Origin of the sequence: Agrobacterium tumefaciens, assembly GCA_025560025.1 — a bacterium.
Lineage (GTDB): Bacteria > Pseudomonadota > Alphaproteobacteria > Rhizobiales > Rhizobiaceae > Agrobacterium.
Window position 1 is genome coordinate 173,015 of the sequence record CP048488.1, and the last position, 57,671, is coordinate 230,685.

Sequence of the window (57,671 nt, forward strand, 5' to 3'; positions counted from 1 at the left end):
GGGCGAACCGCCTTTCGACTTGGCGAACGATGGCGCGGCAGGGCAAGCTTGTTCTACCTGCACCCGATGACCCAGTGGAGTTCGCAGCGGTAGTCATCGATCCACCCGTTGCGGAGCCGCTGATCAATAAAACTAGCCGCCCTGAGATCATCGTCGGCGCTGTCACCATCCGCCTGGAAGAAGGTGCGTCTGCCGCCCGCATTGCCGCTATTGCGCGTGCCTGCGCGGTTCCGGCATGATCTTTCCGTCGAACCGCGTACGGATCATGGTCGCGAGCAAGCCGGTCGACTTCCGTAAAGGTCATGATGGATTGGCGGCATTGGTCAAGAATGAGCTGCGCAAAGATGCCGTAATCGGCCGCATGCGCATAGAAGGCGCGCTCTTCCTTCGACAGCCCCGGCCGTTCCTGCTCCCCGACCATGCGAAGACATGCTTCCTGGATCTTGCGCGTTTGACGACCGGATCGAGGGCGTCGAATTTCTTGTCGAAATAGGTTGATTGCCACTCGCGGTGATAGTTGGTCACCGCGATGATATGCTTGTGCTGGATGTGAAGGTAGGCAAAACCGGTGAAGCCGAAATGCTCGGCGAAGTCCGCGAGCCCGGTCTTCAGGATGCATTCATCGCCCTCGATTGCGGCAAGATCGGTCAACTTGTCCAGCCAGTGCTGCATTCCATACCCCCATCTGTGATTACAACTATCCTTGTCGTCGCGGTCCGCCTCGACAGTCGGCGACCGGGAGCCCCAAGGACCGGGGCCATGGCGCGCAACTGATCGCGGAAATCGAGGCCGCGATAGTTGGATTCCAGGTAGGCGTGGCTGAAGTCGATCAGGGCTACGACATCCGGATGATTGACGGCTTTCACCGTTGCGGCAACTTCGGCCGGAGTCTGACGATACTGGCCCGGCTCCGTTGTGAAAATATTCTCAAAGGCGATGCGAATACCGTACGCTTTGGCATGCTCGCCCGATTCGAGCAGCGCTTCGCATTGACGCTCGTCAGCGCCGGCGCGTTGAGCGATCTGATCGGCGCGCAGAAAGCCCGCGTGCTGGACGAGAACGCGGGCGTCGATGCTGTCGCAAATCTCGACCCGTGCCTTGGCAGCATCGACCTGGTGCCGGCGCGTTGCCGGGTCCATGAAGTTCGAGGACACGAGGCCGTGCACGGTATAGCGGAAGGAAAACGTCTCAAGAAGGGTTCTGAGCCGATCGGCACGCTCTTTGACGATGCGGCCACCTGCGATCAGATCGAGGCTGGAAAGGGCGAGTTCGACCGTGTCGACGCCGATTGCCTCAAGGCGGCGCAGCTCTCTCTCGAGGCTGTCAAGCTCGCCGTCCGTCGATGCCGTATTGAAGCCCGTTGCGATAATATTGTTCATAATGATTTCCAGTTCTGAGGCGCTTAATCCGCTTTGGAGGCGACGGCGGCGGCCCGTTGGATTTCTCGTTCTTCGAGCCTCGCAAAGAGGCCGCGTAGCTCCGGCTCGCCGACCGCCGATGCCGCCAGACGGGGACTGAACCATTGAAGCTCGCGTTGATGGCGTTCCGGAAAGTCGTCTTCCATCCGCTGGACATCGAGAAGATGGACCTGGACCATTGCCGGAATGAACTCGCCGTCACCAAGCCTCTTCACGTAGGTGTAATGACCCCAAGCCTTTTTTCGGACGCGTCCCCGGACACCAGCCTCCTCCCAGGCTTCCTGGCTTGCGACCTCATGCGGCTTCTTTTTCGCCATTGGCCAACCTTTGGGTATACCCAGCGCCCGGTACCCCGGCTGGTAATAAGGAGAACCTCGATTGGGCCTGAACTGTCATCGGTTCGCCGATAGCAAATAGCGGCGTACTGGGTCCTGATTTCGCCGGTCCAGAGCTTGTCAGCTACCATTGCCAGTCGTGCTAAAGCTGTTTGTCCTGCAGGTTCACCGGGCATGGCGTGATCCACCCTCGAATTGAGAAAGCGTAGCGGTCATCCCTGGCGCGGGTGCCGACGCGTTCAACGAACTGAATATTCCTTTCCGATGCAGGATTCCTTCGAAACAAGAACCGCATCCGGCTTTTGAGCGGCGCCGCGGCCTGTAAAGGCGCTGCGCCACGATTGCGAAGAAGTGTTCAATCAAAGCGCCGGGGCTTCGACTACGCGGCCGCTGAGACCTTTTCGATCAGTGGGCGCACCTTGCTGAGGAATTCCTCGCTTCCGCACGCAAAACGGAGCTTCGACGAGAGATCGATCCTGTCCCAGTCGATCGTATTGGAGATGCCGAGATGGCCGAGTATCGGCAGTGCCGCCATCACATCCCAGGTCAAATCCCCGAGCGACACGTAGCCGTCGGTCTCGCCCATCGCCACTTCGATCATCGACAAGGTCGCGGCGCCGCAGAACCGGAAGCTGATCTTCAGATCATCCGAAATAAAGCGGCTGAAACCGGTCGAGGCACGCGACATATCAAGCGCTGGCAGCGGCTTGATCGGTTGACCGTTCAACCGTGTTGGAACGGTCTTGCCGCCGACCAGAATCAGATCTCGAACAGGTGCATAAATCACGCCGAATGACGGACGACGGTTCTCGTACAGACCAATCGAGATCGCCCAATTCTGGCCGCCGCGGACGAAGTTGAATGTTCCGTCGATCGGATCGATGACCCACACGCGCCCGGAGGCGCCAGGAATCTCGCCACTTTCTTCACCCATGATGCCATCATCGGGGAACGCCTCCCGCAAGCTGCCAATCAGGAATGCCTCAACGTCCTTGTCGGCCTCGGTAACGAGGTCGAGGTGTCCCTTTGTCTCGACGGGAAGGCTCGACAGGGAACGAAAGTGATCGAGGGCACGCTCGCCGGCTTTGCGGGCGATCTTCTCGACAATGGCAGCGGTATCCTGCTCGGCAGACTTTGGCATATTCTGATCAGCCATTTGCTTCTTCTTTCAGCCTTGCAACCTGTGCGACATCATCTCCGAGAAACTGGTCGAGCTCCCCGTCGCGGGTTCCCTGGATAACCTGAGCTTCGACATTGATGCCGTACTGCATCAGCTTTTCATGATGTCCGGCTGGCAGGTAGCAGAATGCCGCGAAGCCCTTGTCTCGAAGCTGGCGCGCCTCGCCGCTGGCGAAGTGGTATATCTCGATGTTCATCGCATCGAGGTCGGCCTGGCGGGCAATAGCGGCAGGGTCGATCAGCCGGGAATGCATCAGGCCGACAGTCGGAACTTCGGGTCCCCGACCTGTACCATTCGGTGAGCAATGGATAGGGGAGTTGATATCGTCAACCGTTCACTTCTAAAGAAATAGCGCCACTCAGCTTCCTCAGCGGCTTTATCCAGCGATTTCCTATTATGTCGGCATAGTTCTCAAGATCGACAGCCTGTCACGGTTAAGCGAGAAATGAATAAGAAGGCTGATAATTCGGATCTCTGCGAGGGAGATGATATTTGATCACAGGCAGCAACGCTCTGTCATCGTTACAATCAACATGCTACCCTCCGCGAGATCATCCGTGTTTCAAACCCGGCAGCTTGGTTGCCGTTCTTCCGAATAGCATCGGTAACATGAGCAAAGTCTGCCGCCTTACAACGGCTCTCCCGCTGACGCCGTCCCGGACTGATGGGCTGCCTGTATCGAGTGGTGATTTTGTGCCGAGCTGCCGGTCGGGGAGCTGTTGGCTGGCTGGTGGCAGGATATATTGTGGTGTAAACAAATTGACGCTTAGACAACTTAATAACACATTGCGGACGTTTTTAATGTACTGAATTCACATCCGTTTGATACTTGTCTAAAATTGGCTGATTTCGAGTGCATCTATGCATAAAAACAATCTAATGACAATTATTACCAAGCATCAATGAGATGATGTGTGTGTCTATGTGTAAATATTGCGCGGAGTCATTACAGTTATAATTATTTTACGAGTTATTTAAAGTTATAAATACATTTATATACCAAGATATATAGACTATTATAAAATATGAAACTTATATAAGTAATTCAATATTACAGAGAATAGATAGATAACATAAATTGCTTCCTATGTCTGATATACAGGATTCTATAATAATATCACGGTACAGATTTTCCATCTTGCTCTATAACGTCGGCTCTGAACGATCATTGAGGAGTCTCGAGCCAACGTGCATGAATAGTCTCCCCCAAAGTTTGGGAAAAAGGCTCAGGAAAAAGATCAGTACGAAGGCTATCCAGAAATGAATGTTGGCGAACCCAGCAAGAAAAGTTTTTTTCGTCAGAAGCCAGTAACTCGAATTGCCCAGCACGAATAAAGTGCTTGGAAAACTTACGCCGGCGGTTGCGGTGAAAAGGCGCAACAGATCGTGCGAGCTTTGCGAATTATCCATAACGTCAACAGCGGCCCGCGCAGCTAACGGCACAAGATTGGCCGCCGCAATAAGGCCTGAATAGGCATCGGTTGGAAACGTAGAGAGGCATATCAGGCCAGCCATCGTCAGGATTGCTACTAGTATGCCTGCTTTGCCTCCCCGAGGATTGCGGTCTTTATCGTCGGCAATATGGCCGACCCACCGGAGAACCCTCAGGGCATCTTCATGGTCTTGTTTGTGGTAACCGATCTGAATACGGAGACGGTTACTCACCTCAAAGGTGTCGAGCCAGGAATAGATGATGGCGCTGGAATTCCTCAATCTTGTGTATTCAGAAGTGAAATCGGAACTCTGAGCTGTAGAAATCCTTTTCATCCGCAAGAAAGAGTATTTTAATAAATCCCGGATGTTCTTCCTGTTCTGCATCAGCATTTGCCACAGAATGCATAGTGACGCCTTCCATGCTACATCTTTGGCGGTGTGAAATGTGGTTCCCTCATGTTGGGGCATAGCAATGGCGAATAAGCCAAAAATTAAAACTGGCAATCCTCCGAGGAAGACTTCGCAAGCCAGGTGAGCGGCGAGCCTCGTGTCCGCCCAAGGATAATCAAAAATCGCAAGCACCATAAGCTGTGTTTGCAGAGTAATAGGCCCAGAGCGCAAGACGGCAACTTCCGCTCCAAGTGAGGCAGATACTATGTCGGGCAGGACAACCGCCAACTGCATTATGACCAACCAAAGCCAGAACAGACCCCTCTCCGAAAGGGGTAGGTGGCATTTTAGTTGCCACCTCATTTCTTGCGTTTGAATGGATTGCGCGCTTCGACGCAGGTACTTTTTAACTTCTTTGGGCAGGCTGGGGAGTTCAAGAATAACTCGAAAGGCGTCGTCTCTTTCCTTGCGCGCTTGAGTGGCCCAAGCGTTTCGCGTGGATAGGGGCATGCGCATGAGGATATCCGTCAAGCTGTTCTCCGAACTGGCGAATGGACGATAAGATTTGTCGGCAATATCTTCATCAGGAATGACGGCCGGTTCCGGTGCTGCTCTTAAAGCAAACGCATCTACATGGTCATGGGCCGCTGGCTGGTGCGTTGAACAAAAGATCTGCTGCATATGATGTGATACCATGCCTTCATCTTCTGGCAGTGGAGTGACGGAATGGCCTCGAATGCAGTCTGCTTCTTGGCCGACATCGGTTTCCTCAGTGATGTAAGAGTAAGGTCCTCCCAAGAAGGGTGAAGGGAGGATTTTTCTGACATGGAGGGAGTGAAGCCAGCTGCTTTTGAGCTTTCTTTCTATCGCCTCAACCGGAGTGTTCTGGTTCTCCATTGATAACTTGGCACAGCTTGAGGCATCCAGGGAATGCAAAAGCTCCTTTATTAATTGTGCTCGAATCCACCGAATAAAAATGCACCGCGTGGGTCTCGGTCCTGTTTTGGCCTATAAGTCAAAGCAGCGGCGTCGACTAGACGATAGTCAGTTGTTTTTTTAAAGGAAAACGAGTTTTCTATTCGGAAAGAAAATGTGCCGTTCGCCTAATAATGATGCCAATGACTTAATCTGTACGACGGATCGTGTAATATTATAGAGCCAAGTGCGATTCAATGAATTTCAATTGTTGGTATTTCAGCGAATTTGTATTTTTCCATTTGGAATGGTATAACAGCACGTTCATAACGTTAAAGGAAAGGGGAGGCATATACGCGGAATATTTAACTGTATCAATGAAATTGAAATATTCAATCTGGCACGCAGAACCCACATCAACAGTTTAACTCGACTCTCGGAAAGCCAGCTATCATTTGAAAATCTGTCGCTTCCTCTAGCGCCGCTGTGATTGTAGGGCGAAATGACAAACTGCGCGACGTTGCCTGAATGACTGGCTGTATGGCATGGGACGCGTTCTTGAAAGAGAGTCGCTAAGATAAACCTCTCCAACCCAACCGAAACATGGTTGCTTCCGTGTTTCGAACACAGCAGTTTCACCTCATTGCGAGACTTGTTGAGAGATTTTCAAATTTGTCGGCAGGTTCGATTGCTGACTATTGATTTACACGAAAGTGTGAAAAACAAGTCCTTATCGTGGCAGTTGGTATGATGTTCAGGAGCAACGCAATTCAAAAGTGGACCCAGGCTGTTTCACGGGTCCCATCGCGGTGCCCAAATATCTGAGTAGCATCAAAGCTCTGGTGACGGTCAAATGAATTCGTCGGTGTTCTGGGAACAAGCGTTTGAAAATGTTGATATGCTCACTTCCCACTTTGACAAGTGCGGCACGAGCGAAATAGTAACCTAAACTTTCTTTATTGCGATGTTTGACAATCACTGGGCAGGTGAGTGTTATAATAGAGGGCCACTAGCCTTCGGCCATGCACACCTCACTAATGTCTTACAATCAAAATATGATACCCTCAGGGGATGATCGCCCCGTCTTTCCGACAATTGATTTGTTCGCAAACACCTCCCTGGAAGAACTTCAGCAGAGCCTATGCGCGGCGGTCGCAAATTATAGGGATTTCCTCACTCGAAAGATTCTCCCCTTCCAGCAATCTTGGGTTGTCCGAGTCCTGTCCGAATCCGGCCTAGACGAAGAGACTCTGCGCGCAATCAAAAGCTGTGTCTTCACGCCGTGTTGCAGCATTCCTGGCGCCGTCCAGCCAGATAGAATTTGCCAACATGACTCACCAATCTACATCTACACCTCCCTGAATTTATTATCGCAATACGTCGAAGGAAAAACCCTATTGCGGTGCTATCGCAAATTTGTGCTGGCTTCATCACTCCCACCATACCGAACGGATATTCCAGCAGAGGAGCTCAAGAACGTACTCAACAGTATCTTGCCAGGCGCCTATAGCATGCCGCATGCCGTAAGCTGCTTCGTGGCCATTTTGCCCAGTAAGAAATTCACGATCAGCATGTCCAAAATCACCACCTGTGGTGGCGCGGAGGAGCATTTTGTCGTTTTCAGTAGAGAAGAGAACGACATAATCCCATACGACATCGTCGCAGTGGGGAAGACGCTGTTCTCCCAGTCGGACGAGGAATTTGGTTTGCCAAATCTCAGCTTCGATGAACTACAGAACCTTATCAGCACTTAATCTGTTTTCTATTCATGGATAGAAAACAACCCTAGTGTATGGGATCAATATAACCATGCTAGTGCCACTGTGTATCTCCCGATGAGACATGTAATGATATGGATGCATGTTTCATGCAAGGATAAGAATGTGATAAAAATAATTTAATAAAAATAAGTCCTTGATGCTTTTCTGAAACATCTTTGAGGAAGTATTATTTATTGAACAGATTTTACACAAATTGAAAATTCATCCTGGTGAAACAGCGTATTTTTTTGACAGAATCGTAATGATTCGTGAGACAATGTGGGCCATCGTTTTCGGGCATCGAAAGCTGGCTTCGTCACGAGCCAAGCGAAGGCACAAGCCTCAATTTTGCGATGAGCCAGGGAGGCACGCTACGTGTCTGTCAGCAATTATAGGACTATGGTGGATGCTTTTTGACAATGTGGCGATAAGGATCACCTCGATAAGCTCGAAACCTGCTTTATGTCATTCACATGTCAATTATCGAAAAAACGGCCCTACGCTCATCCAATAGTTAAGTAACGGGTCCTGTTTGTAGTTTAACAGACAGGAATGCTGTTTCCAGAAGGCATTTCAACAGTATAAAGCCGTAAAATTACCATGATCACGTTCCCTGCACATGCGTTTTTCAGCTATAAAGCAAGATTCAATCTCTGGGGCTCCAAAGAGCTCCGGATGCTACACCCCTCATAAAGCTTAATGATGGTATATCAGCGTCCTGTTTTCAGGGTGATTAGCCTGCTGCGGATCCGGAACCGCGAAGAGGCCAAGCTCGTGCTGATCGGAGCAGTCGTGGGTTATCGCAATTTTGTGGAACAAACCTTGGCTGATGCCCAAAAAAATTGGGTCAAGTCACTCGTACTCTACGACGATCCGGGTGATGCTGTGACCGGAATCCTGACATGGTTCAGCAGGTGTGCATGCTTGCACGGACCGAGGTTGGGGCCGTTGGACACAATCGCCGTGAATGATAATCCGCTCTACATTTACTGTCCTCGCAGGAAGCTTGAGGAATATGCAAAAGAACGTATTGTGTCTTTTCATTCAGAGATCGGCTCGGTCGTGTGCTCCATGTCACCCTTCGATGCAGGCGTGACGCGTGAGAAGGTCCGCTATGGGCATAACCTGATATCCCCAGGGTCTTGCCTCCTTCCGGATGCTTTGGAAGCCTATGTCGCCTTTCTCCCGAGCAAGTCGTTTCTGAAATTGCCATATAGCGTTTATGAGGTTCACAATGATCGTTATGTTCATAAGTTCTTTGCGCTGCTCCCAGGATCCCGCTTTCATTTTGAAGTCGTAGCGGTTGGTTTGGCCTATCCCGCTGCCAAAAAAAGGCCTTCTGGTCTTGGAATTCTGCGTTGTTGCTTCACCGGAAAGACAAACACCTGCCTGTAAGAAACTAAGCGTTGGAATGAAGCCAGAAGGTCCGCATCGCCGTTTACCGGTTTATTGTGAAATATCTTTTAAGTTATGATAATCTGCTGTTGCACGTCGGCAGCAGATCGTGGGCTATTGCCACTATGTACTACGTTCTGTTTTCAAGCACTGTAGCATCTTTCTAAGCGAAATAAATTATCTCGTTTGTTTGTGTTTTTGAAACAAATATTCATACAGAACAGTGCGATATGTCGTAAAATAGTAAACATGCTGTTCAAAGTTCTTATTCCCAGGCAATTACCTCGGATACCTATAGTTTTAAAAGAATACCATACATATAACGACATATACGTTTTGATGCCACACAAAGTCAATGAATAGCGGGAAATAGTCGTAAGCGAAAGTTATCTTGTGTGTGACGAACTGTGTAATTGGATTCAGGGTCTATTTAAAGCCTTTTGAGCGGATGAGGTGAAGACCATTTCTGCAAATAGATATGATGGTTCCACCACGTCCAGGCTTCGCTCCGCTTAGTCTTGAATTTATTAATGACAGAATGGAAATGCATCTATTTTTGACCAGTGCATGCATCCTATATCATATCTATATCCGCGATAATCTCCTGATTTATCAGGAGATTTGGACGAAATACTGGCGGGGACGATTGGCAGAGAGCGCGCTAAAAAACGAAATTTCCGCGTTATATCTTCGTCTCCCATTTCCTCGTCCGCCGACGCTTCAGTCCATCGCAGAGCAGGAGGTGATCTGTAAAGACGCGGCGCCAATCTATGTTTATTGTTCCCGGGAAGCTATGCTGAGTCATGTGCAGTCTAAGGATCTTTGCCAATTCGGAAGGGCGAACCTTCTCGCATGCACGTTAGCTCCTTACCGAACCGGAGTTACAATCGAAATGGTGCGATGTTTGTTCAAGCGTTTACGCGATGGAAATCGCGTCGAAGCTGGAACCGGCGAAGAAGACTTGAGTCATTTTGTGGCCTTCCTTCCCACCACGGCTTTCCGGCGAGGGCCGCGGTTTTACCTGGGTGGCGAAAATGTCCAATTCTTTCTACGAGAAGGAGGGTTGGAACTCCCTTGCCACATCATCGCGTTCGGTAGAGCGTTGTTCAGCGAAATACTAGCTGATGGCTCGTCCTGGGACTGGAAAAGCGTCGGGGAGAGTTCTCGTTTGAATCATGTTCGGGCCAGTGTCGAATTGTCACGCAACGTTCCAACGGCGGAGACAACTGATAATTGGGCCGAAGCGGCTTTAGGAGCCGACGCCGTGTACCCCGTGCGGCCTCCAAATCTGACCCCGACGCAAGATCATCCTTGCAAACCCTTGCTTTCGGGAAATCGAGTGCCGAATGAACGTCATAGACCTTGGAAGCGCTTCTTCAAGAAGCTCCGATCTGTTTCAAAGCATTTCTACTTTAATCGCTGAATCTGTATTAATTTGCTGTCTGGTTGTGCTTTCGCTTAAATAATTATCTATGTTCGAGTGCGGTCCTTGTGATGTTGTTGAAACAAATGTTTTATTGGCTGATATGGCCATCAATAAAAATTTTAAAATAGCGATCATGCTATATTGATAGAACATGGTTGTTTGCTACAGGTAATCAGATAGGTATTTAATAGGTATTATTTGTCGAACACAAACCCGATAATTTCGCAGTTCAATTATTGAATATCGAGAATCCGAGCGACTAAGTTTGAAGTGATTTCCCGAAATTATCGCATTTTTGAAAAAATCGTAAAGACAAATGGACGTGGCCAAGGGTCACCGAGTGCGGCGTGCCGCAAAAATAGAAACCTGGTCTCCAATTATGCCACTGCAATTTAGAATACGCGTGAACACATTGATATATCGAAATTAATAAACATATTGTTTCAATTACGAGACTTTTATTTTGACGTTTCTATATTAAGATCCAAGTGTGGACTTAGATGAGAAACTTCACGATCGATTCCTTGATTTCGCCATTCCCAGATAGCCATTTCATCTTCAGGTCGATCTGAGATTACCCAGTCCGCAATTGTTGCCGAATTTCCTGGTGTTCCTTTTCTCCAACGTATGTGTTTCCGCTCGTCTGTCTCATGACGTCGGGCCCTGCCTGTTTTAATGTCGATGGAGAATTCACCCCGCTCGCCGGAATCCAGGAGGGCTGCGAAGTCATAGCATCTAGTGACCGCAGCAAACTTCAGGTGAGGGCGTTTAGCTCTAATCATCGTATCCTCCTTGAGGGAATACGCGAGTCTCACTGCGGCTTGATCTGAATCGAAAGCCAACAAGACATCTTTATCGACAACTTGGCCCAGCAAATTTCTGGTCACCCCGGAGAAAACAACATGTGCCGCCACGATCCTCATGTCTTGCATTAGCATGGAATCAAACCAGGCTTTGCCTGCCAAATACAAATCATCGACTGTGGGTTCAGTAACTTGACGCAGACGGGCCAGTCGGCACAGTTCTTCAGGAAAAAGAGCGGGCATCAGGGCGATTGATTTCCTCCAAGCAGATGCGGGCTGGGCATTTAAAACTGCATCAACGAAGGCACCGCCGTGTGGGTATTCAAATGTATAGAAAAGTACAACAACTCTTTGATGGTATTCCGGCCGGTGGCTAAGCCAAGCCACAATCACGTGAGCCTCGTAGTTCCTACCGTCTAGGAAAATGGTGGCATCTGGATTAGCCAAAAATACCTTGCTGAATATTTCAGTTAACAAAGGAATATGATCAATGGTTTCAAGATACTTGTCTTGTATTATCCCATTTGATACCTCTCGAATAATAACAGGTACATCCTTGATTTTTGATGAGTGAATTTCATTGAAAAGCTTATCTCCCAACTTTTCAGACACTCGCCAAGTGTTAAGATCATGAGAAACGATAGCTACATTATCTGAAGTTAAACAGACGTCCAACTCGCTCAGATTGCGTCCTCCTTGCCCGAGCGCGGCCAACAATGAGCTCGCGGTGCATTCTTGAATTCGTTTCCCTAAATTGAACATTCCTCTGTGCTCAATGACCTGTAAGGGCAGGTCTTCCTCGAGCCGCTCTAGAAGCCTTGGGACAGAATGGCGTGCGAGAACCTCGGGGGGAGTAACGTTTTCTGGTAGATCCCAATGGAGTGTCCAAGCCGGCCAAACGGTTCCTTCCACCTTGAGTGGCTTACGTTGACAAAGGACCTGCGCAAAAAAACGGGAGGTTACGACACGACATGGTGAGTAAAATATAAAGTACTCTTACATTCACAGCCATTTGCGAGCTAAAGCGAATTGCCGGGTGCACGGCGGGAATTGCAGCGATTTCGATCTAAAAGTGACAAGCAAAATTTGTCGTGGAGTATATAGATATTGCCAAATGGAGTACTTAAATAATGCACAAATGCTGACAGTTTTAGCTAATATTTTATTGTGGGGCATAACTTAGCTGGAATCACTCCACGGATAATCAGTCATTGTTATTTTCGGCGTCAATTTGTCGGCCACTATCCGATTAGTTGCGCAAATCTTCAAATTTTCGACCTAACATCACACCTTTGTCGGTGTTTTCAGCGAAAGGCAGGCCCCATTTTTGAAAAATCCTCCATCAAGATAAATAGTTTAATAGGGTAAAAGGACGAAATACTTCGGTGTTGAGATTCGACTCAATTAATTTCAAACCAATCCCGTGATTGATGCTATAGAGTCGCCCAATATAAGGGGCACTGAAGCGCGTTTAATTATTGACTGTGACTGAAATTTACATTCAAAAATAAGTAACTAGTTCGATATGTATCACAGTCGACCGATATTCAACATTATCGACAGCTCGAATATACAAGATCGGCGTGAACTTAAACTCGTCCTACGTCACACAGAGATTGCTTATCGCAGCTTTGCACAAGAGGATCTCATACCTGCTCAACGTTCCTGGATGAATTCCATCATTAATACTGATGTTCCCATTGATCCAGCTATAGATGAAGTGGTCAAGCGCTTTTGCGAAGTTGCTTGCTTGCCAGGCCCAGCAGGTATACCCCTGTATATTATACTCAATGATTCACTAATGTACGTTTATTGTTCGTTTCAAGCAATGCGAAAGTACGCACACAAGCGATTTTATGACGGCGTTTCCGACGAAGGCGTAGTCATCTCCACCGTTCCACCCTATGCGGAAGGAATAACAAAAGAAACTATGAGGTCGTGGCACAACAACGTCTGTCAGAATACAAGCAATGAAACACATGATTTGGATGCTTATATTGCTTTCCTTCCTACTTCGCTTCAAAATCCAAGTTTCTCGCATATGAAGATCGGCTGCGATAGCTTCTTAGCGCCATCCCGGGTTGATCCTTTCTGTGTTGAAATAATCGCGGTCGGCAAAGCCCTCTTTCATGATAACGGGCTGAAAAAGAACCCAAGGTGTGGTGGTCAATGGCTCCCACCTTCTTGTTGAAGCGCTTGGTCTAATGCGCAGAGGTGTGTCAGCGGGGATGAAGCAACAGTGTCCGATTGTAACGAAATGTATCGATCCTATGTAATGATAATAAAATGCTGTAGCCAGCATTAAGATAATCAGCGTATTTCCCATATGTACTATGAATTCTATGTTGTATTGTTGCGTGCTTTATGAGTGATAAATTATTTGCTAAAGATATATATGGTTAATATTTTTGGCTTGGGGCCCCTGTCTAATCTTTGAGCCGTTCTGGCGCTCAAAACAAATTGTAGGTGCAGCCTACGAAATTCTCTACTTTAATTTTATTTGGGAATCTAATTCACTATTGAGTCAAAAGATAATGCGTATTCTGTTCCGTGGAGACGCAATAACTGTAGAATATATATATCAAGTAGCTGTTTTGATTTCGGGAACGACAAGCCTGTCTGAAGAAATTTCTATCACATTCAGATAATGCTAACTGAAGTGCAGATTTATTAGACAATAAGTGGCGTGGCATACAGCTAATTAAAAGCATCGGGAAAGGAAGGAAAATTTATGGCTTTTTCTAATGCTGCCCCGATTGCTAACAGACGGTGGTCTGACCCCGCTAATCCGTCAATTTCCATTCCAACAGGCAAGCGATCAGGTGTAAGGCAGGCAGGAAGGCTCAACCCAGGTAGGCCTGCGTTGCTGCTTGGGTCCACATTTCGCACGTAGATCTTGAAAGTGTTCATCATTGAGCCATTGTGGATGACTGACGACTCCTGACCTATGGCTTTGGCCGCTAAGGGTGCAGTTGGGAAAAGGATTGCATCTAACTGATAGAGTCTGAAGTAATTCCGATAAGTGGCCTGGAGCCTTGGCCTGAAGGATTGACGCGCCAGTTCATATTCATCGTTGGAAATTTGATGCCCATCAATTTGCGCACTGACAATGTTCGCTACATCGGGGCTACGAATTCCTTTGATAACGTCAGAAAAAGAAACTGTTCCCACAAAATCGTCGAGATACTTTTTTAGAGCGTGTGGAAATTCGTAAAGCGCAATTGGCAAACTTGCCCCACTATTCAGTTCCTCTAGGTGGGGGATGTCGGCTTCAACAAAGGTTACGCCTCTGTTGGCTAGCAAGCGAATCGTCGTTTCAGCTGCGAAGGCCACATCAGCATCAAGGTCATCGTAAAAGTAGGTAGTGGGGAGGCCGATCCGAAGCCCCTTCAGCGGCATGGGTGAAATTTTCGCCGACCGTCCGGAAATCACCTGATCGAGGATTATAACATCGGCTACGCACTGCGCTATGATTCCGGCGGTGTCCCGGGTGGGGCTGACCGGTATTATCCGATCTCTTGGATATCGAGCAAGCGTCGGTCGAAATCCTACTACGCCACACAGGGCTGCGGGTAGGCGAACAGATGCACCGGTATCGGTGCCTATGCCGCCTAACATCAATCGGCTTGCCACCGCAGCAGCCACACCACCGCTTGAGCCTCCTGGTATCAGACTTGGATTCCACGGGTTCCGCACCGCACCGGTGGCATAGTTGTTGCTCGTAATTCCAAACGATAACTCATGCATGTTTCCCGAGGCACCCGGCAGTGCTCCAGCTGAAAAAAGTCTTTCTGCGACGCGGGATGGTATCTTTGGCAAGTGGTTTATCAGCGCCGGAGTAGCAGCGCTTGTAGGAAATATGCCGGTCGCGATGTTCGCCTTAAAACAGAGTGGAATGCCGCAAAGACCTAATCCGGCGTTTCCATGACGATCAATTTTTTTGGCGCTTCGCCGCAAGCCATCCCAGTCTGTAGCCAGAAGGGCATTTAATGGTTTTGCAGCTTGGCAACGCGCTATCAGAGTTTCTACTAGTTCTAAGCAGGAGTAGTCTTTCCGTCTCAGGCGTTCTAGGGTTTGTGCTAACGAGGTAATGGGCACCATTTTTCTGGTTTGGGGATTTCAGGGCCATTTCAGATTAAATAAATATACCGCGCTTTGACCCAAATTGCGCGATTATTGGAGGGAATTCCGCAATCACGGCGTATGATACTAATCATTGGAGGCACTAAGGTCGCTTTTTCAAACGGAAACAGTATTGTATCAATCAATATTCAACTTGATTGAACGGCGAGGTGGACCTGCGTGAATATTGTATTAAAAAATGCCCAAATTGTCGCTTTCCATTGCGATGTCAATGAACAGTATGTTCCCCGATTTGCAACTTAAATAGAAACGGTTGATGTCGTTAGTTATCTACACAAAGACCAATCTTTTCTAGCAATGTCAGCTTCAGCTCTCCTTGATAACCAGTGCGATCATTTCTCTACCAAAATGGTGGATCTGATAATGGTCGATAAGGCTGATGAATTGGACCGCAGGGTTTCCGATGCCTTCTCAGAACGTGAAGCTTCTAGGGGAAGGAGGATTACTCAAATCTCCGGCGAGTGCAGCGCTGGGTTAGCTTGCAAAAGGCTGGCCGACGGTCGCTTTCCCGAGATCTCAGCTGGTGAGAAGGTAGCAGCCCTCTCCGCTTACATCTATGTTGGCAAGGAAATTCTGGGGCGGATACTTGAATCGGAACCTTGGGCGCGAGCAAGAGTGAGTGGTCTCGTTGCCATCGACCTTGCACCATTTTGTATGGATTTCTCCGAAGCACAACTTCTCCAAACCCTGTTTTTGCTGAGCGGTAAAAGATGTGCATCCAGCGATCTTAGTCATTTCGTGGCCATTTCAATCTCTAAGACTGCCCGCTCCCGAACCCTGCAAATGCCGCCGTACGAGAAAGGCACGACGAAACGCGTTACCGGGTTTACCCTGACCCTTGAAGAGGCCGTACCATTTGACATGGTAGCTTATGGTCGAAACCTGATGCTGAAGGCTTCGGCAGGTTCCTTTCCAACAATTGACTTGCTCTATGACTACAGATCGTTTTTTGACCAATGTTCCGATAGTGGACGGATCGGCTTCTTTCCGGAAGATGTTCTTAAGCCAAAAGTGGCGATCATTGGCGCTGGCATTTCCGGACTCGTGGTGGCAAGCGAACTGCTTCATGCTGCTGTAGACGATGTTACAATATATGAAGCAAGTGATCGGGTTGGAGGCAAGCTTTGGTCACATGCTTTCAAGGACGCTCCCAGCGTGGTGGCCGAAATGGGGGCGATGCGATTTCCTCCTGCTGCATCGTGCTTGTTTTTCTTCCTCGAGCGGTACGGCCTGTCTTCGATGAGGCCGTTCCCAAATCCCGGCACAGTCGACACTAACTTGGTCTACCAAGGCCTCCGATACATGTGGAAAGCCGGGCAGCAGCCACCGAAGCTGTTCCATCGCGTTTACAGCGGTTGGCGTGCGTTCTTGAAGGACGGTTTCCATGAGGGAGATATTGTGTTGGCTTCGCCTGTTGCTATTACTCAAGCCTTGAAATCAGGAGACATTAGGCGGGCTCATGACTCCTGGCAAACTTGGCTGAACCGTTTCGGGAGGGAGTCCTTCTCTTCAGCGATAGAGAGGATCTTTCTGGGCACGCATCCTCCTGGTGGTGAAACATGGAGTTTCCCTCATGATTGGGACCTATTCAAGCTAATGGGAATAGGATCTGGCGGGTTTGGTCCAGTTTTTGAAAGCGGGTTTATTGAGATCCTTCGCTTGGTCATAAACGGATATGAAGAAAATCAGCGGATGTGCTCTGAAGGAATCTCAGAACTTCCACGTCGAATAGCCACTCAAGTGGTTAACGGTGTGTCTGTAAGCCAGCGTATACGCCATGTTCAAGTCAGGGCGATTGAGAAGGAAAAGACAAAAATAAAGATAAGGCTTAAGAGCGGGATATCTGAACTTTATGATAAGGTGGTGGTTACATCTGGACTCGCAAATATCCAACTCAGGCATTGTCTGACATGCGATACCACCATTTTTCGTGCACCAGTGAACCAAGCGGTTGATAACAGCCATATGACAGGCTCGTCAAAACTCTTCCTGCTGACTGAACGAAAATTTTGGTTAGACCATATCCTCCCGTCCTGTGTCCTCATGGACGGGATCGCAAAAGCAGTGTACTGCCTGGACTATGAGCCGCAGGATCCGAATGGTAAAGGTCTGGTGCTCATCAGTTATACATGGGAGGACGACTCCCACAAGCTGTTGGCGGTTCCCGACAAAAAAGAGCGATTCTGTCTGCTGCGGGACGCAATTTCGAGATCTTTCCCGGAGTTTGCCCAGCATCTAGTTCCCGCCTGCGCTGATTACGACCAAAATGTTGTTCAACATGATTGGCTTACAGACGAGAATGCCGGGGGAGCTTTCAAACTCAACCGGCGTGGCGAGGATTTTTATTCTGAAGAACTTTTCTTTCAAGCGCTGGACATGACTAATGATACCGGAGTTTACTTGGCGGGTTGCAGTTGTTCCTTCACCGGTGGATGGGTGGAGGGCGCTATTCAGACCGCGTGTAACGCCGTCTGTGCAATTATCCACAATTGTGGAGGTATTTTGGCAAAGGACAATCCTCTCGAACACTCTTGGAAGAGATATAACTACCGCAATAGAAATTAATCTACGGATCCTGTTACAAGTATTGCACGTTTTATAAATTGCATATTAATGCAATCTTGATTTTCAACAACGAAGGTAATGGCGTAAAAGAAAAAATGTATGTTATTGTATTGATCTTTCATGATGTTGAAGCGTGCCATAATATGATGATGTATAATTAAAATATTAACTGTCGCATTTATTGAAATGGCACTGTTATTTCAACCATATCTTTGATTCTGTTACAATGACAACGACTGCAAGAAGTAAATAATAGACGCCGTTGTTAAAGAATTGCTATCATATGTGCCTAACTAGAGGGAAATTTACGTCAATTGTGAAATAGTCGCCCTTATTTTGACGTCTCACCTAATCAAATATTACAAAAGATCTCACTCTGTGGCCAGAAATGGTGTAATCAGCGCAGACAAATGGCAGTAAAGCGCGGAAAAACGTCCCCGAGTGGCATGAATAGCTGCCTCTGTATTGCTGATTTAGTCAGCCTTATTTGACTTAAGGGTGCCCTCGTTAGTGATAAATTGCTTTCAAGGAGACAGCCATGCCCCACACTTTGTTGAAAAACAAATTGCCCTTTGGGGAGACGGTAAAGCCAGTTGCTCTTCAATAAGGAATCTCGAGGAGGCAATATAACCGCCTCTGGTAGTACACTTCTCTAATCCAAAAATCAATTTGTATTCAAGATACCGCAAAAAACTTATGGATCTGCGTCTAATTTTCGGTCCAACTTGCACAGGAAAGACGTCGACCGCGGTAGCTCTTGCCCAGCAGACTGGGCTTCCAGTCCTTTCGCTCGATCGGGTCCAATGTTGTCCTCAGCTGTCAACCGGAAGCGGACGACCAACAGTGGAAGAACTGAAAGGAACGAGCCGTCTATACCTTGATGATCGGCCTCTGGTGAAGGGTATCATCGCAGCCAAGCAAGCTCATGAAAGGCTGATGGGGGAGGTGTATAATTATGAGGCCCACGGCGGGCTTATTCTTGAGGGAGGATCTATCTCGTTGCTCAAGTGCATGGCGCAAAGCAGTTATTGGAGTGCGGATTTTCGTTGGCATATTATTCGCCGCGAGTTAGCAGACGAGGAGACCTTCATGAACGTGGCCAAGGCCAGAGTTAAGCAGATGTTACGCCCCGCTGCAGGCCTTTCTATTATCCAAGAGTTGGTTGATCTTTGGAAAGAGCCTCGGCTGAGGCCCATACTGAAAGAGATCGATGGATATCGATATGCCATGTTGTTTGCTAGCCAGAACCAGATCACATCCGATATGCTATTGCAGCTTGACGCAGATATGGAGGATAAGTTGATTCATGGGATCGCTCAGGAGTATCTCATCCATGCACGCCGACAAGAACAGAAATTCCCTCGAGTTAACGCAGCCGCTTACGACGGATTCGAAGGTCATCCATTCGGAATGTATTAGTTTGCACCAGCTCCGCGTCACACCTGTCTTCATTTGAATAAGATGTTCGCAATTGTTTTTAGCTTTGTCTTGTTGTGGCAGGGCGGCAAGTGCTTCAGACATCATCCTGTTTTCAAAATTTATGCTGGCGAACAGCTTCTTAATTCCTTTGGAAATACTAGACTGCGTCTTAAAATTACGATGTCTGGATATAGATATGATTGTAAAATAACCTATTTAAGTGTTCATTTAGAACATAAGTTTTATGAATGTTCTTCCATTTTCGTCATCGAACGAATAAGAGTAAATACACCTTTTTTAACATTATAAATAAGTTCTTATACGTTGTTTATACACCGGGAATCATTTCCATTATTCGCGCAAAAAGTCACGGATATTCGTGAAAGCGACAAAAACTGCGAAATTTGCGGGGAGTGTCTTCAGTTTGCCTATTAATATTTAGTTTGACACTAATTGTTACCATTGCAGCCAAGCTCAGCTGTTTCTTTTCTTAAAAACGCAGGATCGAAAGAGCATGACTCGGCAAGGTTGGCTTGTACCATGCCTTTCTCATGGCAAAGATGATCAACTGCAGGATGAACTCTCGGAGCTTTCAAAAGCTTATCGAAAAAAGTTCCAAACCGATCTGCACACTAAGTCTGGCGACATCATCGATCCTAGCGGGGAATTTCTGTACGTCTATCTCGATGAAGAGAATTATCGGATATGCCGGCAAAGCATGGTTCTAGTTTCAAATGCTCCTGATGGATTGATTGCCACGACGTTGGAGCCCTATTCTGACAGTTATACATTCCGGCAGGTGAGGGAGCAACTGCAAGCCTTCAGCGGAGACGGTGGTCGGATCAACTACAGCAGAAATGAACACTCGTCCTCGTACTTTCTAACAATTCAGGCCAGCAACGAGTTCAAGCACGTAGGAGCCGTCCGGAACACTTTTGGTCAAAGCAAGGACATTTGGAAAAGGAGAATGCCAGACGCCAGCCAACCGTTGGATTATCACTTGATCGCTGTGGGCTGTTCAGCTTTCCTCCCTGAGGCTGCTCTTGATGACGTGGAGTCAGATGGTGCTGTCTAGTTTTAATGGCGCCGGGTTTCGAAGTCTATGTCATTCTAGTAGTTGCATCATAGAGGTGCTTATAAAATCTATTATTATGTCAAGGTGTGTCTGAGAACCTCGTTGTATTAAGTATTAAAGGAATAAGGCAATAGTATTGAACTTGTAGTTCTTGTCATATTCAATCGAACCCGGTAAAACTTAGAGATAATTATATTCTTATTTAAGAGTAATGATGTTAAGTTGTTCATTGAATTAATTTAAATCACAATCTCACGGTATGGTTAGAAATAGACGCCCGTTAGATTGTTACCAGGCTAGATTCGAAAACTGCAAGAAACACCCATGATGGGTGGTGATGTTTTCCGAAAAAATTCCCTGCTTTTAGACGAAGATAACGTATTTATTTCGTTACTAGATGACATTGGAAACATGAAGAATAACAAAGATCCAAAGCACACTCTCATAGATTAGCCGACTTTATTAGGAGTCGTCGACGGGAATTATGCCGAAAGATGGCATGACCCTAAAGCAATGATCGGATAATTGATAAGGTTTCCTGTCTGAGAATCTCTTGTTTCCGCTCCGCCAGTCTCGTCTTCATCGTCGTCATCTTCTCCTTCCTCAGTGTAATTTCCTCCCCGGGCATAAAAGCCGTAGTTTTCATTGTTGATTACTGGATATTATCCCAAAACATTTTGTTGAAAAATGTAATTCTGTTTAATATTATGGATATGGTTAAGCATAATTTTGATTTATGTACTAAATTACTGTGTTGTTAAATGAAATTTTGCTTTCTTGAGATTTTAATCTCCAAATCTATTTAGAAATACACAATATTTTGTTGCAGGCTTGCTGGAGAATCCATTTGCTATCATAAAAATTACAAAAAAATTTTATTTGTTTCAATTATTTTAGGATTGGTATTAAGGACGCTTAAATTATTTATCGGGTCACTACGCATCATTGTGATTGAGACGATCCACGATATGAAATATTCATAGTACTATCGATAATGTATTTGAAAATTCATAAGAAAAGGAAACGTTACATAAATTGCTGAAACAACACAAACACAGATAAAGCCACACACATTTAGGACATGGGTCGTGATTACTGAATATTGAGTAAGATCACGGAATTTCTGACAGGAGCATGTCTTCAACTCAGCCCAAATGGCAGTTGTAATACTTGAACCGCCCCATATGCAGGAGCGGATCATTCATTGTTTGTTTGGTTGCCTTTGCCAATATGGGAGTCCAAGGTTTCAGGTAAGCTTCGCAAATGAGGGCGCCAACGATTTTAAGGATTTCTGGGTCTATGCCCGAAGTGTCGAAATCCTTGGTATCAAGCACGTGAAAGCTTACCGGATAGTCTTTGGCGGCTTTTTCAAAAAAAGTCTTTATATCCAGCATGCTACCCTGGCTTCCATCTCCTGGGACGGTGAGAATAAAGCGCGCCTTCGTACCAGGACGCACTGTCTCCACGACACTATGGAAAAAGTCAGTGGCGTTAACAACATGCACGTCGAACCCGAACCTTTCCTGCAGAACGCAAAGCCCGTAAGCGTGCGGGACGAGTAGGCCAGATCCTGAGGCTATGAAATAAAGGGGGGTATCACTCTTGAAGTCTTCAGCAAATGCCTCTCCAGCCAACACAGACTTCCTTGCAGCATGGAATAATGCCACCGGTAGCGCTTTCAGGGATGAAGTTAGGGCTGGCATAAAGCTCCAACTTTCCTTGATTTCCAAAATACCGCCAGTAAATGACGCCATTAGCATGTAGGTAGCCTGGAAAGCCTGGGTTGTTTCCCCGGTGAAAAACGCACTGTGATCATATGAGGCGAGCGGAGTGTCTTGGGACTTTGTAAAGACGACTGTTTTACAAGGTTTGTTTTTCAGGCGCTTCGCTGCTTCTACAGTTTCTGGAGTTTTCCCAGACTTTGAAGACAGGACAATCAATGTGTCTGGAGCATCAGCGATTGATGGGTTGGCTTTCATTAGTTCCACGAATCTCGAAGCGGCGTAGCTAATGAAGCGGAGGTTTTGCGCAACCTCGTCAGTATACGCATTCAAGCTTTTTCCGATTGCCAACCCAGCACCAGCAGATACGAAGAACACCTGCCTCAGTCCAGTGGCGGCTACACGGCGCCCGGCGTCTGCGACATTTTCAAGCTGCCTGATTGTAGGGTCGAGTTGTTGAGCGATCTCGGCTGATCCGATTGAGAGGGGTGCATACAGCATGTCCATCGATTTGGTGTATCGAGATTGGTTATGAAATTCAGATGCTAGTGTAATGTATTGGTAATTAGGGAAGATATAATAGGAAGCAAGGCTATTTATCCTTTTCTGAAAGAGCAAAATGGCGTCACCGCGAGCGTCACGCGCATTCCGTTCTTGCTGTAAAGCGTTGTTTGGTACACTTTTGACTAGCGAGGCTTGGCGTGTCGGAGTATCTATTCAAAAGTCGTTAATGGCTGCGGATCAAGAAAAAGTTGGAATAGAAACAGAATACCGGCGAAATTCAGGCCCGGTTGCCATGTCCCACGCGCCGAAATAAGCCACCAAAATAGAAAATAAAAACTGACTCAGATACTTACGTCATGTCTTGCGCACTGATTTGAAAAATCTCAATATAAACAAAGACGGCCACAAGAAAAAACCAAAACACCGATATTCATTAATCTTATCTAGTTTCTCAAAAAAATTCATATCTTCCACACGTGAAAATGCCAATTTCTCAGACCTACCTCGGCTCTGCGAAGGCCCCCGCTGGTATCAAAAGTTTTTACTTCATCCGACATGGCGCGACCGACCTCAACGAGAAAGAAATTGTCGTGAACGGTGAGAAGCTCTGGGGCGTGCAGGGTTCCGGAACGAACATCGGTCTCAACGCGAAAGGGGAACGCCAGGCTCTGTTGGCCGGCAATGTTCTTCGGTCGCTTCCAATAAGCGGTGTTGTCTGTTCACCGCTTTTACGTGCACTTCAGACTGCCTACATCGCTAATCCGGGCTGCCCCAGCTTCCAGATTGCAAATGATCTTCAGGAGCGGGATTTTGGTAGACACGAAGGGGGCTTCGGCCCGCTTCAAATGTTTGAGGACGACTATCCCGATTGTGAATCTACTGAAATCTTCTCAATCCGTGTCGCCAAGGCTCTCAAGCACGGATGTAGAGAAAACGTGCTTCTCGTCGCCCATGGAGGTGTACTCAGGGTTGTTGCGGCACTACTAGGGGCTGCTATAACTGACGAGCATACCGCCAACGGGCGTGTTCTACATTTCAGTCTGGTTGCTGACAACTGGTCTGTGCGTGTAATCCAAAGTCCTGTGGTTATGGTCAGTGGCGTAACTCGGGGCATAGGCAAGGCCATCGCAGAAGACCTTATCAGGCACGGCTATCGAGTAAGTCTGGGTGCGCGTAACATACAAGACCTGGTAGCAGCTTTTGGCGACGAGAACGAAGCTCTTCACTACGCACGTTTTGATGCACTGGATCATAGCTCGATGAAAGATTGGGTGGGCACGACCATCGCAAAATTTAACAGGATCGATGGCTTAGTAAACAATGCTGGCTGTGGCGATCATGTTGACCTCGAGAAAGAGATCAATGTTGAGCTGCTTCAAAAGCAATGGGATATCAACTGCGTGGCCCCTCTGATCATGACAAAGCTATGCTTGCCATATCTGATTGAATCTGGTTCTGGCCGTATCGTTAATCTCAACTCAATGTCTGGCCAGCGTGTAGCGAATTCTTTGGTTGGCTACAATATGACCAAGCATGGGCTGGCAGGCCTCACGAAAACAACTCAACATGTGGGATGGGACCATGGCGTGCGGGCCGTTGACATATGCCCCGGTTTCGTTGCGACTGACATGAGTTCTTGGACAAATTTGATTGGACCTGATGAGATGATCCAACCCGAGGATATAGCAAAGCTCGTTCGCGCAGCAATTGAACGTCCAAACCGTGCTTTTGTCCCCAAGAATGAGGTGCTATGCATGAAGGAATCTACCCGTTGATGTCCAACAGTCTCAGGGTTAATGTCTGTGTATCTTAAATAATGTTGTCGATATCTTGTAATTTCAGATAGATTTGCAATGTGCGACGCAAAAATATTAAATAAATATTATTATTATCTATGTTTTAATCGAGATATTACAAGTATCATAATAAAACTATCCATTAAAAACGATTTAATACAAATAGCAGTCAATCATCGGATTTTAATATTTATTCATTGTAACGGATTACATAAAGAGCGAATAGAAAATACTGCACTAGATTAACGTATACTAATAAATGCGTCAAATATCTTTGCCAAGATCAAGCGGAGTGAGGGCCTCATATCCGGTCTCAGTTACTAGCACGGTATCCCCGAAGCGCGCTCCACCAATGCCATTGACATAGATGCCGGGCTCGACGCTGAGAACATTGCCTACCTTGAGCACGGTCTCAGCGCCGGCTTTAAGCTCAATCCCATCCCAATCTGAATATCCTATCCCGCGCCCAGTCCGGTGTAAGAACGGGTCTGTCCATCCACCTCTGTTCACTACAGCCACTGCAGCCGCATGGACCTCACCTGCCATCACTCCCGGACGTATCGCCGACAAAGCAGCCAACTGCGCGTCACGCGCTGTTTTTATAACCTTGCGAATATCACCCGACAAGGGTTTTGAACCAACAGGGAGAGGGCGGTCGAAACAGACTGCGTGCCCACGGAACAACTGACCGCATAAGCAAACTTGTGCATGTTCGCCGTCTTGCATTATCCGGCCGCCACCGGAAGTGTGGCATCTTGCTGTTCGATCGGCACCACTACCAACCATATTTAGTTGATGAGGCCAGAAACGTGGCAGCTCCTCATTTTCACCCAGCAATTGACCGTTTCTTTCAATGGCAGTCTGGACGCTAGCAAGGGTGACACGCCATTCACAAGTCCCGGGTGAAATAACTTGACGGCACTGCATGAATTGGTGACCTACAATGTCGCAGCTCTGCTTGATAGCTGCAATTCCTTCTGCATCCTTGCAGGCCCAGAGATCTTGCAAGAGCAATGTCACATCCCTGACCCGCTCCGCTCCAAACGTCCGCTTAATCAATTCGAGGTTTGAACCAGACGTATAGTTATAGTCCAAACCGATCGAGCCGGTGGTCAGGCTGATACACGCAGAGAGCGCATCCTGATGTGCCATAGGACCAGCTATTTTCCGTTCCCATTCAAACCACTCCGCGGCCACCTTGGTCTCGCATCGCGCCTTTATTTCTAACGCCTCACTACGGGGCGCGACAAAAATTGGTTTTCCAGATTGATGCATCACTAACCAGACTGTCCTGCCTACCGGCAGACCCCATAGCCCGGTAAAATAATTATGGAAGTCCGGACCAGACAAGACGATTACGTCGACCCCGGATTGCATCATCGCATTCTGCGCGCGTCGCACTCGATGGTGATATTGCTCTTGTGATGGCGAGTTTAGCTTGGACAGGTCCATTTTTGAATGCTGAAACTACTTCACAGGAAGCGTAGACTGTCTTTGCGTGGGCTGTTGGATGTAGGTTTGAGATAGGAGTTTGAGCTATTTATACCGTGTAGTAAGCGATACCAAATCATGTCCACGTCGAGCCCCTGATTTTAGTGCGGAATACGTTTCGTTGTCGGCCATTTCTGACTTAAATGACACTCGCGTCATTCGATGCGTCATGATTAATAAATTAGGAGAAAGCTGCATTATTGACCCAGTGCAATGTTTCGAGGAGCTGTAGTCCGCGATTTCTTTATCGCGTAGACAGTCAACCGACTTAAAATTATCGTCTGTTTCTGTACTTTATTAAAACTCATTAATTGTTGATTTTGTGATGACTGATGGCAGGATATATGCGGTTGTAATTCATTTTTATTGTCTAAATTTCTGTATTTGTTTGTTTGTTCGGTTGTAAATTTTTTTGGAAGCCCTAATCCAAGTGCATCATAGCCAGCTTGAAGGGAAGGGGGCAGCCTGCAAATTGACGGCGAATACTTCTGCTGGCGTAGGGTATCCGAGGCTCTTTTTGGGCTAGACATTGAGATCGCGTGTCAGGCGGTTGAGGGAAAGTTGCGATATGCCAACGAGGTCGGTGTCTCCAGGCATGAAACGGGGGTAATCCCCCCGCAAACTAACCGGGTTTAAAAGTAGAATTTTCTCACAATGATTTTGGAGAAGATTCGGATGAAGACATCACGATTTAGCGACGCGCAGGTTATGGCAATTCTGAAGCAGGCGGAGGACGGCATTCCGGTTGCGCAGCTTTGCCGGGAGCATGGCATGAGCGATGCCAGGTTTTACAAGTGGCGAGCAAAGTTCGGCGGCATGGACGCGTCCATGGTTTCGCAAATGAAGAGCATGGAGGACGAGAACCGTCGGCTGAAGAAGATGTATGCCGAGCTGAGCATGCAAAACGATCTCCTGAAGGAAGCTCTTGGAAAAAAGCGCTGAGGCCGTCTCAGCGTAAGGAGATGGCCATGCAAGCCGTTCAAGATCATAAGGTGAGCGTGGCGCTCGCGTGTCGGACGTTCGGGGTCAGCGAGACGTGCTACCGCTATGGACGCAAGCTCGACAGCGAGAACGAAGATATTGCCGACTGGCTGCTGCGTCTGACGACAGCCCGGAAGGCGTGGGGTTTCGGCCTGTGCTTCCTTTATCTGCGTAACATCAAAGGCTTCGGCTGGAACCACAAAAGGGTTTACCGTATCTTTCGTGATCTGGAATTGAATCTGAGGATCAAGCCCAGGAAGCGCCTGGTGCGGGAACGACCGGAGCCACTGGCAGTGCCGCAGCAGCCCAACCAGACCTGGTCGATGGACTTCATGGCCGATCAGCTTTCCGATGGTCGCTCGTTCCGGACTTTGAACGTCATTGACGACTTCAACCGGGAGGGGCTCGGGATCGAGGTGGACTTCTCGTTGCCAGCCGAGCGGGTTGTTCGATCTCTGAACCGGATCATCGAATGGCGCGGAAAACCGGGTATCATACGGGTGGACAACGGCCCAGAATACATCAGCGGCACGCTTTTGGCATGGGCCGAGAAACGAAACATCATCATCGCTCATATCCAGCCGGGCAAGCCGCAGCAAAACGCCTATGTCGAGCGGTACAACCGCACGGTCAGGCATGAATGGCTGGGATGCTTCATGTTTGATACTATCACGGAAGTGCAGGATCACGCCACACGATGGCTCTGGACATACAACAATGATCGACCCAATATGGCTATCGGCGGCATCACGCCGAGGCAAAAACTGAAAATGGCAGCATGAATTCTACTGCTGAGCCCCGTTAAAAACGGGGGGATTACCGTGGCTGGCGCGCGCGATCATTTCAACATGCTGGTTGATCGTGACGATCTGCGCGCTGATCTTTGCGAGAACCGTGCCCGTCTCCTGGACGAATTGGGAGCCGACATTTACCTCACTGGTCGACCTGTTGATGAGGCCTTTGATCTCCTGCGCCGCCTTGGCGGATCGTTGAGCAAGCTCCCGCACTTCCTGGGCGACAACTGCGAAACCCTTCCCGGCGTCGCCGGCTCGGGCGGCCTCAACGCCAGCGTTGAGCGCCAAGAGGTTCGTCTGAACGCAATCTCATCGATAACGCCCGATAATCTGTTCAATCTGCCGTGACACGGCTTCTATACGAGCCATAGCGTCGACTGCACTGCGAACCACCACGGCAGAGTCGTCGGCACTGCGTTTGGCCAAGCGAACGATCTGGTCGGCATCTTTCCCGCCGAACTCTCAGATGAGTTTCCGCCGGATGGCGAGCGCGGTAAGATGGGCCTTGCTGCGGACGTCGAAGCGCTTCATGGTCTCGCGTAGCTTGACGCGGACGCTGTTGTACTTGACCCCTTCGACGTCGGCGATCTCCTCCATCGTCTTGCCGACGGCAATCCATCTCAGATAGGTGGCCTCCTTCGGATCGAGCCATGCGGCATCTTCCGAGGTAGGGGTGGAGCGAAGGAATGAGATGCGGGCATGGATTTGCCCGATGGTTGCGGCGGCTGCGACCGCATCGATCTCCCGATCGAGATCTATCACCGGCTTGTCCGATGCCATCGTGAACATCGACATCGAGCCGTTGGCGGTCTTGATGGGTATGGTGATGCCGGAGCGGATGCCGAAATCGGCTGCGTGGTCATAGAAGGCACGCTCGTCCTTCGACAGCGTCGGCCGCTCGTGCTCGCCCGACCAGGTGAAGATGTGCTTCCGGGACCTCGCGCGTTTGACGACCGGATCGAGCGCTTCGAACTTCTTGTCGAAGTAGGTTGATTGCTATTGGCGATGATAGTTGGTCACGGCGGTGATGTGCCTGTGCTGGATATGAAGGTAGGCATAGCCGGTGAAGCCGAAATGGTCGGCGATGTCCGCCAGCCCGGTCTTCAGGATGCACTCATCGCCTTCGATCGCGGCAAGATCAGTCAGCTTGTCCAGCCAGTGCTGCATTCTTCATCTCCATGTGAGTGTTGTCGGCATCTTTGCGGTAAACTATCCGCGCCGACAGTCCGCAGCTCCCCAATGGCGTTTAAAAGGCATTATCCATTTACCCCTTTGTCTGTTTAGGTTGAAATTTCTGCGCCAGAAGCAGGAGGATGACGGACACGGCAACCATGCATGTCGAGATTGCCGCAATTGTTGGATCGACCTGGTCACGCAAAGCGTTGAACATCTTCCTGTTGAGTGTTCCGCCTGTGCCTGTCGAGATGAACATCGCTACGATCACCTCGTCGAGGGAAACATAGAACGCAAACAGGGCTGAGGTGATGACCGAGAATTTGATCTGAGGCAGCGTCACTGTGAAGAATGCCCGGACGCGAGATGCGCCAAGGCTTCTTGCGGCCATCTCCTGGTTCAAATCGTAGGACGTCAGGCCGGCCGTTACGACGATGAACACAAATGGTATCGCCAGCATGGTGTGAGCCAGAACCAGGCCGAACGTCGTGTTGACCAAACCCAGTCTGGAAAAAACGAAGAGTGACCCGATGGCCACCAAGATGCTCGGTACAGACAGTGGAAGTATGAAAAGTCCGGAAAGTGGCGTTCTGAATCTCGCAGTGCCGACCCAGGTCCCGTAAGCGGCTGCGGTACCGATTGTCGTTGCAAAGATTGAAGTTAGAAAAGCTGCCCGCAAGGACACGAGCGTTGCCCGCATCCATTCGGAGGATCCGAAATAGTTCTGGTACCATTTCAACGACAGGGCTTTCGGCGGAAACTCTAGATACTGCGAATCCGAGAAGGACATTGGAATGACGATCAGTGTCGGGACCAGTAGAAATATGAGGCCCAAGGCGCCGATCGCATACAGCCATAGGCGGTCAACGTTTCTGATCTGCGTAGGTGTAACCGTTCGTGTGAACCAATTCATTTCGATCCCCCAAACCGATTTCTGCTCCAGTAGGCCAAGCCAAGAAGCACGGCTGTAACCAGAATAAGAACTACGCCCAGAGCGCTCGCCGCGCCCCAGCTTGAGTAAATGCGAACGTTTGCGTCGATCCGCATTGCGACCATGATTACTTTTCCTCCGCCGAGAACCGCGGGAGTGACGTAAAAGCCAAGGCAAAGCACAAACACAATCAGCGCGCCTGACGAAAGGCCAGGCAAGGAGAGGGGGAAGAAAACGTCCCGGAATGCTCTGGACGGTTTGGCGCCGAGATTGGAGGCGGCGTACATGAGATTGGCATCCACCGCCTTCATGGATCCGTATAGAGGCAGAATAAGAAACGGCAGCATCACCTGGACCATGCCGATCAAAGTCCCCGTAAGGTTGTTCGCCAATGGAAGCGGATCGGTGACAACACCGAGGTGCACGAGTGTATTGTTAATAATCCCTTTGCTCTGGAGAAGGGCGAGCCAGGCATAGGTTCTCACCAGGACCGGCGTCCACAGGGGCATAAGGACGCCGAGCATAACGATGCCGGCCACACTTGCGGGCAGCTGAGACAGGAGATAGGCGTGGGGATAACCGATTATGACGACGATCGCCGTCGTCAGAAATGCGACGATGAATGTTGTGGCGAAAATCCTTCCATAAATGCCGCTCTCGAATAGCCTGGTGTAATTCTCAAAACTGAAACCTCCGTCTTCGCCAACGAAAGACAGGTACGTCATGACCCCGAGCGGGACCAGAAGTGCGACAAGTAGTACCAGCGTTGCGGGCAGGGTCAGGCCAACCAGCTTTCGCGCTTCCTTTCGCTGGTCGGTCCGCAAAGCCCTGCGATTGAGTTCGCTGCGATCAGGATATTCTGGAGTTACAAAAGAGGTTGTCATCGTCTCATTCTCCCGCCACGATCCGGGTTTCGCTAGGGTGAAGGCCGAGAATGATTTGATCATTGACGTGGGGAAGAATGGATCTATTGCTTTCCCGCAGGTTTCGACGGACCTGTATCAGATCGCCTGTCGTCAGTTTGACCTGTATCAGGCAGCTCTCTCCTTGGAACAAGATCTTCTCAACGGTCCCATCAAAGGAATTGTAGGAGGAACGATCTTCGTCACGAATGAAATCAAGCTTCTCTGGACGAAGCACGAGCAGATGGCGAGCGACACCTTCCTTGTTGGCCGTTGGCGCCACTATCTGCTTGCCGTGAAAGGAGAACGACGTTCCGTCGTGATCGAGCGCGAGGAAGGAGGATTCGCCCATAAACGATGCGACGAACTCGGAGTTTGGCTCGGAGTAGAGAGTCTCTGAGGTATCGACCTGGGCAATCTTGCCATTCCGCAGTACGGCAATGCGGTCTGACATCGTCAAAGCCTCCCGCTGATCATGCGTCACAAGAACCGTGGTCATGCCGAGTTGCTCATGCATGTTGCGCAACTCCAATTGCATGAGCTCCCGGAGGTTCTTGTCGAGCGCAGATAGCGGCTCGTCCATGAGGAGGATTTTCGGTTTGAAGACGATCGCCCGAGCGAGAGCAATCCGTTGCCGTTGGCCGCCCGAGAGTTCGGAAATCTTTCTGTGTCCGTAACCACCCAGCTGGACCGTTTCAAGTACGCCTTGAACTTTGGATTTTATCGTCGCTCGATCTTCACCTCGGATTTTCAAAGGATATCCGATGTTCGCTTCGACGCTCATGTGCGGGAAAAGCGCATAGTTTTGGAACATCATCCCCACCCGCCGAAGATGAGGTGCCTTTAAGACCACCTCCTCTTCCCCAAACTTCAAAGATCCGAGATCAGGGCGTATGAAGCCGGCGAGCGTCATAAGGAGCGTCGTCTTGCCAGATCCGGAAGGACCCAGCAATGTCAGGAATTCCCCACTTTTGATATGGAGATTGATGTCCGACAGAACTTGAAGAGCGCCGTAAGATTTTGTTACGCCCGCGACCGTAATCGGAAGCGAAGACGGTTGTAGTCTGTCGTTGGTAGATTCTGATTTTGTTTGCATGTTCGATCCTTCATCGGGACAACTGCGCATCTTCATTCGACTGGCTATTCGGCTGCCACAAAGTGCGGCGAATGAAGCTGGAGACCCAGCCCTTTGGAATAAAGGGCTGGACAGGGTCAGCAGTCAGCGTGAGCGGACGTTGTCGTAAGCTTCCGAGGCCCACTTTGCGTACTTCGCCCAGAAATTCGGATCGACTGAGTACTGGACAGCGACATTTTCCGGAGCGGACGCCATCGTCGCCATCTTTTCAGGCGTATACTTCGCCAGGTCATACGCCTTCATGTTTGCCGGAGCCGTTGCGAACGAGTTCGGAAGATCCTTCTGATACTCGGCTTTAGACATTTCCTTCAAAAAGCGCATGGCTGCATCGCGATGCGGAGCGCCTTTCACAACGGCATAACCGTCGGTACCGAGCTGCGCGTCGTTGAAGGTGTAGGCAAAGCTCGCACCATCGTTGATCGCACCCTGTACGCGACCGCCCCAGGTGATGATCATGTCCACTTCGCCGTCCTTGATCAGCTGCGCTGCTTGTGCACCGCTTTCCCACCACACGGACACACTTGGCGCGAGCTCTGTCAGCTTGGCGATAGATGCCTTGCGGCCTTCTTCGGTCGAGAGAAACTCGTAAACCTTGTCACGAGGGGTCCCCAATGCCAATGCTGCGGCTTCGATCATGCCCACCGGCTGGTTCCAGAGAGCCCGCTTGCCCGGGAATTTCTTGACGTCGAAGAAGTCAGCCATCGATTTCGGGCCGTTGTCGCCGTAAGTTTTCTTGTTCCAGGCGATGAGTGTCGAGTAATTGCTGTTGGCCACGAAGTTGTCTGTGACAGAGCCCGGGGGGAAGTCAGCTTTGTTGACGACGTCAGGATCCAGCTTCTCAAGGACACCAGCGGCCTTTGCCTGCGGTTCGTCAGCAATACCAATCTGGATTATATCCCAGGTCACGGAACCAGATTCGACCTGTGCGCGGGCCTCAGCCCAATTCTGAAAAGTGTCTTGGGTGTAAGTAATATTTAGAGCTTTGGCCGCAGGCGCCCAAAGCGCCTTGTCCTGCGCTTCCTGCCATCCGCCACCCGATGACGCAATCACAACGTCAGCTGCGAAAGCGGCTGAATACGTGCCGAGAGCCAGGATGGTCGACACGGCGGCTGCGACTTGGATCAATCTTGTCTTTCTCATTTTCATTCCCCTTTGTTCATAAAGGCGCCATTCGTTTTGAGTACACTGCACACCGGGCGTCGATCGGAGAACAGCCGTCTAGACCACCAGAGCAGACGTGCTTATGCAGCTCGGCCGACGGCAGTTTTCGATTTCGCTTCAAGCTGAAATTGCGTAATCAAAGTGGTAAGGGTGTCGGCCTCTGCAGCCAGCTCAAGGCTCGCAGCTGTCACTTCCTCCACCATCGCAGCGTTCTGCTGGGCAATGTGATCAATATGGTTGATCGTTGCATTGACTTCCTGCAGCGCACCAGACTGGTCGTGGCTTGCGCGTGCAATCATTTCGACATGCTGACTGATAATGGCGATCTGCGCGCTGATCTTCGCCAAAACCGTGCCGGTTTCCTGGACCGACTGCGAACCAGAGCCGACTTCACTCGTTGATCTGTTGATCAGATCCTTGATTTCTTGAGCAGCAGCAGCCGAGCGCTGCGCCAATTCACGGACTTCCATAGCGACGACCGCGAAGCCCTTGCCGGCTTCACCGGCACGGGCGGCTTCGATACCGGCGTTGAGCGCCAGCAAGTTGGTCTGGAAGGCGATCTCATCAATGACGCCGATAATCTGCTCGATGTGACGCGATGCGCTCTCGATGCGCTCCATTGCATCTATAGCGTTCCTGACAACGCCCGCCGAAAGGTCAGCGCTTTGCTTTGCCTCCTGAACGATCTGTTCAACATCCCTGACGCGTTCGGCTGAGGAACGGACGGTGGCTGTAATCTTGTCCACTGCCGCTGCAGTTTCTTCAAGCGAAGCTGCCTGCTGTTCAGTACGCTTGGCAAGATCTGCGGCCGATTGGGCGCCAACGGCAGAGATGCTGATAACAAAAGGGAATACGAAAAGAAGTACTTTTGCGCGGATGCTGTAACGTGACAACAATTTGTCCACTGCAGAGCAGGAAAGTGGTGCCCGTCTCGCTATAAACCCGGATATAGCGCCCGTAACCGATCTCAAACTTCTCATTCCCATCCCCTCCCTGAAAGCGAGCATCACGCTCCGCCCATATCCTGACCGAACTTTTCTCTTTGGCGGATAGCGGCCCCGGTACCCGTAGGGTCCGGGTTACCCTTCGCCGCTCAACTGAGTCTTCACTGGGTAGGCACCTGACTGATCCGGATCAGGCTTCGGTCCGCCGTAAGTGAGCGCGCATGCGCCACCTGCATCCACCCTTGCCGGACCAGCCAGGATTAGTCTGAAAAAGGCATCTCCGAAAACACCCATGGCAAGCTTCCTGTCTCGGCATTCTCACAGCCTGTCGGTTCTGGCGCGCTTGCCTTTACCGTCGTTGCAGCCACCACCGCCTTCAGACGAAGCGGTCGGTAATTGTCGATGAGATCGGGCATTTCCTTGCCCGCGTCTTTGCAAGCTTTTGTCACTCCATCTCCTGGCTGATTTCGTTGCTTCAGCTTCATCTGCTGCGGAATGTCCCGCTCAGTTTCTCTCCGGCTGCCGCCGGCGAATTCCGGCGGCAGCCAAGTTGCCTTGGGAGGCACGAACGAAGAAAGGATCAATCACCGTCTGTCGACGGCTGTGCGAGAATGGCAATCGCGCCCGGCGTCCCGGCTGCCTTTCGACGTCGCAGCGTGAATGCCATGCCAATCATGATCACCGTGCAGGTCACGCCGAGCAGCAGTGCGGAAACAGCCGCTGATTCAGGGCTGGTATTGAAGCGAATGCCTTCCCAGAGCTTTCGTGGCAGTGTCTTGACGGAAAGGTCACTCAGGAAGATCGATGCGACCGATTCATCGAATGACAGCAGCATTGCTAGAAGACCGCCGATGGCGAGGCCGGGAAGCAACAAGGGGAAGACAACGGTGCGAAAGACGCGCCATGGATTTGCACCAAGGCTTGCCGCCGCGAGTGACAGCGCCGGATCGATTGAGCTGTAGGTTGCTGAGGCGACCAGATAAACAACCGGGAAAATCAGCACGGTATGCGCAAGGATGATACCCATCTCAGTATCTACCAACCCCACTCGCGCGAAGGTCAAATACGCCCCCAGCGCGAAGACAACGGCCGGTACACTAAGCGGCGACTGCACAAGTGCCTCCAGAGCGCCTTGAAACCAAAAGCGGCGCCCACCAAAGCCCAGCACGGCAAGGATTGCGAGAAGAAGGCTGAGGATGCAGGTGGCAATCCCGATCCGGAGACTGGTCAGAGCTGCGCCCATCCATTCGGAGCTGCCGAGGATCGTTTCGAACCAGCGTAGCGAAAAGCCGGGAGGCGGGAAAATGAGGACATCCGCCGAACTGAAACTGACAGGGAAGAGAATGAGCAGTGGAAGCAAGATGTACGACGATATCAACACTAGGTATATCGCTGGCACAACCGCGCTTCCCGCTCTCCACAATGATGACAGTCCGGGATTTGCTTTCGGCAACGCTACCGATCGGCGAAGCAGAGAGGTGTCCGGCTTTTCCTCTGAATGTCCCTGAGAGGTAATAGAAAGTGGGGCAGGGCGCTGCCAACGCGACAGGAAGCGGGCGACCATCGTCAGTGCTGTGACCACGATCGTCGCAACGATGGCAAGCGTTATGCCAAGGGCCGCGGCCATGGCCCAATCCGCACCCGTCTCGATCTCCGATTGGATAACCTGTGCAAGCATTTGCTGCCTTTGGTTACCCAAAAGTGCCGGCGCTATGAAGCTCGCGATCGTGAAAAGGAAGGTGATGATGACGCCCGATTGAATGCCACGGATCGACAGCGGAACAACCACTCCCAGCCAGGCGCGTAGCGGGTTAGCGCCAAGTGTATTTGCTGCGAGCAGAATACGTCCGTCGATACGTCGTAGGACTGTGACGAGCGAGAAAACCATCATTGGAATGGAGGAATGCACGAGCGCCAGCACAACAGCAGGCTCGCTGAACAACAATGGGAGCGGCTCTGAGATGAGGCCAAGACTGAGCAGTGTTCCGTTGACAAGGCCGCGCTGGCCGAGGATCGCGATCCAGGCGAACGTGCGCACCAGAACACTCGTCAGAAAAGGAACAAGCACCAACAATCCGAGAAGGAGCGCCTTTATACCGGTTGCCCGGCTGAGGAACCATGCAAGCGGATACGAGATCACCAGTGTTATTGCGGTCGCTTCAAGGCTTATGCGTACGGTCGTCCAGGTAATTTTAAGATAGACTGAGCCTGCGAATATGCGCATGAAGCGCGCCACAGCGTCGCCGCCAAAGGCTTGTGGCACTATTGCGAGCAGTGGAATGAAGAAGGCGAGGAGCAAGAGCACAAAAACGGGCACCAGCAGTAAAGTTTGACCCCGGTTCGCAAGTAAATTCTGTTTCATTGTGTTACTCCTCGCCGCCTGAACTTATTGCATGATGTACGTGGCCCACTCGGCCTTCACCGAGTCGTAGTTGTCGTTCCACCACTTCGAGTTGAGAACGGCGCTTACTTTGGCGTTAGCCGGGTAGCTTGGCAGATCCTTGGCAACAGCCGGGTCAAGGAGTCTCAGCGCATCGACGTTGGTCGGGCCGTATGCGATCACGCGCGTGAGTTCGGCCTGTTGTTCGGCTTGAGCGGCGAAATTGATGAACTTCATCGCTTCACCTGCATTCCGGGCACCCTTGGGTACTGCCCAGTATTCGGTATCGGCAAGGGCGCCTTCCCAGGTATAACCCCAATTTGCCCCTGCCTTGATGGCGTTCTTGATACGCCCTGTGCCAGCGTAAACCATGTCGGCCTCACCCTGCTGCATGAGAGCCTGGATGTCGGATGCGCCCTTGTAACCGATGACCTGATCTTTCACCCGGTCAATGACTTTCAAGGCGCGTTGCACGTCGAGAGGATAGAGATCGGCCGGCTTCACGCCGTCTCCCATCAGCGCAAATTCAAGAGAGTAGGTTGCATCAGACGGGAGGACACGCCGGGCCTTTACGCTCGGGTCAAAAAATTGAGCCGGAGTGACTTCGTTCGGAAACTTGTCCTTGTTCCATGCGAGGTTGGTCCCGAAAACCATGTAGCCAACGCCGTATTTGGTGCGGAAATTTTCCGGAATGTTATCGGCCTTTACGACCGAGTAATCGATCGGCTCAAGCAGGCCGTCCTTCACCTCACTCGCGAAGGCAGGGCTCTCGGCGGAGATCACGTCCCAGGTGACATTGCCGCTCTCTACCATGGCTTTGACCTTGGCATATCCGGTACCAGTGGTACCGGTTACCTTGACCCCACTCGCCTTGGCATACGGGTCGAAATAGGCCTTTGTCTGCGCTTCCTGAAAGGAACCTCCGTAAGAGGAGATAACGAGGTCGGCGGCAGATGCGGCGCCCGAAAGCATGATGACACCGGTGGCAGCAAGCAAAGTGGTCGAGATGCGCTTGAAGAATGTGGTCGAATTCATCGTTTTTCTCCTCTGGATGTCATGGGTTTTCCCACTTCAAAATTCCGCTTCAGGGTCATCCTTCTGTCGGAAGAATTGCGACGGACGCCGGCGGCCACTGCGCGATGACGGCCGCACCAGGAGTAAGGCTCCCGGCAAGATCATCTCCACGCATGACGTTGGCGAGCAGGGACTGCCCGTCGGATAGTTGCAAGGCGACACGCCAGCCAGCACCGAGGTAGGTCACATCCCGGATCGTGGCGGAAACGCCGAATGAGCTTTCTGTTGAAGGTTTCAATGGCGAGAGGATCGTCACGTTCTCGGGTCTGACGACGATATCGAACGGTCCGTCTGCCGGGGACGGCAGCGCCTGACGTGCACCGCCGATCTCATAACCCTTGCCTCCGTCCGTGCCACTTACCCGAAGGATCGAACATTCCCCGATGAAGCGTGCCACAAAGTGGTTGGACGGATGAGCGTAGATTGTCTCCGGGTCGGCGACCTGAAGCAGCTTTCCACCGGACATAATGCCGATCCGGTCAGCCATGGCCATCGCTTCCGATTGGTCATGGGTGACGTAGATAACCGTGATGCCAAGCTCATGCTGAATTCGCTTCAGTTCCTGCTGCATCTGGTCACGGAGCCGCCGGTCGAGGGCGCCAAGGGGTTCATCCATAAGGAGAATGGAAGGACTGAAAACCAGAGCTCGCGCGAGTGCAACACGTTGTTGCTGCCCCCCAGACATTTGTATTGGATATGACGCTCCGCGGTCGGTCAGATTAACCAGGCTGAGAGCGGCCTTAACCCTCTCTTCTCGTTCGCTGCGCCCAACACCGCGCATTCTAAGGGGGTACGCGACATTTTCAGCCGCGGTCAAATGCGGAAAAAGTGCATAGTTCTGGAAGACTACACCGATCTGCCGCCGATGTGGCGGCACGTCTGAAACAGGTGTACCCGACATCAGAACACGGCCCTCCGTCGTCCTTTCGAACCCCGCCAGCAGCATAAGGAGGGTTGTCTTCCCGGAACCGCTCGATCCGAGCAGGGCAAAGAATTCTCCCTGCGCGATATCCAGGCTGACCTTATCAACGGCAGTGACAGGACCATAGCGGCGCGTCACAGCCTGAAACGAGACGGCGGGTAGCGGCTGGTCGTTCATCACACGTCCCTACCAAGCTCGAATGGTGTCAGGACCTCATAACCACTGTCGGTGACAAGCACGGTGTCACCGAAACGGGCACCACCGATACCATCGACGTAGATCCCAGGTTCGACGCTGAGGACCATACCGGCTTGGAGTTGAACGGCGGAGTTCGCCTTGAGTTCAATGCCGTCCCAGTCGGAATATCCAATTCCCCGGCCCGTTCGATGCAAAAACGGGCTGTCCCAACCGCCCTGTTCAATAACGTCGACGGCGGCTGCATGGACCTCGCCAGCAGTGACGCCGGGTCGGATTTTCGCCAAAGCAGCTTCCTGAGCTCGACGAGCGAAATCGACTACCTTGCGAAGCTCAGCAGAGAGCGGCTTCGAACCGACGGCGATAGGTCGGTCGAAACAAACTCCGTAGCCTGCGAAGACTTGGCCACAAAGGCAGATCTGCACATTCTCGCCGTCATTCATGATCCGACCACCACCAGAGCAGTGGCAACGAGCAGTGCGTTCAGGACCACTTCCGACCATGTTCATCTGGTGCGGCCAGAATCTGGGCTGTTCCGCGTCGTTACCCAGAAACTCAGCGCTCCGCTTGATAGCAGCCGTAAGCGAGGCAAGCGTAACCTGCCATTCTGCGGCGCCAGGTGTGATGGCTTGACGAGCGGCGGCGTACTGATGCCCGACAATATCTGTCGCCCGACGAATACCATCGATGACGACAGCATTCTTGAGAGCAAGCTGATCACGCAAAAAGGATGTTGCATCCTTTATGCGTTCGGAGCCAAGAACCTGTCTCACCAGTTCGATGTTGGAAGCCCAGGTTGAGTTGAAGTCGACGCCGATCGCCTGAGCATGAGGTGCGATCTCGCCGATGTACTTCGCGAGAGCGTCCTGATGGGACATCGGCGCAGGTATCGGTTCTTCCCATTCGACCCATTCAGCTTCGACAGGTGTCGTGCATCTCGCTCTGATCTCCTTGGCTTCGCTGCGAGGGGAAACGAACGCCGGCTGTCCTTGCTGTTCAAACACCAGCCAGATCGGCCTGCCGATCGGAAGACCGTTCAGGCCGGTGAAGAAGCGCAGGTAATCGAAGCCGGAGATGGCAAGAATATCAATGGCGGCATGCTTCATCGCCGCCTGGGTGCGCTCAATGCGATTGCGATACTCCGCGTCGGATGGAAATTTCAGTTCTGACGTCTCAGGGTTTTGATACATTGCATTCCCCAACTTGTTATTTTGATACTCGCAAGCCTTAAATCGACTTGACGTTAAGCCGGTATCTCTCGTGTGATGGTGCGTGCGTGGCCGAATGCGCCACGTGTACCGCAGATGTGCGCCGCATATTGCGCTCCGTCGCTGGCGGCGTCCTTAAGCGATGCTCCAGTCAGCACGCGGCACACGAGCCGGCTGAGAAACGCGTCTCCAGCCCCAAGCGTGTCAACTGCATCGACCGGAACCGCAGGCGCAAAGAGCACATTGCCCTTGTGGCAAACCGTAGCGCCCCGAGCCCCTTGCGTTACAGTCACGAGCTCGACGCCTGCCGAAAGGGCCGTGTCCAGAACGTGTTTCACTTCATCATCGCTGGCATTCGATCTGGAGAACGCCGCCACCTTGACGTAGGGCAAGACGTCTGCGGCATAATCCAGACTGCGATCGGAGAAGTCGAAGGAGATCGCAACGCGCTCCCTGATCTCAGGGAGCTGACTATCAAGCTGGCTCGTTTCCCCGGTGTGAGCAAGGTCGAAGCCGGCCAGATATTCGAGATCGGCACTGTCGAGTTTGAACATCGAAACGCCTTTCTCGCACAGACCCCAGACGCGATTGTTGCCGTCGTCATCCATGTGCACCGTTGCGAAAGCGTTCGGCCCCTCCTTGACTCGCAGACGTGTGAGTTCAACACCCTCCGCCTGCAAGCTGGATCGAATGAGATCGCCATCGGAATCGGTGCCAATGACACCGAGATAAGCGGCACTTAGTCCACTGCGCTGGGCGTGGACGGCAAAGTTTACCGCGTTGCCGCCCGGGAACATGAGCTTCTGATTGAAATACCGGTCGACAACATTGTCACCCACGCCACAAACACGCATTTGACGACCTCAGTAAGTTGTTTTGAACATGTATCGGCGATCGTTTAGGTCGTGACCTGTGACGGCTTGATAGTGCTCGGCCAGTCGCCTCGACAATGTCGAAAGGAGAAGAGGCGTAATTTCCCCGCGCACCGACGCTGGAACGCCTGGAAGGCTATAGTCCTTCGAGTCCACGACACGGCAGCGCTGGGTGTTCTTGGTAAGAAATGTCTCGACCCGATCGATTATGGCGCGGGTATCGTCCTCGCCCTTGAACAGGAGGACAGGGGTATCAGGCTGAACGACTTCAAAAGCACCATGCAGGAACTCGTTGGCGTTGAACCACGAGGCGTGCTTCCACTGCATTTCCATGAGGTAGCACATGGCGAAGCCATAGCCGGCGCCCTGATTGGGACCAGCGGAGAGCACATAGGTGAGGGGTTCGGAACCGAAGGCGACCGCCGTTTCGTGAAGATTAGCCTCAGCTTCTTCGATCGCCTTTTCAAAAGCAGCAGGAACGGCCGCATAAGCCTGTTCGATTGCCGCATAGTCGAGTTCGGCGCCGGTTTCTCGAAGGAGGGCCGTCACCACCATGCCGACGAGCAATTGCTTCGGCGCCAGAATGGTCCGGTCGCTATTGTAGGTAAACACGTCATCGCACTCGGCAGCGAGCGGTGTCGTCTCATTCTTGGTAAATCCGATGACACGGGCGCCGACTGAACGGCAATGGCGAGCTGCCTCGATCGTTTCTTTCGTCGTACCATTATGTGAGGCGACGAGAACGACGGAATCTGCGGAGAGCAGTGCCGGCGAACGGCGGTTGAACTCTTCACTGTTGAAGTGGAAGGTCGGGATTTTCGCGCTGCGATCGCACCTGTAGGCAGCCGCCGAGAAGTCATTGTACGAACCGCCGCAGCCGATCAGGAAAATATTTCGCGCGCCCTTTGCAGCCGCTTTGACAACCTCTGCGATCCTTTCTCGCTGGGTCAGGGCCGCTTCGATGGTGCTGCGGAATTCGGGATCGGGAGAGACGAGATTTGGGTAGTTGGTCATCATGCTTCGCTTTCTGAGTTGAGACTGTGAGCGCGCTCTCATGTGACACCGGTCTCACAATTTTGGGCGTGCTGTCAAGTGTTTTGTTAGATACTCATTCTCTGCTATTGACGATGGGACGAGCGAAAATGCGGACAATCAAATGAAGACAAGTGAACGCGCGAACTCTCAGCCGACAGTGAGCGACGTTGCGCGCGCAGCCGGGGTTTCGCGCGCAACGGCAGCGCGGGTGCTGGGCGGATATGGGTACGCCGGATCGGAGGCGCGCGAACTGGTTCTCGATGCGGCCAAACGGCTGGCTTATCAACCGAACCAACTCGCTCGAAGTATGGCGACCGGCCGCACCAAGACCATCGGTGTGGTGGTTGCCGATATCGAGAACCTGTATTTTGCAAGGGCTATCCGGGCGATTACGGATACTGCGAACGCGAACGGTTTCGATGTCGTTTTGGCAAACACCGACGAAAATGTTGAGCTCGAGCGCTCCGCAGTCCGGGTCATGCTGGCCAAACGAGTTGATGGATTGATTGTCTCACCAGCGTCAAGCGTCGACGTCGATCATCTCGTTGAAGCGCGTAACTTGGGTTGCCCGTTCGTACTTCTCGACAGGCGTGTGCCTGTTCTAAAGGCGGATACGGTTGCGATCGATAACTTTCCGGCGGCTCGTGAGGCGGTAGGGACGTTCGTCAGGTCAGGCCACAAGCGCATCGCGTTGGTCTCAAATTCAAGATTTGAAGGTGGTCAGAAGTATCTGACGTCACCCGTTCGCGAGCGCTTGGAGGGCTACAAGGCTGCGCTTCACGACGCGGGAATCCAGAACGACCCAAAGCTTGCCCTCTTCGGCGGCGGCAATAATGAACAGCTTGCGCAAAAGCTGCGCAAGCTTTGCCAAAGCGATGAGCGCCCAACCGCATTCCTGGCGGTGACAAGCGCGGTAGCCTTGGTGATCCTTGGTGTTTTAAGAGACGTTGGCCTGAGCGTTCCCGATGACGTGTCTCTGATATGCTTTGAGAATGCGGATTGGACGGTTGCCGTTACTCCTCCCCTGACCGTCATCGCGCAACCGATAAAAGAACTGGCATCAGCGGTGACCGAACGACTCATTGCTCGGCTTCAGGGCGATCTAAAGAGCCAGGCCAAAGAGACCCTGCTTTCGGCGACGCTGATTAGCCGTGGCTCGGTTAGCATCCCGCAGCTTTTCGAAAGCAGGGGACGCGACACGGGTAATACGCCGCCGTCCACCTCCTGATCCTTGCACAATTGATTGCTCGCAAGCCGACGCTTGAACACTCTTGACAACAAGGTGAGAGCGGTCCCATATGAGAGCGGTATCAGTTTGCGATCACATCGCGTTCAATGATCCGAAGTTCAACTCTCCCGCCTGCGCTTACCCAGAACGGGAATATCAATCCGAAGGTGATTAAATGAAACTGCAAGGCAAAACCGCCGTCGTCACAGGCGCTGGCCGCGGCATTGGGCGTGCGACCGCCCTGGAGCTGGCCAAGGAAGGCTGCAATGTCGTCCTGGCTGCGATCGAACTCAACGAAGTCGAGGCAGTAGCTGCCGAGATCCGCGCAATCGGCCCCGAGGCACTGGCCGTGCGGACCGATGTGCAGCATAAATCCGAGGTAGATGCCTTGGCGAAAGCGGCGTTCGACCGGTTCGGCGCAGTCGATATTCTCGTGAACAACGCCGGCGTGGCGATCCATAACACCATCCCGAACATCAAGGAAGCTGATTGGGACTGGATGATGGCCATCAACCTCAAGGGCACGTTCCTATGCACACAAGCATTCTTCCAGCACATGTGCGATCGGCGTCATGGCCATATTATTAACGTCGTTTCGCGTGCTGGTAAGGTCGCCTCCGCCAAGTTCGGCGCTTACGCTGCTTCGAAATTTGGAATGCTTGGATTCACCCAGACCACGGACCAGGAAGGTATTGAGTTCGGCGTTAAGGCAACGGCGGTTTGCCCAGGTGCCGTTGATACCCAGCAGCGCTCCGATAATCACATCGATGACCGTTCGCAACTGCTCCAGCCCGAGGACGTTGCAGAGTACATTGCGTTCATCGTCACCAGGCACGACCGCGTCTACATCGGTGAAGTGTCACCGATCGCACAGCAACTAAAACCACTTCCGGGCAGCGGCTGGCTCAAGCCAGGCATTTAAATATTCTGGCGTCGTAGGGTAATCAGATGTCCGTTCATACCACCATTCAAGCTGTGACAGGCCGCATAGCGGCACGAAGCGCGCAATCGCGTCAAAATTATCTTGAGCTTATCGAGGCGCAGAGAAAGGGTGGCGTACATCGTTCCGCGCTGTCTTGTGGCAACCTGGCTCACGGCTTCGCCGCATGCTCGTCGTCCGAAAAGGCGATGCTGAGCGGATCGGAAGCACTGAATCTTGGCATTGTCACCTCCTATAATGACATGTTGAGCGCCCATCAGCCCTACGGCACCTATCCGGACATCATCAAGGCTGCAGCCCACGCGGTGGGCGCGACTGCGCAGATCGCTGGTGGTGTGCCGGCAATGTGTGACGGGGTCACGCAGGGGCAGCCTGGAATGGACTTATCGTTATTTAGCCGTGACGTGATCGCGATGTCCACCGCGATCGCGCTCAGCCATAATATGTTCGATGCTGCGGTATACCTTGGGGTCTGCGACAAGATCGTTCCAGGGCTTCTTATCGGAGCGCTGTCCTTCGGCCATCTTCCTGCGGTCTTTGTACCGGCAGGCCCCATGACATCGGGCCTCTCGAATGATGAGAAAGCGCGCATTCGCCAGCTTTCATCGGAGGGTAAGATCGACCGCGCGCGGTTGCTCGACGCCGAGGCGAAGTCTTATCATTCGCCTGGCACATGCACCTTCTACGGCACTGCGAACTCCAACCAGATGCTCATGGAAATCATGGGGCTTCATATCCCGGGTTCGAGCTTCGTCAACGCGAACACATCCTTGCGCGAAGCCCTCACCCGTGAGGCAACTCGTCGTGCGCTTTCGCTGACAGCCGGAGGAAAAAACTATACACCGATCGGTCACATCATCGATGAGAGGTCGATTGTAAACGGTATTGTGGGATTACTTTCGACCGGCGGCTCCACAAATCATACGCTTCACATCATCGCAATTGCACAAGCAGCCGGACTGCATGTCACCTGGCAAGACATGAGCGATCTCAGCGATGTTGTGCCACTTCTAGCGCGTGTCTATCCAAATGGCTCTGCCGACGTGAACCATTTCCACTCCGCCGGAGGCATGGGCTTTCTAATCCGCGAATTGATCGACGGCGGCTTCCTGCACGAGGACGTCGATACGATCTGGGGAAGAGGTCTTCGAAAATATGCGGTCACACCAGGGCTAGAGGGTAACGAGGTGGTGTTTCACCGGACATCCCTGGCGTCGAGTAATCCAAAGGTGCTTGCGCCGGTCAGCCACGCATTCTCCCCGAACGGTGGATTGAAGTTGCTGTCGGGCAATATTGGCAAGTCAGTCATCAAGGTCTCTGCCGTCAAGCCGGAGAACCGCGTCATCGAAGCGCCAGCACGTGTATTCCATGCTCAGGAAGAGCTTCAGCAAGCGTTCCGCAACGGTGAACTCGATGGCGATCTTATTGCCGTCGTCCGGTTCCAGGGGCCGAGATCAATCGGCATGCCCGAACTCCACAAACTCACTCCGGCGCTTGGTGTATTGCAAGATCGAGGCTTCAAGGTTGCATTGGTCACCGACGGACGGATGTCGGGTGCCTCGGGCAAGGTTCCGGCCGCGATCCATATCACGCCGGAAGCTTCGGATGGCGGTGCTATTGCCAAAATTCGCGATGGCGACCTCATTAAGCTGGATGCCAACGTGGGCACATTGACTTTCCTCGGAGATGAGGAGGAGTTCCACGCGCGTCCGGCCATAAGCCACGATCTTCGGTCGCAACAGCATGGCACTGGTCGCGAGCTTTTCGCTCGCTGTCGATCGTTGGTCAGCTCAGCTGATCAAGGCGCCAGTATTCTCGGTAGCTTTTAGTCGAATTCACGAGGAGGAAAACTATGGAGTATCGCTTATTAGGGCGTTCAGGCCTCAAGGTGTCGACCTTGACTATTGGTACGATGACCTTTGGTGGCGTCGGCTGGGCAAAAACTGTCGGCGATCTTGGCGTACCAGAGGCGAAGCGACTTGTGGATCTCTGCCTTGATGCCGGGGTCAACTTGATCGACACGGCCGATGTCTATTCCGACGGCAAGTCCGAAGAGATTGTCGGCGATATTCTCGGCGGAAAGCGCAAAGGCAGCACGTTGATCGCCACAAAAGCGCGCTTTAACATGGGGCCGGGTCCGAACGACGGGGGTCTGTCGCGTCAATATCTGATCGCAGCGTGTGAGGCGAGCCTGAAAAGGCTGAAGACCGACGTCATCGACCTTTACCAGGTTCACGAATGGGATGGGCAGACACCATTGGAAGAAACAATGGAAGCCCTCGATACCCTCGTTCGCCAAGGGAAGGTCAGATACATCGGCTGCTCGAATTTCACGGGCTGGCAGATCATGAAGGCGCTCGGCGTCAGTGAGAAGGATAAACGTCAGCGTTTTGTAAGCCAGCAGATCCATTACACCCTCGAAGCGCGCGATGCCGAATATGAACTGTTGCCGATTTCCGTCGACCAGGGCATCGGCGTGCTTATCTGGAGCCCGCTTGCGGGCGGCCTGCTTTCCGGAAAGCACCGCCGCGACCGAGCGGCTCCAGAAGGCAGCCGCCAGTTTGCTGGCTGGACCGAGCCGCCGATCCGCGACGAAAACCGCCTCTGGAATATCGTTGATACGCTGGTATCGATTGCTGAGGGCCGCGGCGTTTCTGCGGCTCAGGTTGCACTGGCTTGGCTGTTGGGCCGCAAGGTTGTTACCTCAGTTATCATCGGTGGACGAACTGAGGCGCAGTTTAAAGACAATCTCGCGGCTGCTGATCTGAAGCTTTCGAACGAAGAACGAGAACGGCTCGATGAGGTCAGTATTCCCCCCTTGCTCTATCCTTACTGGCACCAGCGCAACAATGCAGCAGACAGGCTGAGTGAGGCAGATCTCGAATTGCTCTCACCTCATCTGAGGAAGAAGTCTTAATGGGTCTGGAGCAGGCGCCTGCTGTCTGGCCACACTTTCTTCCGTTGCGTCACGTCGCCCGGGATGGAGGTACCCCCTGCATGCCGAAAAATGTCTAAGACGAGGGAATTTCAATTTTCGTGAAAGATGACAATCAATGTCAGGACCGCAGCATCGCCCAAGATGATACGCCCGAAACTAAGAATTTCATCGCTGAAAAAGGTCGCGGAAGTGCTGCTCCGACGATAGCCGATGTTGCGCGCGCATCGGGTGTCTCGCGCGCGACGGCTGCGAGGGTTCTCGGTGACTATGGCTATGTCCGTGCGCAAACGCGGCAACTGGTTCAGGAGGCTGCCACGAGCTTGGCGTATCAACCCAATCAGCTTGCAAGAAGCATGGCCACCGGTCGCAGTAAGACAATCGGTGTCGTGATAGCCGATATTGAGAACTTGTATTTTGCTCGGGCTATCCGAGCCATTACGGATACAGCTAGCTCACACGGTTTTGTCGTGATCCTGGCGACGACGGACGAGGATATTGAACTCGAGCGAGATGCGGTGCGCGTTCTCCTAGCGAAGCGCGTCGATGGATTGATCATTTCACCGACCTCAAGCAGTGAGGTAGAGCATCTTGTAAACGCGTCCGGGAGAGACTGTCCGATTGTTCTTCTGGACAGACGGGTCCCCGTGCTTTCCGCTGACACCTTCGCGATCGACAATTTCCGTGCAGCCTATGAGGCCGTGACCACACTCATCGGACGAGGCCACAGGAGTATCGCCCTAGTGTCAAACGCTCCAGCACATGGCGAGCAGCATTACCTCATTTCGTCGGTTCGCGAGCGCATCGACGGTTACCGCGCAGCTTTGCATGATGCTGAAATACCGATCGCTCCCGAACTGGTAGTTTTGGGCGGCTGGGATCCAGGCAATCTGGCGCAACAAGTGCGCGTGCTATGCAGTTCTTCAGATCGTCCTACTGCCTTTTTGGCTACAGACAGCTCGGTGGCCCTGGTTCTCCTCGAGGTCGTCCGGGAAATGAACCTTTCGATTCCCGACGATATTTCCCTCATTTGCTTCGATAATGCTGACTGGACCGCCGCGACCACTCCTCCGCTGACAGTGATTTCACAGCCCATAAAGGAGCTCGCGACCGCGGCCACGGAAGATCTGATCGCCCGTTTGAACGGTGAGGCTACCAACTCTGCAAAAGAGGTGCTTCTTCCAGCGACCCTAGTGGCGCGCGGTTCGGTTGGCGATGCCCCGTACTAAAGGAGGCAAAATCTCAGCACGGTAGCATTGTCAGAATGCTAACCGCCTGGCGTTGGACAGGCGGTGATATTTGTTCAGCGCCAGCAGCAGGAAGCTTTGCGTTCCGGCATTGGGTCATTCTGGTTTTGCTCGCAAGTCTTCAGAATTCGTGGCGTGGACCCGCCGATTGCGTCAAAATCGATTGGTCGAACGCTCACGTGACGCGGCCGTTGTGCTTCACAGCGTAGGTTGCTCACAACGACGCTACCTGATCAGGTTCACTGTGGCGCACCAAGATATTGGAAAAGAAATGGAACTCAGAAGCGTTTTGCAAAAATTCCGATTAGACGGAAAAGTCGCTTTGATAACAGGCGGAACGCGCGGCATAGGGCTGGCGGCTGCTCACGCTTTTGGTGAGGCTGGCGCCAAGCTTTACCTGAGTGCGCGTCGCGAGGAATATGAAGACGGCGGCAAGATACAGAGTTCGGGCTATGCCGTAACTTTTATTCCTGCTGACCTGACGACACGTGATGCGGCGACGGAGCTCGTCAATAAAGTTATAGAAGATGCTGGCAAAATAGACATTCTGGTCAATAATGCCGGCCTTGCGAACGGAGGTGACACGCCTCTATTTACTGAAGAACAATGGCGCGACGTGATGGCATTGAATGTCGACTCGGTGTTCTGGTGCTCGCAAGCTGTCATCAATTCAATGCGCGACACGGGAGGCGGCACGATTGTCAACGTTGGGTCGATGTCCGGGATCGTCTCAAATATTCCCCAGAATCAGGTTGCTTATAATAGCTCCAAAGCTGCGGTTCATATGATGACCAAAAGCCTCGCAAGCGAATTGGCCGAAGATAATATTAGGGTCAATGCTGTTGCTCCCGGTTATATCGAAACGATCATGTCACGAGCAGGTATGGAGCATCCTGTTCGGGGCCCAATCTGGCGTGAGATGACGCCGATGAAGCGCTTCGGCAAAGCCGAGGAGGTGGCAGCCGCGATCTTGTTCCTTGCCTCGGAGGCGTCTAGCTATGTGACTGGGGATATTCTCGTTGTAGACGGTGGCCACACGACGAGGTAGTTGTAAGCGGACCCGAAACTGTGGTCATCAGAATAAATTGGCCGCCGCAAGATGACCTCCGGCGGCCAGCATAATTTAATCGATTTTTGTGTTCTCGATACTGAAACCCGACTGGAACGTCAGGAACCCAGGCATGTTCGTGAAGCCCGTGACACCTTTCTTGACGGCATAGCTCTGCTCGCGCCACATGAAGTAGACGAGCGGTGACAACTCGAGGGCGCGATCGACGAATTCGTCGTAGATCTTTGCACGTTCGGCCTTGTCGACGGTGCTGCGGCCCTTGTCCAGGAGCTCGTTGATCTTGGCATCGTTGAAGTAAGGCGAGTTGTTGGTTCGGACGAGCTTGTCGCCACCGTAGTAGTAGTTGCTCAGCCAGTCCGCATCGGTGATCTCGCCAAGGCTTCCAAGCACGGTGAAGTCGTAGTCCCCATTGTTCGTCTTCGACATCCGGCTCGCCCAGTCCGGGAGGTCAAGCGTGACCTTGATCCCGATCTTCGCCAGTTCGGACTGGATCGCGATGGCGGTGTTCTGATGGAAGCTGTACTGCGAAGTCGCGAGCAGCCTCACGGTGAAGCCGTTAGGATACCCCGCCTTGGCTAGCAGCGCCTTTGCCTTCTCCGGATCATGCTTGAAGTAGTTGGCCTTCGCCTCGGAATACCCCATGTAGCCTTTTGGAATGGCGATGCCCCAGAGCGCCTGGCCCAATCCGTTGAATGCCGTGTTGATGATCACGCTACGATCGACGGCGTATGAGATCGCCTGACGGACCTCCGGCTTGGAGAACGGTTCGAACTTCGTGTTGAACTGCAACCCCATGAACGGACCGGTGTTGCGCAGAAGCTGTGTGCCGGGCCCCTTTTCCAGGTCCGCGGAGTCCTTCGCAGGAACATATTCGATCACGTCGACGTCACCGGATTTCAGCGCGTTCACGCGAGTGTTCTCGTCGCCATAGAATACGTAGTGAACTTCGTCGAGATCGGGCTTGCCCTTCTTGTAGTAGCCCGCGAACTTCTTGACGACGATTTCGCGGCCGCGCGTCCAGTTGACGAATTGGAACGGACCGGCACCGACTGGCGAGGCGGTGGGGTTCGCGGCATTCTTCTGGAGCCACGCAGCAGGCACGATCACGGATTCCGGAAGCGCCAGATAATCGACCAGAGCCATGGAGGGGCTGGACAGCGTGAGCTTCACTGTTTTCGCGTCCGGAGTCTCGATCTTCGAAATGATGGAAAGCTCGTTGCGGAATGCGGCTTTGCCCGCCGGATCGATCATCCGCTCCAGGGACGCTTTCACGTCTGCAGCGGTGACAGGCGAACCATCGTGGAAAGTCGCCTGTCGGAGATGAAAAGTAAATTCTTTTGCGTCAGGGCTGATGTCGTAGCTCTCGGCGAGTTCCGGCGAAATCTTGCCATCGATGCCGTAGTTGACGAGACCGCGATGGATCGCGAGCTTCACAGTTCGTCCAGACGTGCCCGGCTGGATCACTGTATCGAGCGAGGAAGGTTCGCTCGAAAGGCCGAAGTACAGAGTACCACCAGCGAGGGCTGTCGTCGCAGGGAGGCCAAGAAGGCCAGCCGCGACAGCGAGTTGAATGAGTCTTTTCATGCTGTTCCCTTTCCTAGTTAAGATTTTTAGTTTTCACGCAATCTCGGGTCGAGATGGTCACGGAGCGCGTCGCCAAGAATGTTGATTGCGAGCACCGTGAAGGCGAGGCAAGCAGAGGGCCAGACGACATACATGGGGTTCTGGTTGAGGTAACCGCGAGCTGTGCCGATCATCTGTCCCCAGGAAGGCTCGGGTGGAACGATTCCAAGCCCGAGGAAGCTCAGTCCAGATTCGAGCAGGATCGCGGCAGCGATCGTCAACGTTCCCTGGACGACGAGCGGAGACAGGATATTGGGCAGGATGGCCTTGAACACGACTCGCAGGTAGCGAGCCCCCATCGCGTGTTCCGCTTCGACGTATTCCTGTCGAATGACCTGAAGCGTGGCGGACTGGGCAACGCGGGCGAACTGCGGAATGAAGATGATGCCGATAACCACACTCAGGCTCGCGACTCCGCTCTTCCAGAAGCCAACTGCAAGAAGCGCCAGCAGGATGGCCGGGAAGCTGAGCATGATGTCAACGGCGCGCATCACGAAGAATGCAAGCGTCGGGCGACTGTACGCCCCAATTATTCCAAGAGCCGTCCCGCCGACGGCAGCAATGATCGTCGATATCACGGCAACGATGATGGTTGGCCGGATACCGATCAGCAGACGGGAAAGGATGTCGCGACCGAACTCGTCAGTGCCGAGCAGATACTGAACCGAACTCGGTTGATTGACGGAGTTCTGGTTGATGAGAAGCGGATCATGTGGCGCGACCAAAGGTCCGATCAGCGCTGTAGCCAGGACTGCCGAGACGACCAGGATGCTGGCGAGGACAAGCGGGCGACGGAAAAGAATGGAGATCTTCATGCGCGTTTCCGTCGGATGCGTGGGTCGAGCAAGCTGTAGAGGAGGTCGACACACAGGTTGATGAGGATGAAGAGCGCGGCGATCGTTAGGATGCTTCCCTGGACGAGAGGGTAGTTGCGGTTCGAGACTGCGGTCACGAGGAGGGTGCTCAGTCCCGGCCAGTTGAAGAGAGCCTCGACCAGGACGGTGCCACCCATGAGGTTTCCGAGTTGAAGGCCGACGATGGTGACGATCGGGATGGAGGCGTTGCGCAGCACGTGCATCCAGATCACCCTGCCTTCACGCATTCCCCTCGCACGTAGCGACCGCACGAAGTCACGCCCGAGTATCTCCAGCATCGAGGACCGGGTCATGCGTGCAATCGAGGCGGCAAGGCCGAGCCCGAGTGTCAGAGCTGGCAACGTCAGCTTCTGAAAGTGCAGATAGACGTTGCGGGAAATATCGGTGTATCCGCTGGCGGGGAGCCAGCCGAGCTTGATGCTGAGTAGGAGGATGAGGAGCGATCCGAGGATGTAGACCGGAACGGAGATGCCGAGTGTCGACAGAGAGGTCAGCAATCCGTCCAGGAACCGTCCCCGCCGCAGCGCCGCCGCTATGCCGACCGGCACGCCTATCAGGGCGGCGATCAGGATTGCTGCCGAGGCGAGTTCCATGGTCTTCGGCAGGCTTGCGGTTACGTAGTCAATCACCGGATAACCGTCGAGCGAGTTTCCAAGGTCCCCGATGGCGGCACCGCTCAGCCACTTGACGTACTGCGTCAGAACCGGCTGATCGAGACCTAGCTGGGTTCGCATCGCCGCGATCGTCTCCGGCGATGGATTGCTCTCGGGGCCGAGAAGCAACAGCACGGGATCGCCCGGCATGATGTACATGATGGAGAAGACCAGGGTGGCGATGACCCAGAGCTGGATCAGCGCGGTGGCGAGCCTCGACCCCAAGGTGATAACAAGTACCGTCAGCGTCTTCATCGATGCGCCTCCAGAGCGGTCGAACGCTCGCCAACCTTGGGCACAGCGCTCAGAAGTGTACGGGTGTAGCCAGCCTTGGGATTGTCGAAGACATCGGCGGCGGAACCCGTTTCGACGATTTTGCCCTTCTGCATCACGGCGATGGTGTCGCTGACATGGCGAACGACGGACATGTCGTGTGAAATGAAGAGGTATGTGAGTTCGAACTCGTCCTGGAGATCCTGCAGAAGGTTGAGGACCTGGGCCTGAACCGAAACGTCGAGTGCCGATACCGCCTCATCGCAGATCAAAAGCTTTGGATTGAGGGCGAGGGCGCGCGCCACCACGATCCGCTGTCGCTGACCCCCGGAGAATTCATGGGGATAGCGTGTCATGGCATCGCGTGGGAGACCGACGGCGTCGAGCAGTTTCGCCACCCTGGCCTCGCGATCGCGGCCATTATAGTGGATGTCGATGGGGGCAGCTACAAGATCGTTGACCGTCTGCCTTGGATTGAGAGATCCGTAGGGATTCTGGAATACGAGCGCGAAGTCTCGTCTGGCGATGCGCAATTCCTCTGGATTCAGGGCAGCAAGGTCTGTCCCTAGAAGTTCGATGGCGCCGCTATCCGGTTTCATCAACCGCATGACGAGACGGGATAAGGTCGACTTCCCACATCCGGATTCACCGACGAGCCCGACTGTCGTGCGCGCCGGGATCTCGAGGCTGACGTCGTCGACGGCACGAAACGCATGCGGAGTCGAGAACGCGCTTTCCCGCGTCCAGAATGTCTTCGTCAGGTTCCGGATGGTGAGGAGGATCTCTGCTTTCGGCGATGGTGCAACCTGCGCCTTCAGAGCCCGCGGTTCATTGACGATGCTTGCGATCGCGCCGGTCGCGTCTCGTCCGATCACGGGAAGGCGGGTTTTCGCCTGCGAGACGGACGGCATCGAAGATATGAGAGCCTTAGCATAGGCACTCTTTGGCCACGCGAAGAGGTCGGCAGTCGACGCTTCCTCCATAAGGTCGCCCCGATAGATGACTGCGACGCGGTCGGCGACCTCGTAGATTACGCCCAGATCGTGAGTGATCAGCATGATGGCCGCGCCGATCTCCTGATTGAGGCTGCGCAGTAACCCGAGGACCTGCTTCTGAACGGTCACATCGAGTGCGGTGGTGGGCTCGTCCGCGATAATGACATCGGGCTTGCAGGCTACCGCCATCGCGATCATCACACGCTGACATTGTCCGCCGGAAAGTTCGTGAGGATATGAGCGCATGCAGCGGGCCGGATCCGCGATCCCAACCCTTTCAAGAAGACTGCGAGCCCGTTCCATTGCCTGCCCGCGGGTGATGGCTTCATGAAGGCGGATCGCCTCCACGATCTGATCACCGCAAGTGAACACCGGATCGAGCGACGCCATCGGATCCTGGAAGATCATTGATATGCGCCGTCCGCGGAGCTTCCGCAGCGTGGCCTGACGCGCTTTCAGCAAGTCCTCGCCATCAAACTGCACGCTTCCGCTCGTCACGACCGCGTTGCGCGGAAGCAATCCCATGGCGGCGAGAGACAGAACCGTCTTTCCGCTGCCGCTCTCGCCGACCAGCCCCAGGATCTCGCCTGAAACCAGCGAGAGCGAGACGTTGTTGACCACGGCCCGCAAGCCGCTGTCGCCCTTGAAGGCAACTGAAAGATTATCAACCCGAAGAATTTCCCTACCCGGCATACGTCATCCGATCTGCGATAGGCTCTCCGGTGCCGGAGAGTTCGTTCCCATTGTTATAGGGTGCTTTTTGCACTTATCAGTCGCGATTAAGGCATAAATCGCCAAACATCGTCAAGTGATCGTCCACATATCTGACAGAAACTTTTCATTTGTGGAGTTTTCTGACGTTTTTCTGTAAATTTCTATCAGACGCCGCTTGTCATAAATCCAAAGCGCGCTTACCGTCGCAGCGAAACACACGAGTAATCAGTGGTCGTGGCCGGAGGATCAGCAATGCAACCAATCAATTCCCGTGTCGTAATGATCTCAGGAGCAGCGCGTGGCATCGGTCTAGCCATTGCCCGTGAGTTAGCGGAGCACGGATTCCGCCTCAGTCTTGGCGCACGCGACATCAAGATGCTGGAAGCTCATTTCGGCCTCCAGAGCGATCAGGTGCATTACGCTCACTACGATGCCTATGATCCAGCGTCCGCGGAATCCTGGGTTTCCTCCGCCGTTGACAGGTTTGGAAGGATCGATGCGCTCGTGAACAATGCCGGACTCGGCGAGCAAGTCTCCCTCATGGACGACAACGACGAGGCGCTCGACAGGCTGTGGGCAGTCAATGTCAAAGGCCCCCTCCGGATGACGCGCTTGTGCATGCCGCATCTGGAAGCCTCCTTATCAGGCCGCATCGTCAATCTCGCGTCGATGTCAGGCAAGCGGGTTCGAAATTCCTTCGTCGGATACAACATGACGAAGTTCGCGGTGATGGGCCTGACCCACACGACACGTCATGTAGCTTGGGAAAAGGGTGTGCGCGCCACTGCGATATGTCCGAGCTTCGTTCGCACCGAGATGAGTTCCTACACGAATAAGGTCAGCCCGGACGACATGATCGAGCCCGACACGCTGGCATCACTCGTCCGGACCGCGATTGAGCTTCCAAACAATGCTGCAATGGCTGAGATGCTGGTGAACTGCCGGCTCGAAGACACACTTTGAAAGGCCGGTATTCAAACCATGTCACGTATTATACCAGACGCTGTTCCTTCAGCGCAAACATTGCCAGCGAAGGTTGATGTCGTCGTCATTGGCGGCGGTATCATTGGTGTTTCAACTGCGCTGGAACTTGCCGAGCGGGGCGTGTCCGTTGCGCTCTGTGAAAAAGGTCTCATCGCAGGCGAACAATCCGGCAGGAACTGGGGCTGGGTACGCCAGATGGGCCGCGATGCGTCTGAAATTCCGCTCGCGATCGAAAGTCTTTCGCTCTGGAAGGGACTAAACGCCCGTATCGGGGACGAGACGGGTTTTACACAGACAGGGATCGCCTACCTGTGCCGCAATGTGCGCCAAGAGGCCGAATACGAGGCATGGCTCGAGCATGCGCGTGCGTATGGGCTGGACTCGCGCTTGCTCCGAAAAGAGGAGTTGAGGCAGCACCTTCCGGGCATGAGTGATGGCTTCACTGCCGCGCTACACACATCGACAGACGGGCGCGCCGAGCCTTTCAAGGCCGCACCAGCGATCGCTCGCGGCGCAATCCGTGCTGGAGCCCACATCATTACAGGCTGTGCGGTCCGATCGATAGAGCGCTCTGGGGGTGCTGTAAGCGGTGTCGTTACCGAGCGGGGGCGCATAGCCTGTTCTTCCGTCGTCCTGGCGGGGGGCGCATGGTCGAGACTGTTCAGCGGTAACCTGGGTGTCGACTTCCCCCAGTTGAAGATCCTCGCGACAGTCGCGCGCGCAACCTCGGTCGACGGCGTACCGGACATGCCCGTCGGCGCTGACAACTTCTCGTTCCGCCGCCGGCACGACGGAAGCTTCTCGATCGCGATGCGCAACGCAAACATCGCTCCCATCGTCCCTGACAGTTTCCGTCTCTTTTCCGACTTCATGCCGACACTGATCAAGGGATGGGGTGAATTGAAACTGCGCGTCGGCAGCAGGTTCATCGACGAATGGCGAACGCCACGATACTGGGCGGCCGACGAGATTTCACCCTTCGAACAGGTGCGAATTCTCGATCCGATGCCGTTCGAGCGGTTCAACAGGGAAGGGTTCGCACATCTCGTAAAGGCGTTTCCGGCCTTCGCAGACAGCCGCATCACGCAGAGCTGGGCTGGCCTCATCGACGTCACCCCCGATGCCATACCTGTCATAGGTCCGGCTGGCGGCATCCCTGGCTTCTTTATCGCCAGTGGTTTCTCCGGACACGGGTTCGGCATCGGACCAGGATCAGGGAAGCTGATGGCCGATCTCGTGACCGGGGCGAAGGCCTGTGTCGATCCCGCTCCATTCCGCTTCGATCGTTTCAAGAAGACCAAGGCAGCCTGATACGCTTGCTGGACCTTGGCCAAAGAGGGTGAAACCATGGCATTGAGAATTGGTGTTGATTCCGGCGGTACGTTCACGGACGTATGCCTGTTCGACGACGAAACTGGAAAGCTCAACATCTGGAAGGTCCCGTCGACACCGGATGACCCATCACGTGGGATTTCCAACGGCGTTTCCGAGGGACTTTCTACCGTTGGCAGCACGGCGTCGCAGGTGGCCTTCCTTGGCCATGGCACGACTGTGGCCACCAACGCGCTCATCGAGCTGAAAGGCGTGCCGACCGGGCTCATCACCACGGACGGCTTCCGCGACCTTCTCGAGATCGGGCGTCAGAAGCGGCCGAGTCTCTATGACATGCACGCGGAAAAGCCAGAGGTTCTCGTCAGCCGAGATCGGCGGCAGGAAGTGCCGGAACGCCTCACGTGCGAGGGTGCGGTCGATCTCTCCCTGGACGAGGACAAGCTGCGAGCAGCCGTGCGGAAGCTCTCGGAGGAGGATGTCAAGGCTGTCGCGGTCTGCTTCCTCTACGGCTTCCTGAACAGCGTGAACGAGCAGAGGGTCGTCGAGATCCTGCGTGAAGAGATGCCGGACGTGTTCGTCAGCGTCTCGCATCAGGTCGCGCCTGAGTTTCGTGAGTACGAGCGTCTCTCCACGACCGTGGTAAATGCGTATCTCGGTCCCGTAATGCAACGCTACATCGAACGCCTGAAACAGCGCCTTGCGGATCTCGGCGTGACGATCACTCCGCAACTGACCCAGTCGAACGGTGGTGTCATCGGTTTCGACACCGCTGCCCGCCTACCAGTACGCACGGTACTGTCTGGACCGAGCACGGGGGTCGTCGCAGCGCAGGCGGTTGGCCGCATGGCCGGATTCGAAAACATCATCACGTTCGATGTCGGCGGCACCTCCAGCGACGTTGCGCTGATGCAGGGTGGCGTATGCAAACTGACGGGCGAGGCCAACGTTCATGGCTACCCGATCAAGGCTCCGATGCTGGACATTCACACAGTGGGCGCCGGCGGTGGATCCATCGCGTTCGTCGACAGCGGAGGACTGCTGAAAGTCGGTCCTCGCTCCGCTGGGGCTGATCCCGGTCCTGCCTGCTACGGTCGCGGCAACACCGAAGCAACGGTCACGGATGCGAACATCGTGTTGCATACGCTCAATCCCATTGAGATCCTTGGCGGCCGCATGAAGGTTCGGCGAGACCTCGCCGTCGATGCCGTCCAGCGCCTTGCTGACAAGCTCGGTCTCGGTCTCATGGAGACGGCACAAGGGATCATCTCGGTGCTAACGGCCAACATGGCCAAGGCCATACGCCTCATCAGCGTCCAGCGTGGCCAC

Annotated in this window: 43 protein-coding genes and 5 pseudogenes (2 of these 48 running past the window's edge); 20 read left to right on the forward strand and 28 right to left on the reverse strand. The window is 52.6% G+C overall.

The genetic code is table 11. The features are described from left to right. Both FY152_26315 and FY152_26320 read left to right on the forward strand, forming a co-directional pair. Window positions 1-239 (forward strand): annotated as a pseudogene (locus FY152_26315) (IS66 family insertion sequence hypothetical protein) (it extends 150 nt beyond the left edge of the window). Next, on the forward strand, window positions 236-493 hold the full coding sequence (locus FY152_26320; protein UXS35660.1) for a transposase: 258 nt from the start codon (window positions 236-238) through the stop codon (window positions 491-493). Before FY152_26315 ends, FY152_26320 begins: the two are co-directional and overlap by 4 nt. On the opposite strand, the gene FY152_26325 is transcribed toward FY152_26320, so the two are convergent. The 6 genes and pseudogenes from FY152_26325 to FY152_26350 form a co-directional block, all read right to left on the reverse strand. Beyond that, a complete protein-coding gene (locus FY152_26325; protein ID UXS35661.1) occupies window positions 301-672 on the reverse strand; it encodes a hypothetical protein in 372 nt (123 codons plus the stop codon). The genes FY152_26320 and FY152_26325 overlap by 193 nt on opposite strands. Further along, a complete protein-coding gene (locus FY152_26330) occupies window positions 648-1,379 on the reverse strand; it encodes a sugar phosphate isomerase/epimerase (protein UXS35662.1) in 732 nt (243 codons plus the stop codon). The genes FY152_26325 and FY152_26330 overlap by 25 nt, the downstream gene beginning before the upstream one ends. Window positions 1,380-1,402: 23 nt before the next feature. Further along, window positions 1,403-1,929, reverse strand: a pseudogene (locus FY152_26335) (NUDIX hydrolase). 203 nt (window positions 1,930-2,132) lie between these two features. Continuing rightward, window positions 2,133-2,909, reverse strand: a complete 777-nt coding sequence (locus FY152_26340) for an inositol monophosphatase (protein ID UXS35663.1) — start codon at window positions 2,907-2,909, stop codon at window positions 2,133-2,135. Continuing rightward, window positions 2,902-3,186 carry an agrocinopine phosphodiesterase gene (locus FY152_26345; GenBank protein ID UXS35664.1) on the reverse strand — a complete coding sequence of 95 codons (285 nt, stop codon included), beginning with the start codon at window positions 3,184-3,186 and terminating at the stop codon, window positions 2,902-2,904. Before FY152_26345 ends, FY152_26340 begins: the two co-directional genes overlap by 8 nt. An 890-nt stretch (window positions 3,187-4,076) precedes the next feature. Continuing rightward, on the reverse strand, window positions 4,077-5,654 hold the full coding sequence (locus FY152_26350) for a C protein (protein ID UXS35665.1): 1,578 nt from the start codon (window positions 5,652-5,654) through the stop codon (window positions 4,077-4,079). 1,040 nt (window positions 5,655-6,694) lie between these two features. On the opposite strand from FY152_26350, the gene FY152_26355 reads away from it, so the two are divergent. The 3 genes from FY152_26355 (at window position 6,695) to FY152_26365 (ending at window position 10,250) form a co-directional block, all read left to right on the forward strand. Further along, window positions 6,695-7,426, forward strand: a complete 732-nt coding sequence (locus FY152_26355; GenBank protein ID UXS35666.1) for a C' protein — start codon at window positions 6,695-6,697, stop codon at window positions 7,424-7,426. Between the two features lie 705 nt (window positions 7,427-8,131). After that, on the forward strand, window positions 8,132-8,827 hold the full coding sequence (locus FY152_26360) for a D protein (protein UXS35667.1): 696 nt from the start codon (window positions 8,132-8,134) through the stop codon (window positions 8,825-8,827). Window positions 8,828-9,305: 478 nt separating this feature from the next. Further along, window positions 9,306-10,250 (forward strand): E protein, encoded by a 945-nt coding sequence (locus tag FY152_26365; protein ID UXS35668.1) that lies wholly within the window; start codon window positions 9,306-9,308, stop codon window positions 10,248-10,250. Window positions 10,251-10,711: 461 nt separating this feature from the next. Here FY152_26365 and FY152_26370 read toward each other — a convergent pair whose 3' ends face one another. Beyond that, complete coding sequence (locus FY152_26370; GenBank protein ID UXS35669.1) at window positions 10,712-11,968, reverse strand: agrocinopine synthase; 1,257 nt, start codon at window positions 11,966-11,968, stop codon at window positions 10,712-10,714. Window positions 11,969-12,581: 613 nt separating this feature from the next. Here FY152_26370 and FY152_26375 point away from each other — a divergent pair. Then, window positions 12,582-13,247 carry a hypothetical protein gene (locus FY152_26375; GenBank protein ID UXS35670.1) on the forward strand — a complete coding sequence of 222 codons (666 nt, stop codon included), beginning with the start codon at window positions 12,582-12,584 and terminating at the stop codon, window positions 13,245-13,247. A gap of 506 nt (window positions 13,248-13,753) precedes the next feature. Here FY152_26375 and iaaH read toward each other — a convergent pair. Next, window positions 13,754-15,157 carry an indoleacetamide hydrolase gene (gene iaaH, locus FY152_26380; protein ID UXS35671.1) on the reverse strand — a complete coding sequence of 468 codons (1,404 nt, stop codon included), beginning with the start codon at window positions 15,155-15,157 and terminating at the stop codon, window positions 13,754-13,756. Between the two features lie 339 nt (window positions 15,158-15,496). On the opposite strand from iaaH, the gene FY152_26385 reads away from it, so the two are divergent. From FY152_26385 to FY152_26395, 3 genes are all read left to right on the forward strand, one after another. Next, window positions 15,497-17,764 (forward strand): NAD(P)-binding protein, encoded by a 2,268-nt coding sequence (locus tag FY152_26385; protein ID UXS35672.1) that lies wholly within the window; start codon window positions 15,497-15,499, stop codon window positions 17,762-17,764. 696 nt (window positions 17,765-18,460) lie between these two features. Continuing rightward, window positions 18,461-19,183: an isopentenyl transferase gene (locus FY152_26390; protein ID UXS35673.1), complete on the forward strand. Its 723-nt coding sequence runs from the start codon at window positions 18,461-18,463 to the stop codon at window positions 19,181-19,183. A 514-nt stretch (window positions 19,184-19,697) separates the two neighbouring features. Continuing rightward, window positions 19,698-20,258 (forward strand): hypothetical protein, encoded by a 561-nt coding sequence (locus tag FY152_26395; protein ID UXS35674.1) that lies wholly within the window; start codon window positions 19,698-19,700, stop codon window positions 20,256-20,258. 1,145 nt (window positions 20,259-21,403) lie between these two features. On the opposite strand, the gene FY152_26400 is transcribed toward FY152_26395, so the two are convergent. Further along, window positions 21,404-22,597: an SIS domain-containing protein gene (locus FY152_26400; GenBank protein ID UXS35675.1), complete on the reverse strand. Its 1,194-nt coding sequence runs from the start codon at window positions 22,595-22,597 to the stop codon at window positions 21,404-21,406. Window positions 22,598-22,965: 368 nt separating this feature from the next. On the opposite strand from FY152_26400, the gene FY152_26405 reads away from it, so the two are divergent. After that, window positions 22,966-24,258, forward strand: coding sequence for an SDR family NAD(P)-dependent oxidoreductase (locus FY152_26405; protein ID UXS35676.1), 1,293 nt, complete (start codon window positions 22,966-22,968; stop codon window positions 24,256-24,258). A 285-nt stretch (window positions 24,259-24,543) separates the two neighbouring features. Here the strand turns inward: FY152_26405 and FY152_26410 are convergent, their stop codons facing one another. After that, window positions 24,544-25,731: an aminopeptidase P family protein gene (locus tag FY152_26410; GenBank protein ID UXS35677.1), complete on the reverse strand. Its 1,188-nt coding sequence runs from the start codon at window positions 25,729-25,731 to the stop codon at window positions 24,544-24,546. A 714-nt stretch (window positions 25,732-26,445) separates the two neighbouring features. On the opposite strand from FY152_26410, the gene FY152_26415 reads away from it, so the two are divergent. After that, window positions 26,446-27,533 (forward strand): IS3 family transposase gene (locus FY152_26415; GenBank protein ID UXS35678.1). Its coding sequence is split into 2 segments (ribosomal slippage): window positions 26,446-26,707 and window positions 26,707-27,533, totalling 1,089 coding nucleotides; the frame shifts between segments, so codons are not numbered across the junction. Window positions 27,534-27,536: 3 nt separating this feature from the next. Here the strand turns inward: FY152_26415 and FY152_26420 are convergent. The 14 genes and pseudogenes from FY152_26420 to FY152_26485 form a co-directional block, all read right to left on the reverse strand. Next, window positions 27,537-27,995 (reverse strand): annotated as a pseudogene (locus FY152_26420) (methyl-accepting chemotaxis protein). A 12-nt stretch (window positions 27,996-28,007) separates the two neighbouring features. Then, window positions 28,008-28,712 (reverse strand): annotated as a pseudogene (gene traR / locus FY152_26425) (transcriptional regulator TraR). A gap of 97 nt (window positions 28,713-28,809) precedes the next feature. After that, on the reverse strand, window positions 28,810-29,631 hold the full coding sequence (locus FY152_26430; GenBank protein ID UXS35679.1) for an ABC transporter permease: 822 nt from the start codon (window positions 29,629-29,631) through the stop codon (window positions 28,810-28,812). Beyond that, on the reverse strand, window positions 29,628-30,533 hold the full coding sequence (locus FY152_26435; GenBank protein ID UXS35680.1) for an ABC transporter permease: 906 nt from the start codon (window positions 30,531-30,533) through the stop codon (window positions 29,628-29,630). Before FY152_26435 ends, FY152_26430 begins: the two co-directional genes overlap by 4 nt. Window positions 30,534-30,537: 4 nt before the next feature. Beyond that, complete coding sequence (potA, locus tag FY152_26440; protein ID UXS35681.1) at window positions 30,538-31,647, reverse strand: polyamine ABC transporter ATP-binding protein; 1,110 nt, start codon at window positions 31,645-31,647, stop codon at window positions 30,538-30,540. A gap of 123 nt (window positions 31,648-31,770) precedes the next feature. After that, window positions 31,771-32,826 carry an ABC transporter substrate-binding protein gene (locus tag FY152_26445; GenBank protein ID UXS35682.1) on the reverse strand — a complete coding sequence of 352 codons (1,056 nt, stop codon included), beginning with the start codon at window positions 32,824-32,826 and terminating at the stop codon, window positions 31,771-31,773. A gap of 101 nt (window positions 32,827-32,927) precedes the next feature. Further along, a pseudogene (locus FY152_26450) lies at window positions 32,928-33,665 on the reverse strand (methyl-accepting chemotaxis protein). Between the two features lie 386 nt (window positions 33,666-34,051). Continuing rightward, the gene (locus FY152_26455; GenBank protein ID UXS35683.1) at window positions 34,052-34,375 is read right to left on the reverse strand and encodes a hypothetical protein; all 324 of its coding nucleotides are present in this window, start codon (window positions 34,373-34,375) and stop codon (window positions 34,052-34,054) included. Beyond that, entirely contained in the window at window positions 34,372-36,153 is a 1,782-nt protein-coding gene (locus FY152_26460) for an ABC transporter permease subunit (GenBank protein UXS35684.1), read from the reverse strand. Before FY152_26460 ends, FY152_26455 begins: the two co-directional genes overlap by 4 nt. Before the next feature lie 24 nt (window positions 36,154-36,177). Beyond that, window positions 36,178-37,206, reverse strand: a complete 1,029-nt coding sequence (locus tag FY152_26465) for an ABC transporter substrate-binding protein (protein UXS35685.1) — start codon at window positions 37,204-37,206, stop codon at window positions 36,178-36,180. A 55-nt stretch (window positions 37,207-37,261) separates the two neighbouring features. Beyond that, window positions 37,262-38,344: a polyamine ABC transporter ATP-binding protein gene (gene potA / locus FY152_26470; GenBank protein ID UXS35686.1), complete on the reverse strand. Its 1,083-nt coding sequence runs from the start codon at window positions 38,342-38,344 to the stop codon at window positions 37,262-37,264. Beyond that, a complete protein-coding gene (locus FY152_26475; protein UXS35687.1) occupies window positions 38,344-39,552 on the reverse strand; it encodes an aminopeptidase P family protein in 1,209 nt (402 codons plus the stop codon). Before FY152_26475 ends, potA (FY152_26470) begins: the two co-directional genes overlap by 1 nt. A 53-nt stretch (window positions 39,553-39,605) precedes the next feature. Further along, window positions 39,606-40,409, reverse strand: a complete 804-nt coding sequence (locus FY152_26480; GenBank protein ID UXS35688.1) for a carbohydrate kinase — start codon at window positions 40,407-40,409, stop codon at window positions 39,606-39,608. Window positions 40,410-40,433: 24 nt separating this feature from the next. Then, the gene (locus FY152_26485; GenBank protein ID UXS35729.1) at window positions 40,434-41,456 is read right to left on the reverse strand and encodes an SIS domain-containing protein; all 1,023 of its coding nucleotides are present in this window, start codon (window positions 41,454-41,456) and stop codon (window positions 40,434-40,436) included. A 142-nt stretch (window positions 41,457-41,598) separates the two neighbouring features. Between FY152_26485 and FY152_26490 the strand changes: the two genes are divergently transcribed. The 6 genes from FY152_26490 (at window position 41,599) to FY152_26515 (ending at window position 48,875) form a co-directional block, all read left to right on the forward strand. After that, entirely contained in the window at window positions 41,599-42,705 is a 1,107-nt protein-coding gene (locus FY152_26490; protein UXS35689.1) for a LacI family transcriptional regulator, read from the forward strand. 175 nt (window positions 42,706-42,880) lie between these two features. Further along, window positions 42,881-43,627, forward strand: a complete 747-nt coding sequence (locus FY152_26495) for an SDR family oxidoreductase (protein ID UXS35690.1) — start codon at window positions 42,881-42,883, stop codon at window positions 43,625-43,627. 26 nt (window positions 43,628-43,653) lie between these two features. After that, window positions 43,654-45,474, forward strand: coding sequence for a phosphogluconate dehydratase (locus tag FY152_26500; protein UXS35691.1), 1,821 nt, complete (start codon window positions 43,654-43,656; stop codon window positions 45,472-45,474). A 23-nt stretch (window positions 45,475-45,497) separates the two neighbouring features. Beyond that, window positions 45,498-46,562: an aldo/keto reductase gene (locus tag FY152_26505; protein ID UXS35692.1), complete on the forward strand. Its 1,065-nt coding sequence runs from the start codon at window positions 45,498-45,500 to the stop codon at window positions 46,560-46,562. Window positions 46,563-46,750: 188 nt separating this feature from the next. Further along, the gene (locus FY152_26510; GenBank protein UXS35730.1) at window positions 46,751-47,809 is read left to right on the forward strand and encodes a LacI family transcriptional regulator; all 1,059 of its coding nucleotides are present in this window, start codon (window positions 46,751-46,753) and stop codon (window positions 47,807-47,809) included. A gap of 289 nt (window positions 47,810-48,098) precedes the next feature. Continuing rightward, window positions 48,099-48,875, forward strand: coding sequence for an SDR family oxidoreductase (locus FY152_26515; protein UXS35731.1), 777 nt, complete (start codon window positions 48,099-48,101; stop codon window positions 48,873-48,875). Window positions 48,876-48,950: 75 nt separating this feature from the next. Here the strand turns inward: FY152_26515 and FY152_26520 are convergent, their stop codons facing one another. Genes FY152_26520 through FY152_26535 form a run of 4 tightly spaced genes read right to left on the reverse strand, consistent with a single transcriptional unit; the run spans window position 48,951 to window position 54,008 of the window. Beyond that, window positions 48,951-50,480, reverse strand: coding sequence for a peptide ABC transporter substrate-binding protein (locus tag FY152_26520; protein ID UXS35693.1), 1,530 nt, complete (start codon window positions 50,478-50,480; stop codon window positions 48,951-48,953). Window positions 50,481-50,506: 26 nt separating this feature from the next. After that, window positions 50,507-51,334: an ABC transporter permease gene (locus FY152_26525; GenBank protein UXS35694.1), complete on the reverse strand. Its 828-nt coding sequence runs from the start codon at window positions 51,332-51,334 to the stop codon at window positions 50,507-50,509. Then, window positions 51,331-52,302, reverse strand: coding sequence for an ABC transporter permease (locus tag FY152_26530; GenBank protein UXS35695.1), 972 nt, complete (start codon window positions 52,300-52,302; stop codon window positions 51,331-51,333). The genes FY152_26525 and FY152_26530 overlap by 4 nt, the downstream gene beginning before the upstream one ends. Continuing rightward, window positions 52,299-54,008, reverse strand: coding sequence for an ABC transporter ATP-binding protein (locus tag FY152_26535; protein ID UXS35696.1), 1,710 nt, complete (start codon window positions 54,006-54,008; stop codon window positions 52,299-52,301). The genes FY152_26530 and FY152_26535 overlap by 4 nt, the downstream gene beginning before the upstream one ends. A 273-nt stretch (window positions 54,009-54,281) precedes the next feature. Between FY152_26535 and FY152_26540 the strand changes: the two genes are divergently transcribed. The 3 genes in view from FY152_26540 to FY152_26550 are tightly spaced (at most 36 nt apart) and all read left to right on the forward strand, a layout consistent with a single transcriptional unit that may run on beyond the window. Continuing rightward, the gene (locus FY152_26540) at window positions 54,282-54,992 is read left to right on the forward strand and encodes an SDR family NAD(P)-dependent oxidoreductase (protein ID UXS35697.1); all 711 of its coding nucleotides are present in this window, start codon (window positions 54,282-54,284) and stop codon (window positions 54,990-54,992) included. Window positions 54,993-55,010: 18 nt separating this feature from the next. Then, window positions 55,011-56,324 carry an FAD-binding oxidoreductase gene (locus FY152_26545; protein ID UXS35698.1) on the forward strand — a complete coding sequence of 438 codons (1,314 nt, stop codon included), beginning with the start codon at window positions 55,011-55,013 and terminating at the stop codon, window positions 56,322-56,324. A 36-nt stretch (window positions 56,325-56,360) separates the two neighbouring features. Beyond that, window positions 56,361-57,671 carry the 5' portion of a hydantoinase/oxoprolinase family protein gene (locus FY152_26550; protein UXS35699.1) on the forward strand. It continues 744 nt past the right edge of the window, so 1,311 of the gene's 2,055 nt are visible here — the first part of the coding sequence; it begins with the start codon at window positions 56,361-56,363; its stop codon lies beyond the right edge, outside the window.

What these genes read in the sequence shown, in the direction of transcription:
- FY152_26320 (UXS35660.1), top strand. Translation starts at nt 236, where the DNA reads ATGATCTTTCCGTCGAACCGCGTACGGATCATGGTCGCGAGCAAGCCG.
- FY152_26325 (UXS35661.1), bottom strand. Translation starts at nt 672, where the DNA reads ATGCAGCACTGGCTGGACAAGTTGACCGATCTTGCCGCAATCGAGGGC.
- FY152_26330 (UXS35662.1), bottom strand. Translation starts at nt 1,379, where the DNA reads ATGAACAATATTATCGCAACGGGCTTCAATACGGCATCGACGGACGGC.
- FY152_26340 (UXS35663.1), bottom strand. Translation starts at nt 2,909, where the DNA reads ATGGCTGATCAGAATATGCCAAAGTCTGCCGAGCAGGATACCGCTGCC.
- FY152_26345 (UXS35664.1), bottom strand. Translation starts at nt 3,186, where the DNA reads ATGCATTCCCGGCTGATCGACCCTGCCGCTATTGCCCGCCAGGCCGAC.
- FY152_26350 (UXS35665.1), bottom strand. Translation starts at nt 5,654, where the DNA reads ATGGAGAACCAGAACACTCCGGTTGAGGCGATAGAAAGAAAGCTCAAA.
- FY152_26355 (UXS35666.1), top strand. Translation starts at nt 6,695, where the DNA reads ATGCACACCTCACTAATGTCTTACAATCAAAATATGATACCCTCAGGG.
- FY152_26360 (UXS35667.1), top strand. Translation starts at nt 8,132, where the DNA reads ATGATGGTATATCAGCGTCCTGTTTTCAGGGTGATTAGCCTGCTGCGG.
- FY152_26365 (UXS35668.1), top strand. Translation starts at nt 9,306, where the DNA reads ATGATGGTTCCACCACGTCCAGGCTTCGCTCCGCTTAGTCTTGAATTT.
- FY152_26375 (UXS35670.1), top strand. Translation starts at nt 12,582, where the DNA reads ATGTATCACAGTCGACCGATATTCAACATTATCGACAGCTCGAATATA.
- iaaH (UXS35671.1), bottom strand. Translation starts at nt 15,157, where the DNA reads ATGGTGCCCATTACCTCGTTAGCACAAACCCTAGAACGCCTGAGACGG.
- FY152_26385 (UXS35672.1), top strand. Translation starts at nt 15,497, where the DNA reads ATGTCAGCTTCAGCTCTCCTTGATAACCAGTGCGATCATTTCTCTACC.
- FY152_26390 (UXS35673.1), top strand. Translation starts at nt 18,461, where the DNA reads ATGGATCTGCGTCTAATTTTCGGTCCAACTTGCACAGGAAAGACGTCG.
- FY152_26395 (UXS35674.1), top strand. Translation starts at nt 19,698, where the DNA reads ATGACTCGGCAAGGTTGGCTTGTACCATGCCTTTCTCATGGCAAAGAT.
- FY152_26405 (UXS35676.1), top strand. Translation starts at nt 22,966, where the DNA reads ATGCCAATTTCTCAGACCTACCTCGGCTCTGCGAAGGCCCCCGCTGGT.
- FY152_26410 (UXS35677.1), bottom strand. Translation starts at nt 25,731, where the DNA reads ATGGACCTGTCCAAGCTAAACTCGCCATCACAAGAGCAATATCACCAT.
- FY152_26430 (UXS35679.1), bottom strand. Translation starts at nt 29,631, where the DNA reads ATGAATTGGTTCACACGAACGGTTACACCTACGCAGATCAGAAACGTT.
- FY152_26435 (UXS35680.1), bottom strand. Translation starts at nt 30,533, where the DNA reads ATGACAACCTCTTTTGTAACTCCAGAATATCCTGATCGCAGCGAACTC.
- potA (UXS35681.1), bottom strand. Translation starts at nt 31,647, where the DNA reads ATGCAAACAAAATCAGAATCTACCAACGACAGACTACAACCGTCTTCG.
- FY152_26445 (UXS35682.1), bottom strand. Translation starts at nt 32,826, where the DNA reads ATGAGAAAGACAAGATTGATCCAAGTCGCAGCCGCCGTGTCGACCATC.
- FY152_26460 (UXS35684.1), bottom strand. Translation starts at nt 36,153, where the DNA reads ATGAAACAGAATTTACTTGCGAACCGGGGTCAAACTTTACTGCTGGTG.
- FY152_26465 (UXS35685.1), bottom strand. Translation starts at nt 37,206, where the DNA reads ATGAATTCGACCACATTCTTCAAGCGCATCTCGACCACTTTGCTTGCT.
- potA (UXS35686.1), bottom strand. Translation starts at nt 38,344, where the DNA reads ATGAACGACCAGCCGCTACCCGCCGTCTCGTTTCAGGCTGTGACGCGC.
- FY152_26475 (UXS35687.1), bottom strand. Translation starts at nt 39,552, where the DNA reads ATGTATCAAAACCCTGAGACGTCAGAACTGAAATTTCCATCCGACGCG.
- FY152_26485 (UXS35729.1), bottom strand. Translation starts at nt 41,456, where the DNA reads ATGACCAACTACCCAAATCTCGTCTCTCCCGATCCCGAATTCCGCAGC.
- FY152_26490 (UXS35689.1), top strand. Translation starts at nt 41,599, where the DNA reads ATGAAGACAAGTGAACGCGCGAACTCTCAGCCGACAGTGAGCGACGTT.
- FY152_26495 (UXS35690.1), top strand. Translation starts at nt 42,881, where the DNA reads ATGAAACTGCAAGGCAAAACCGCCGTCGTCACAGGCGCTGGCCGCGGC.
- FY152_26500 (UXS35691.1), top strand. Translation starts at nt 43,654, where the DNA reads ATGTCCGTTCATACCACCATTCAAGCTGTGACAGGCCGCATAGCGGCA.
- FY152_26505 (UXS35692.1), top strand. Translation starts at nt 45,498, where the DNA reads ATGGAGTATCGCTTATTAGGGCGTTCAGGCCTCAAGGTGTCGACCTTG.
- FY152_26515 (UXS35731.1), top strand. Translation starts at nt 48,099, where the DNA reads ATGGAACTCAGAAGCGTTTTGCAAAAATTCCGATTAGACGGAAAAGTC.
- FY152_26520 (UXS35693.1), bottom strand. Translation starts at nt 50,480, where the DNA reads ATGAAAAGACTCATTCAACTCGCTGTCGCGGCTGGCCTTCTTGGCCTC.
- FY152_26525 (UXS35694.1), bottom strand. Translation starts at nt 51,334, where the DNA reads ATGAAGATCTCCATTCTTTTCCGTCGCCCGCTTGTCCTCGCCAGCATC.
- FY152_26530 (UXS35695.1), bottom strand. Translation starts at nt 52,302, where the DNA reads ATGAAGACGCTGACGGTACTTGTTATCACCTTGGGGTCGAGGCTCGCC.
- FY152_26535 (UXS35696.1), bottom strand. Translation starts at nt 54,008, where the DNA reads ATGCCGGGTAGGGAAATTCTTCGGGTTGATAATCTTTCAGTTGCCTTC.
- FY152_26540 (UXS35697.1), top strand. Translation starts at nt 54,282, where the DNA reads ATGCAACCAATCAATTCCCGTGTCGTAATGATCTCAGGAGCAGCGCGT.
- FY152_26545 (UXS35698.1), top strand. Translation starts at nt 55,011, where the DNA reads ATGTCACGTATTATACCAGACGCTGTTCCTTCAGCGCAAACATTGCCA.